This is a genomic window from Streptomyces sp. NPDC048291 (assembly GCF_043201715.1).
Lineage (GTDB): Bacteria > Actinomycetota > Actinomycetes > Streptomycetales > Streptomycetaceae > Streptomyces.
The window spans coordinates 111429-169099 of record NZ_JBICZC010000015.1; the positions used below are offsets into that span (position 1 = coordinate 111429).

At 72.2% G+C, this 57671-nt stretch carries 41 protein-coding genes and 1 pseudogene (2 of these 42 cut by a window edge); 24 read left to right on the top strand and 18 right to left on the bottom strand.

Going from position 1 to position 57671, the window contains the following annotated elements:
- A protein-coding gene (locus ACGF5O_RS36920) for an FtsK/SpoIIIE domain-containing protein (protein WP_393814462.1) crosses the window boundary here: on the top strand, positions 1-3348 show its 3' portion. Its footprint begins 1047 nt before the window's first position; only the last 3348 of its 4395 coding nucleotides appear in the window; its start codon lies beyond the left edge, outside the window; the stop codon is at positions 3346-3348.
- Positions 3349-3480: 132 nt separating this feature from the next.
- Here the strand turns inward: ACGF5O_RS36920 and ACGF5O_RS36925 are convergent, their stop codons facing one another.
- Together ACGF5O_RS36925 and ACGF5O_RS36930 are read right to left on the bottom strand one after the other, a co-directional pair.
- Positions 3481-4110, bottom strand: a complete 630-nt coding sequence (locus ACGF5O_RS36925; protein WP_393814282.1) for a hypothetical protein — start codon at positions 4108-4110, stop codon at positions 3481-3483.
- 59 nt (positions 4111-4169) lie between these two features.
- Positions 4170-4463: a hypothetical protein gene (locus ACGF5O_RS36930; RefSeq protein WP_393814283.1), complete on the bottom strand. Its 294-nt coding sequence runs from the start codon at positions 4461-4463 to the stop codon at positions 4170-4172.
- A gap of 166 nt (positions 4464-4629) precedes the next feature.
- Between ACGF5O_RS36930 and ACGF5O_RS36935 the strand changes: the two genes are divergently transcribed.
- On the top strand, positions 4630-5310 hold the full coding sequence (locus ACGF5O_RS36935) for a hypothetical protein (RefSeq protein ID WP_393814284.1): 681 nt from the start codon (positions 4630-4632) through the stop codon (positions 5308-5310).
- 123 nt (positions 5311-5433) lie between these two features.
- On the opposite strand, the gene ACGF5O_RS36940 is transcribed toward ACGF5O_RS36935, so the two are convergent.
- Complete coding sequence (locus tag ACGF5O_RS36940) at positions 5434-6039, bottom strand: GPP34 family phosphoprotein (protein WP_393814285.1); 606 nt, start codon at positions 6037-6039, stop codon at positions 5434-5436.
- A 288-nt stretch (positions 6040-6327) separates the two neighbouring features.
- Here ACGF5O_RS36940 and ACGF5O_RS36945 point away from each other — a divergent pair, with 288 nt between their 5' ends.
- Positions 6328-7182 (top strand): PaaX family transcriptional regulator C-terminal domain-containing protein, encoded by an 855-nt coding sequence (locus ACGF5O_RS36945; protein WP_393814286.1) that lies wholly within the window; start codon positions 6328-6330, stop codon positions 7180-7182.
- A gap of 78 nt (positions 7183-7260) precedes the next feature.
- Here ACGF5O_RS36945 and ACGF5O_RS36950 read toward each other — a convergent pair whose 3' ends face one another.
- Positions 7261-7674, bottom strand: coding sequence for a RidA family protein (locus ACGF5O_RS36950; RefSeq protein WP_393814287.1), 414 nt, complete (start codon positions 7672-7674; stop codon positions 7261-7263).
- Positions 7675-7814: 140 nt separating this feature from the next.
- On the opposite strand from ACGF5O_RS36950, the gene ACGF5O_RS36955 reads away from it, so the two are divergent.
- The 4 genes from ACGF5O_RS36955 (at position 7815) to ACGF5O_RS36970 (ending at position 13390) form a co-directional block, all read left to right on the top strand.
- Positions 7815-8297, top strand: a complete 483-nt coding sequence (locus ACGF5O_RS36955; protein WP_393814288.1) for a cupin domain-containing protein — start codon at positions 7815-7817, stop codon at positions 8295-8297.
- A 110-nt stretch (positions 8298-8407) separates the two neighbouring features.
- Positions 8408-9283, top strand: a complete 876-nt coding sequence (locus ACGF5O_RS36960) for an acyl-CoA thioesterase (RefSeq protein WP_393814463.1) — start codon at positions 8408-8410, stop codon at positions 9281-9283.
- A 46-nt stretch (positions 9284-9329) separates the two neighbouring features.
- Positions 9330-10994, top strand: coding sequence for an AMP-binding protein (locus ACGF5O_RS36965; RefSeq protein WP_393814289.1), 1665 nt, complete (start codon positions 9330-9332; stop codon positions 10992-10994).
- 11 nt (positions 10995-11005) lie between these two features.
- Positions 11006-13390, top strand: coding sequence for a bifunctional salicylyl-CoA 5-hydroxylase/oxidoreductase (locus ACGF5O_RS36970; RefSeq protein WP_393814290.1), 2385 nt, complete (start codon positions 11006-11008; stop codon positions 13388-13390).
- A gap of 2 nt (positions 13391-13392) precedes the next feature.
- Here the strand turns inward: ACGF5O_RS36970 and ACGF5O_RS36975 are convergent, their stop codons facing one another.
- Together ACGF5O_RS36975 and ACGF5O_RS36980 are read right to left on the bottom strand one after the other, a co-directional pair.
- Entirely contained in the window at positions 13393-14880 is a 1488-nt protein-coding gene (locus ACGF5O_RS36975) for a sensor histidine kinase (RefSeq protein ID WP_393814291.1), read from the bottom strand.
- On the bottom strand, positions 14877-15605 hold the full coding sequence (locus ACGF5O_RS36980) for a response regulator transcription factor (protein WP_393814292.1): 729 nt from the start codon (positions 15603-15605) through the stop codon (positions 14877-14879). Before ACGF5O_RS36980 ends, ACGF5O_RS36975 begins: the two co-directional genes overlap by 4 nt.
- A 396-nt stretch (positions 15606-16001) precedes the next feature.
- Here ACGF5O_RS36980 and ACGF5O_RS36985 point away from each other — a divergent pair, with 396 nt between their 5' ends.
- The gene (locus ACGF5O_RS36985) at positions 16002-16526 is read left to right on the top strand and encodes a transglycosylase SLT domain-containing protein (protein ID WP_393814293.1); all 525 of its coding nucleotides are present in this window, start codon (positions 16002-16004) and stop codon (positions 16524-16526) included.
- Between the two features lie 76 nt (positions 16527-16602).
- Here ACGF5O_RS36985 and ACGF5O_RS36990 read toward each other — a convergent pair whose 3' ends face one another.
- A complete protein-coding gene (locus ACGF5O_RS36990; RefSeq protein ID WP_393814294.1) occupies positions 16603-18054 on the bottom strand; it encodes a purine-cytosine permease family protein in 1452 nt (483 codons plus the stop codon).
- A gap of 260 nt (positions 18055-18314) precedes the next feature.
- Between ACGF5O_RS36990 and ACGF5O_RS36995 the strand changes: the two genes are divergently transcribed.
- Both ACGF5O_RS36995 and ACGF5O_RS37000 read left to right on the top strand, forming a co-directional pair.
- Positions 18315-19112 (top strand): serine hydrolase, encoded by a 798-nt coding sequence (locus ACGF5O_RS36995; RefSeq protein ID WP_393814295.1) that lies wholly within the window; start codon positions 18315-18317, stop codon positions 19110-19112.
- Positions 19113-19217: 105 nt separating this feature from the next.
- On the top strand, positions 19218-20396 hold the full coding sequence (locus ACGF5O_RS37000; RefSeq protein WP_393814296.1) for an AI-2E family transporter: 1179 nt from the start codon (positions 19218-19220) through the stop codon (positions 20394-20396).
- A gap of 16 nt (positions 20397-20412) precedes the next feature.
- Here the strand turns inward: ACGF5O_RS37000 and ACGF5O_RS37005 are convergent, their stop codons facing one another.
- The 3 genes from ACGF5O_RS37005 to ACGF5O_RS37015 form a co-directional block, all read right to left on the bottom strand.
- A complete protein-coding gene (locus tag ACGF5O_RS37005) occupies positions 20413-22680 on the bottom strand; it encodes a nitrate- and nitrite sensing domain-containing protein (RefSeq protein ID WP_393814297.1) in 2268 nt (755 codons plus the stop codon).
- Positions 22681-23003: 323 nt separating this feature from the next.
- Positions 23004-23918: a YceI family protein gene (locus ACGF5O_RS37010; RefSeq protein ID WP_393814298.1), complete on the bottom strand. Its 915-nt coding sequence runs from the start codon at positions 23916-23918 to the stop codon at positions 23004-23006.
- A gap of 53 nt (positions 23919-23971) precedes the next feature.
- On the bottom strand, positions 23972-25711 hold the full coding sequence (locus ACGF5O_RS37015) for an FAD-dependent oxidoreductase (protein WP_393814299.1): 1740 nt from the start codon (positions 25709-25711) through the stop codon (positions 23972-23974).
- Between the two features lie 161 nt (positions 25712-25872).
- Between ACGF5O_RS37015 and ACGF5O_RS37020 the strand changes: the two genes are divergently transcribed.
- The gene (locus ACGF5O_RS37020) at positions 25873-27621 is read left to right on the top strand and encodes a sigma-54-dependent Fis family transcriptional regulator (protein WP_393814300.1); all 1749 of its coding nucleotides are present in this window, start codon (positions 25873-25875) and stop codon (positions 27619-27621) included.
- 267 nt (positions 27622-27888) lie between these two features.
- Positions 27889-28237 (top strand): annotated as a pseudogene (locus ACGF5O_RS37025) (pentachlorophenol monooxygenase); the annotation flags it as partial.
- Here the strand turns inward: ACGF5O_RS37025 and ACGF5O_RS37030 are convergent.
- Entirely contained in the window at positions 28216-28701 is a 486-nt protein-coding gene (locus ACGF5O_RS37030) for a DUF5990 family protein (protein WP_393814464.1), read from the bottom strand. The pseudogene ACGF5O_RS37025 and the gene ACGF5O_RS37030 sit on opposite strands and share 22 nt — an antisense overlap.
- A gap of 89 nt (positions 28702-28790) precedes the next feature.
- Complete coding sequence (locus ACGF5O_RS37035) at positions 28791-30128, bottom strand: jacalin-like lectin (protein ID WP_393814301.1); 1338 nt, start codon at positions 30126-30128, stop codon at positions 28791-28793.
- A 494-nt stretch (positions 30129-30622) separates the two neighbouring features.
- Here ACGF5O_RS37035 and ACGF5O_RS37040 point away from each other — a divergent pair, with 494 nt between their 5' ends.
- Positions 30623-31237 carry a lamin tail domain-containing protein gene (locus ACGF5O_RS37040; RefSeq protein ID WP_393814302.1) on the top strand — a complete coding sequence of 205 codons (615 nt, stop codon included), beginning with the start codon at positions 30623-30625 and terminating at the stop codon, positions 31235-31237.
- A gap of 72 nt (positions 31238-31309) precedes the next feature.
- Here the strand turns inward: ACGF5O_RS37040 and ACGF5O_RS37045 are convergent, their stop codons facing one another.
- On the bottom strand, positions 31310-32266 hold the full coding sequence (locus tag ACGF5O_RS37045) for a ScbA/BarX family gamma-butyrolactone biosynthesis protein (RefSeq protein WP_393814303.1): 957 nt from the start codon (positions 32264-32266) through the stop codon (positions 31310-31312).
- A gap of 393 nt (positions 32267-32659) precedes the next feature.
- Between ACGF5O_RS37045 and ACGF5O_RS37050 the strand changes: the two genes are divergently transcribed.
- The 4 genes from ACGF5O_RS37050 (at position 32660) to ACGF5O_RS37065 (ending at position 35501) form a co-directional block, all read left to right on the top strand.
- A complete protein-coding gene (locus ACGF5O_RS37050) occupies positions 32660-33367 on the top strand; it encodes an HAD family phosphatase (protein ID WP_393814304.1) in 708 nt (235 codons plus the stop codon).
- Positions 33368-33649: 282 nt separating this feature from the next.
- Entirely contained in the window at positions 33650-34315 is a 666-nt protein-coding gene (locus tag ACGF5O_RS37055) for a ScbR family autoregulator-binding transcription factor (protein ID WP_393814305.1), read from the top strand.
- A 225-nt stretch (positions 34316-34540) separates the two neighbouring features.
- Positions 34541-35197, top strand: coding sequence for a ScbR family autoregulator-binding transcription factor (locus ACGF5O_RS37060; RefSeq protein WP_393814306.1), 657 nt, complete (start codon positions 34541-34543; stop codon positions 35195-35197).
- Positions 35198-35372: 175 nt separating this feature from the next.
- Positions 35373-35501: a hypothetical protein gene (locus ACGF5O_RS37065; protein ID WP_393814307.1), complete on the top strand. Its 129-nt coding sequence runs from the start codon at positions 35373-35375 to the stop codon at positions 35499-35501.
- Positions 35502-35531: 30 nt separating this feature from the next.
- Here the strand turns inward: ACGF5O_RS37065 and ACGF5O_RS37070 are convergent, their stop codons facing one another.
- Positions 35532-36803 (bottom strand): FAD-dependent oxidoreductase, encoded by a 1272-nt coding sequence (locus tag ACGF5O_RS37070; protein WP_393814308.1) that lies wholly within the window; start codon positions 36801-36803, stop codon positions 35532-35534.
- 452 nt (positions 36804-37255) lie between these two features.
- On the opposite strand from ACGF5O_RS37070, the gene ACGF5O_RS37075 reads away from it, so the two are divergent.
- The 5 genes from ACGF5O_RS37075 (at position 37256) to ACGF5O_RS37095 (ending at position 51020) form a co-directional block, all read left to right on the top strand.
- Positions 37256-38224, top strand: coding sequence for a DMT family transporter (locus ACGF5O_RS37075; protein WP_393814309.1), 969 nt, complete (start codon positions 37256-37258; stop codon positions 38222-38224).
- A 297-nt stretch (positions 38225-38521) separates the two neighbouring features.
- Complete coding sequence (locus tag ACGF5O_RS37080) at positions 38522-39376, top strand: BTAD domain-containing putative transcriptional regulator (RefSeq protein WP_393814465.1); 855 nt, start codon at positions 38522-38524, stop codon at positions 39374-39376.
- 253 nt (positions 39377-39629) lie between these two features.
- On the top strand, positions 39630-49229 hold the full coding sequence (locus tag ACGF5O_RS37085; protein WP_393814310.1) for a LamG-like jellyroll fold domain-containing protein: 9600 nt from the start codon (positions 39630-39632) through the stop codon (positions 49227-49229).
- Positions 49230-49252: 23 nt separating this feature from the next.
- Positions 49253-50320 (top strand): hypothetical protein, encoded by a 1068-nt coding sequence (locus tag ACGF5O_RS37090; protein WP_393814311.1) that lies wholly within the window; start codon positions 49253-49255, stop codon positions 50318-50320.
- A gap of 226 nt (positions 50321-50546) precedes the next feature.
- Positions 50547-51020, top strand: a complete 474-nt coding sequence (locus tag ACGF5O_RS37095) for a hypothetical protein (RefSeq protein WP_393814312.1) — start codon at positions 50547-50549, stop codon at positions 51018-51020.
- Positions 51021-51033: 13 nt separating this feature from the next.
- Here ACGF5O_RS37095 and ACGF5O_RS37100 read toward each other — a convergent pair whose 3' ends face one another.
- Both ACGF5O_RS37100 and ACGF5O_RS37105 read right to left on the bottom strand, forming a co-directional pair.
- Complete coding sequence (locus ACGF5O_RS37100) at positions 51034-52956, bottom strand: glycoside hydrolase family 5 protein (RefSeq protein WP_393814313.1); 1923 nt, start codon at positions 52954-52956, stop codon at positions 51034-51036.
- Positions 52957-53029: 73 nt separating this feature from the next.
- Positions 53030-53734, bottom strand: a complete 705-nt coding sequence (locus tag ACGF5O_RS37105; RefSeq protein ID WP_393814314.1) for an alpha/beta fold hydrolase — start codon at positions 53732-53734, stop codon at positions 53030-53032.
- A 158-nt stretch (positions 53735-53892) separates the two neighbouring features.
- Here ACGF5O_RS37105 and ACGF5O_RS37110 point away from each other — a divergent pair, with 158 nt between their 5' ends.
- Positions 53893-54582 carry a DUF6215 domain-containing protein gene (locus tag ACGF5O_RS37110; RefSeq protein WP_393814315.1) on the top strand — a complete coding sequence of 230 codons (690 nt, stop codon included), beginning with the start codon at positions 53893-53895 and terminating at the stop codon, positions 54580-54582.
- Between the two features lie 90 nt (positions 54583-54672).
- Here the strand turns inward: ACGF5O_RS37110 and ACGF5O_RS37115 are convergent, their stop codons facing one another.
- Positions 54673-55281 carry a hypothetical protein gene (locus tag ACGF5O_RS37115; protein ID WP_393814316.1) on the bottom strand — a complete coding sequence of 203 codons (609 nt, stop codon included), beginning with the start codon at positions 55279-55281 and terminating at the stop codon, positions 54673-54675.
- A 210-nt stretch (positions 55282-55491) separates the two neighbouring features.
- Here ACGF5O_RS37115 and ACGF5O_RS37120 point away from each other — a divergent pair, with 210 nt between their 5' ends.
- Positions 55492-55956, top strand: a complete 465-nt coding sequence (locus ACGF5O_RS37120; protein ID WP_393814317.1) for a PaaI family thioesterase — start codon at positions 55492-55494, stop codon at positions 55954-55956.
- A gap of 39 nt (positions 55957-55995) precedes the next feature.
- On the opposite strand, the gene ACGF5O_RS37125 is transcribed toward ACGF5O_RS37120, so the two are convergent.
- On the bottom strand, positions 55996-57671 hold the 3' portion of the coding sequence (locus ACGF5O_RS37125; RefSeq protein WP_393814466.1) for an NAD(+) synthase. It continues 355 nt past the right edge of the window; only the last 1676 of its 2031 coding nucleotides appear in the window; its start codon lies beyond the right edge, outside the window — the gene reads right to left on this strand; it ends in the stop codon at positions 55996-55998.

The window sequence follows — 57671 nt, forward strand, 5'->3', positions numbered from 1 at the left end:
CCGTCGTCGGTGAGCGTCGACGACCCAGAGCAGGACGAGCACCGGCGCTCCACCGTCCCGTGGCTCAACCAGGTGCCGGTCGCCGTGGCACTGCGCCGGGCCGGTGTCGCGGGCGTGGCGGGACCGGGCGCGACCCGGCTGGCCGGCTGGCTGGCCGCCCAGGCCGCCGCCCTGCACAGCCCCACCGACCTGCGCATCGTCGTCCTCGCCGGACCGGAGGGCGAACGCGACTGGTCCTGGACCCGCTGGCTGCCGCACACCCAGGCCCAGGGCGAGGACGCCTACGCCCTGATCGGCTCCACCGCCGACTCCCTGGCCCGGCGCATCGGCGAACTCGGCCAGCTCGTCGCCGCCCGCACGGCCGCGGGCCCCGACGTCACCCGCGGCGGCGCCAACGGCTACCCGGACGTGCTCGTCGTCCTCGAACAGGCCCGCCGGGCCCGCTCGCTGCCCGGTGTGATCGCACTCCTGCGCGACGGCCCGTCCGTGGGCGTCCACACGATCTGCATCGACCGCGAGGAACGGCTGCTGCCCGAGGAGTGCGGCGCCGTCGTCGTCACCGAACCGGGCGCGACCACGTCCCGGGTGCGCACCGGCTCCGGCGCCGCGCTGGAGCACGTCCGCAGCGACTCGCCCGAGCCCGGCTGGTACGAGCACTTCGCCCGCGCCCTGGCCCCGCTGCGCGGCGTCGGCGACAGCGACGAGAGCGCCCTGCCCGGCTCCGTACGCCTGCTCGACCTGCTGCACATCGAACCGCCCACCGCGGAGGCCGTGGTGGCCGGCTGGTCGCTGGGCGGCCGGAGCACCCGGGCCGTGCTCGGCATCGGATACGACGGCGAGTTCGCCGTCGACCTGGTCCGCGACGGCCCCCACGCCCTGATCGCCGGCACCACCGGCTCCGGCAAGTCCGAGCTGTTGCAGACCCTGGTCGCCACCCTCGCCGTGGTCAACCGGCCCGACGAGATGACGTTCGTGCTCGTCGACTACAAGGGCGGCAGCGCCTTCGCCGAATGCGCCGACCTGCCGCACACCGTCGGCCTGGTCACCGACCTCGACACCCGGCTCGTGGAGCGGGCCCTGGTCTCCCTCGGCGCCGAACTGCGCCGCCGAGAGACCCAGTTGGCGCAGGCGGGCGCCAAGGACATCGAGGACTACCTCGACAAGCGCGCCCGCGGCGGCAACGCGCTGCCCCCGCTGCCCCGACTGCTGCTGGTCATCGACGAGTTCGCGTCCATGGCACGGGAACTGCCCGAGTTCATCTCCGGTCTGGTGAACATCGCGCAGCGCGGCCGTTCGCTCGGCATCCACCTGGTGCTGGCCACCCAGCGCCCCGGTGGCGCGGTCACCCCGGACATCCGCGCCAACACCAACCTGCGGATCGCGCTGCGCACCACCGACACCAGCGAGAGCCGCGACATCATCGACGCCCCCGACTCCGGGGACATCTCGCCGGCCAACCCGGGCCGCGCCTACGCCCGGCTCGGCCCCTCGGCCCTGCTGCCGTTCCAGTCCGGCCGGGTCGGCGGCCGGCGCTCCGGCGGGCAGGCCGCCGTGGGCACCGAGGTGCCGGTCCGCGCGGAGCCGGTGACCTGGCAGAACCTCGGCGGCCCGGTGCCGGCCGCCCGCTCCCGTGGCGGCTCCGGCGCGGCGCAGACCGAGGCCGTCACCGACCTGGCCGTGCTCGCCGGAGCCGTCGCCCAGGCGGCCCGGCTCGCCGACGTACCGCGCCAGCCCAGTCCCTGGCTGCCGCCGCTGCCCGAACTGCTCCCGTGGACACCGCCGCCCGCGCCCAAGCCCACCGCCGAGCGGGAAGCGGCCCTGCCCGCCGTGGAGTACGGCGTGGTCGACCTGCCCGCCCAGCAGACCCGCGTCCCCCTGGTCCTCGACCTGGACCGGGCCGGTCACCTGCACATCGTCGGCTCGCCCCGCAGCGGACGCTCCCAGACCCTGCGCACCCTGGCCGCCGCCCTTGCCCAGGCCCACGGCGCCGACGACGTCCACCTGTACGGCATCGACTGCGGCAACGGCGCGCTCAACGCCCTGACGGCGCTGCCGCACTGCGGTGCCGTCGTCGACCGCAACCAGACCGAGCGCCTCGGCCGCCTCCTGGACCGGCTCGGCGCCGAACTCACCGCCCGCCAGAGCATCCTGGGCGCACGGGGCACCGCCGACCTGACCGAACTGCGCGGGGCGCAGACCGCCGAGGAGCGGCTCGCCCACATCGTGCTGATGGTCGACCGGTTCGAGGTCTTCGAGCGCGAGTTCACGTCGTACGACAACGGCAGCTACATGGAGCGCATGATCCGGCTGCTGCGCGACGGCGCGGGCGTCGGTATCCATGTCGTCCTCGCCGGCGACCGGGTGCTCGGCAGCAGCCGGTTCTCCGGCACCACCGAGGACAAGATCGTGCTCAGGCTCAACGACCGGCAGGACTACTCCACCGTGGGCGTCCCCTCCAAGTCCGCGCCGACCGACCCCGCACCGGGCCGCGGTATCCGCACCCAGGACCTCACCGAAGCGCAGATCGCGGTGCTCGGCGAGGACCTGTCCGGCACCGCGCAGGCCGAGATCCTGTCCGCCCTCGGCCGGGAGCTGGCCGAACGCGAGTCCGCGGTCCCGGCCGCCCGCCGCCCGATCCGCCTCGACGTGCTCCCCGACCTGATCACCTACGCCGACGCCCTCGCCCTGCACACCCGGGGCGGCCCGATGCGGCCCCTGGTGGCCGTCGGCGGCGACACGCTCACCTCGCTCTCCCCGGACCTGACGGACGTCCCCACGTTCGTCATCGCCGGGCCGCCGCGCACCGGCCGCAGCACCGCCCTGCTCACCGCGGCGGAGTCCCTGCTGTCCGCCGGCGCCGGCCTCATCGTGCTCGCACCCCGGCGCTCGCCCCTGCGGCAGCTGCGGGGACGGCCCGGCGTGGCCGCCCTCGTCACCGACGCCGAGGTGACGGCACAGGAGTTCCGGCAGGCGCTCGGCAACGTGCCGGAGGAACAGGGGGTGATCGTCGTGGACGACGCCGAACTGTTCATGGGCGCCGAGATCGACCCCGACCTGGCGCTGCTCGCCCGGGGCGGGGCCGGCACCGGCTGGGGCGTCCTCGCGGCCGGCAACGCCGAGTCGCTGGCGCTGAGCCTGGCCGGCTGGATGGGCCAGGTGAAGCGGAACCGCACCGGCATGCTGCTCTCCCCGCAGGGGCTGAGCGACGGCGAGGTCATCGGCGTCAAGCTGACCCGGGGCGTCGTCGGGCAGGCGCCGCAGCCGGGCCGGGGCCTGCTCCACCTGGGCGACGGAACGCTCCGGACGGTCCAGGTGCCGTTCCTCGAAGCGCTCGAAACGGACCGCTGAGGCCGCGAGCCGGGGAGCACGGGAGAACCCGGGAGCCAGTGAGCCCGGGATCCCGGGAAGCAGTGAAGGGCGGCCGGACCCTGGAGGTCCGGCCGCCCTTCCGCCGTGCCGTCGGCGTGCGGCCGAGGAAGCTCAGGCGGTGGTGCCAGAGGCGACCTGGACGCCGTCGTGCGTCACGAAGCGGAACGTGCCGGTGATGGCGTCGAAGAGGTCGTACACCTCGTTCTTCAACGGCAGGTTGGGGCTGGCGAGGGTCACCACGAGGAAGTCCTCGGTGCTGCCGGGCACCGGCATCATCGTGTGCATCGTCAGCAGCTTGACGTCGATGTCCCCGGTCAGCCGGGTCACCTCGGTGCCGGTGACCCGGGCCACCGTGCCCACGTGGGGCACCTTCGCCGAGGCGATGACCCGGTCCTTCGGCGCCGCGCCGGTCGCCGAGGAGACCCCGAGCCGCGCGGACAGCACGGGCAGCGTGAGCTCCTCGCCCTTCGGCGTGCTGACGGCGAAGACCATGCCGTACGCCATGAAGAGGCCCTCGGTGTACATCGTCGCCGTGCCCGCGGCCAGCAGCGCCCCGTAGCGGCGGGCCGCCCGGGTCACCTCCCGGCCCTGCCGGAACATGTCGTTGATCCGCGCCTTCTCACGCGGGTCGTCGGTCGCGGCGAGGGCCTGGGCGCGGGTCCTGGCCAGTTCCTCGCCGCTCAGGTCCACCTGCTCCCACTGGTCCGGTATGTCCAGCAGAAATCGTTGTGCGGTGCTCATCGGTCGGCCGTCGCCTTCGGGGGAAGTGTTGGACAAGTCGGGGGATGTGCCGGGGGAGTTCACCGGCCTTTGCCGTCGTCGAGGTTGGACACCGCGTTCTGGTCGGTCTTCTCGAAGGAGTCCAGGACGGTGCCGATGGCGTCCCGGATGCCCTCCACCTGCTTCTGCAGCTGGTGCTTGCCGTCCTCCCACCTGTTCTCGAAGTTCTGTGCGGAGCCGTGGGAGAGCTCGGGCCCGAACGCGGCATCGAAGTCGAACGTGTGGTGTCCGATGTCGATGAAGTCGTGCACGAAGCCCAGCATGTCCTGGGCCTCCTTGAGTTCACTCCCGGGGATGTTGACGTCCGACGCCACTGCGGGCCCCCGTTCCTGTGCGGTGAGGATTCGTCTCTGCGGGGAACACGAGGCCGGCGGCGCGGAACGTTCACCCGTCGCCGACGGTCGGTGCCACCCGCCCGGGCGGGGCCGCGGGGCGCCGGTGGGGGTGAACCCTCGCCGGTGCCCGTCTCGTGTAGCAGGCATGACCTCGCTCCTCACCCGGCCGCCCTCCCGCGGCGGTGCCGCACGCCGTGCCGTCGTCGCCTCCGCTCTCGCCCTCTGCGCGGCGGCGGGCCTCACGGCCTGCGGCAAGACGATCTCCATCGGCGACAGCCCGGCCCCGGCCACCTCGCCCGCCCCGTCGCCGTCCCCCTCCGCCGCCTCCACCGGCACGGCTCCGGCCCAGGGCGCGGGCAACTCCGCGCTCCAGGTGGTCGACTCCACCGCGCAGGACGCCGGCCTCGGCGGCACCGGCGGGACCGTGGTCGGAGCGGCCGTGCAGGAAGCGCCGCCCAAGTGGGTGCAGTTGTCCGCGGTGACCTCGGCGCCGCTGTCCGCCGCGCACCTCATCAACATCAACCAGGCGGCGCTGTACCGCTTCGACGACGACACCGCCGAGCCGTCGAAGTCGTCCTGCACCGGTGCCTGCGCGGTGAAGTGGCCGCCCGTGACCATCGAGGAGGGCGGAAACGTCTATCTGGCGGGCGTGAACCCGAAGGAGGTCGGCGCCATCCGCCGTCCGGACGGCCAGGTCCAGCTCACCGTGGGCGGCCGGCCCGTCTACCGGTTCTCGGGCGACAGCAGGCCGGGCGACCTGAACGGCCAGGGGCTCGACGGCAAGTGGTTCGCGGTCGGTCCGACCGGGGAGAAGGCGACACAGTGACGGGCACGCCGGTGTCGCCGCGGCGGTAGGCCGCGTGGCTGAGACGGCGATGGACCGCCTGGGTGGGGCGGCGGTGCGGCGCCGGTCACGAGTGATCCGGGCGGCGCCGCACGGCGCCCACCGTCACAGGCCGCGCCAGACGTTGTCGAACGCCGCGTCCTCGATCTCCCTGCGCTGGCGTACGGCGGCCAGTTCCGTCACGGCGTCGTCCACGGCGGCCACCACCGTCACGATCGCGTCGGAGACCGCACTCGCGAGGTCCTTCGCCGCCTCGTCCCGGATCCCCACCGCGGCGGCGAGGGCCGCGAGCACCGGCTCGCCCGACGCCCAGCGCTCGTGCGCCCGCGCCCGCTCGGGCGAGTCGGCGGCCTCCGTCCGCCCGGTCGGCAGCGACAGCCAGCGCCGCCGCTGCTGGGCTACGGTCCCGTCCGCCTCCAGGGCCTCCAGATAGACGCCGCCCAGGCCGCGCCCCCGCCGCCACAGCCAGTCCTCGACCGACTCGTACGGCGTCTGACGCCTGAGCGCCGCCACCGCCTCGTCGAGCAGCCGGTCGTCCGTCCCGCCCGCCGGGGCGGGCACGACGAGCTCGTCGTCGAGCGTGACCGCCCCGGCGTCGATGAGGTCGACCAGCTCGGCTCCCGCGAGCGCCAGCGAGAGGTCACCCTGCTCGACGGGCCGCGCGGCGGCGTCGTACACGGTGACGAGGAACAGGTCCCGGGGTGTGGTCATGACGGACTCCCCAACAGAGACGACGAGGGCACCAGAGGTATCTGAAGCACTACAGGTATCAGAGGTACGCAGTGGTGTCAGGGACAACGACGGCGCCGACGGATTCGATGCCCGGTCGGACGCCGCCGCCCGTGCCGTACCACCACCATGTGGCGTCGGCGGGCGACCCGCAGCACGACCGCGCGTGCCGGGTCCCCGGGCGCCGGTCCGCGCCGCCGGTGCGGCTCCCGGACGCGCGATAGGCTGCTGCGCGATCAGCAGGGTGACGTCGGCCGGAGGTGGGTGGGCATGACAGCGCGCGTCGAGCCGTCGGCCGCCGTCGGCGCGGGCGGCCGGGACAGCCGGCTGGGCCCGCTGATCCTCACCCTCTTCGCGCTGTACGCGCGCCGCGAGCACAACTGGCTCTCCGTCGCCTCCGTGATACGCCTGATGGCCGACCTGGGTGTGGAGGGGCAGGCCGTGCGCTCGGCGGTCTCCCGGCTGAAGCGGCGCGGGGTGCTGCGCGGGGAGCGCCACGAGGGCGCCGCCGGGTACGCCGTCTCCGAGGGCACGCTGGAGGTGCTCGAGGACGGTGACGTGCGCATCTTCGAACGGAACCGGGCCGCGGCCGGCGACGGCTGGCTCGTCGTGGTGTTCTCCGTCCCCGAGTCCGAGCGCGACAAGCGGCACGCCCTGCGCACCGCCCTCACCCGCCTCGGCTTCGGCACCGCCGCCCCCGGCGTGTGGGTGGCGCCCGGCATCCTGGCCGACGAGACCCGCCGCACCCTGCAGCGCCTCGGGCTGACGCCGTACGTGGACATCTTCACCGGCGACCACTTCGCCTTCGGCGACCTGTCGGCGAAGGTCCGCGAGTGGTGGGACCTGGACGAGCTCGCCGCGCTCTACGCGGACTTCCTGGAGCGGTACCGGCCGGTGCGCGGGCGCGCGGCGGCGGGCGCGATCCCGGCCCGGGAGGCGTTCGGGATCTATCTGCCGATGCTCACCGAATGGCGCCGGCTCCCGTACCGCGACCCCGGACTGCCGCTTTCCCTGCTGCCGCCGGGCTGGATCGGCGACACCGCCGGCGCGCTCTTCGAGGAGCTGGACAGGACCCTCCGGGAGCCCGCCCGCGCGCACGCCCTGGCGGTCATACACACCCGTTAGGGCCTCCGGCACCCCGCATCCGGCGCCTGCCACCTGGTATTCGGCGCCTGCCGCCTGGTATCAGGCACCCGGCCCGGCCTACGGCCTGACCAGCCGTTCCTCCGGGATCACCGCCACGCCGAGGATCTCGATCAGCGCCTCCGGCTGCCAGAGCGCGGTGCAGCCGATGCCGGCCATCGCCGGGTACACCGGCCCCGCCAGCTCCCGCCACACCTTGCCGATCTCCTTGCCGTGGGCCTGGTAGCCGGGGATGTCGGTGAGGTAGATCGTCACGCTCACCAGGTCCGCCGGCTCGCCCCCGGCCGCCCGCAGCGTGGTCAGCATGTTGCCGAACGCCTGACGGAACTGCTCCACGATCCCACCCGGAACGATCTTCATGTCGGCGTCCAGCGCGGTCTGACCGCCCAGGTACAGCGTGTTCCCGGCGAGCGTTCCGTGCGAGTAGCCGCTCGGCGCGGGCAGGGCGGGCGGGTTCACGGCGACGGGAGTCATCAGGCCTCCGGTTCGGTGGGGTCCGGCGCCGGCCGCACGGCCGGTCGTATTGACAATAAATGACGACCGTGAAAAATACGAGATAGAGCGCGCGGTCCGGTTCCGGACCCCGGCGAGCCCACGGAAACGGAGTCGATTCCATGGAGCCTGACCTCGGCAAGTACCGGCTTGAGGGCGACAACGCGATGTACCGGCTGCCCAGCGGCATCGTCGCCCCGGTCGTGACCCGGGCCGGCCAGGAGGACGTCAACACGGCCGACTCGGGCGGCGCCGTCCGTGTGTCGGGCGTCAGCACCCGGCACACCCCGGCGCGCCGCCTGTGGTACGGCAAGGTCAGCAACGAGCCCGGCTACCGCTCGGTCTCCCACCACCACGGCGAGGCCGAGACCGGCGGATACGTCCTGTCCGGCCGGGCCCGGATCTACTTCGGCGAGAAGTTCGAGGACTACCTCGACATGGAAGAGGGCGACTGGGTCTTCGTCCCGCCCTTCATGCCGCACGTCGAGTGCAACCTGTCGCGGTCCAAGCCCCTGGTGTGGATGACCACCCGGACCCCGGAGAACATCGTGGTGAACCTCCCCGACGTGGCCGACGCCGACCTGCGCGACTGGCTGAGCCGGTGACCGCCGCCCCGACCGGGCCGACCGGCTCGACCGGCCCCACCGCTCCGACCGGCTCGTCCGGCTCGACCGGCTCGACCGGCTCGTCCGAAGAGACCGGCCCGACCTCGGCGATCGTCACCGCGGCCCTCACCCTCAAGCCCGCCCCGCCCGAGCACTTCGACCTAGCCTTCACCGCCACCACCCAGCCCTGCCCCTGGCCCAAGGCCTACGGCGGCGACCTCGTCGCCCAGGCCGCCGCGGCGGCGATGCGCTCGGTGACCGACGGCAAGACGCTGCACTCCATGCACAGCTACTTCCTGCGCCCGGCCGACATCGGCGCCGAGGTCCGCTACGAGGTCGAGCTGCTGCGTGACGGCCGCGGCTACAGCACCCGCCAGGTGCGCGGCTACCAGAACGGCAAGGTCCTCTACGTCTGCCTCGCCAACTTCGCGGCGGGGGAGCCGGGTTCGTCCTTCCACGCCGAGTTCGCCGCGGAGGTTCCCGGTCCCGAGACCCTGCCCGGCTCGGCCGCGTACCTCGCCGAGCGCACCGGCGGCACCATGACCACCGGGTCCAAGGCCTACTGGAGCGGGGGCCGCGGCTTCGACATGCGGCACGTGCCCGGCCCCGTCTACCTCACCGTCGACGGCGAGCGGCTGCCCCACCAGGCCGTCTGGGTACGGCCGTTCGACGCGCTCCGCCCAGTCGAGGGGCTCACCGACGCCCAGCGCGACCTCGCCGCCCTCGCCTACGTCTGCGACTACACCATCCTCGAACCCGTCCTGCGCGTCCTCGGCCTGGCCTGGGCCGACCCCGGCCTGGTCACCGCCAGCCTCGACCACGCCATGTGGTTCCACCGTCCCGCACCGGTCGGCGACTGGCTGCTCTACGCCCAGGAAGCGGTGGCCGCCGACGCGGGCCGCGGGCTGGGCAGCGGCCGCTTCTTCACCCGCGACCACCGCCACCTGGCCACCGTGGTCCAGGAGGGCATGATCCGTCCCGTCTGAGCCGCCCGCCGCACACCACCGGCGGGCTTCCGGAAGGAACCCCGCGTTGGCTCTTCCGCTCTCACCCACCTCGCACCTGGACACCTTCGCCCGCGACCACCTCCCGCCCGCCGGACAGTGGCCCACCCTCGAGTTCACCACCCCCGAACTGGCCTACCCGGAACGCCTCAACGCGGCCGGCGAACTCATCGACGCGGCCGTCGAACGGTACGGCCCCGACCGCCCCGCCCTGCGCACCCCGGCCGGGGAACTGTGGACGTACGGCGAACTGCGCACCCGCGCCAACCAGGTGGCCCAGGTGCTGACCGCGGACCTGGACCTGGTGCCGGGACAGCGCGTGCTGCTGCGCGCGCCCAACACCCCCTGGACGGTGGCCTGCTGGCTCGGGGTCCTGAAGGCCGGCGGGGTGGTCGTCACCACGATGGCCGCGCTCCGCGCCCGCGAGATCGTGCCGATCGCCGAACGCACCCGGCCCGCGCTCGCCCTCATGGACCACCGCTTCACCGACGAGGTCCGCACCGCACTGCCCGGCCTGACGGTGGTCGCGTACGGCGGGACCGGCGACGGCGACCTGGTGGCCCGCTGCGCCGCGAAGTCCGGCGAGTTCACGAACGTCGACACCGCCGCCGACGACGTGGCACTGCTCGGCCCGACCTCGGGCAGCACCGGCGTCCCGAAGATCACCATGCACTTCCACCGGGACATCCTGTCCATCGACAACACCTTCGGCCGGCACGTCCTGCGGCTGCGCCCGGACGACCTGGTCGCCTGCACCGCGCCGTTCGCCTTCACCTTCGGCCTCGGCATGCTCGTCGTCTTCCCGCTGCGGGCGGGTGCCTGCGCCCTCCTCACGGAGACGGCGACCCCGCCCCAGCTCGCCGGCCTCGTCGAGAGGCACGGCGTCACCGTCCTCGCCACCGCGCCCACCGCCTACAAGGCCATCGTCCGCGACGGCATGGAACGCCGGCTGGTCAGTCTCAGGACCGGGGTGTCGGCCGGCGAGCACATACCGCTCACCGTCTGGGAGGAACTGCGCGACCGCATCGGACTGAAGGTGATCGACGGCATCGGCGCGACCGAGCTGCTGCACATCTTCATCTCGGCCGCCGGCGACGACATCAGGCCCGGCGCCACCGGCCGTCCGGTGCCCGGCTACCGGGCCACCGTCCTCGGTCCGGGCGGCGAGGAACTCGGCCCGGGGGAACCGGGGCGGCTCGGCGTCATCGGCCCGGTGGGCTGCCGCTATCTCGACGACAAGCGGCAGCAGGACTACGTCGTGGGCGGCTGGAACGTCACCGGCGACATCTTCCACCGGGACGAGGACGGCTACTTCCACTACCACGCCCGGAGCGACAACATGATCGTCTCCTCCGGGTACAACATCGGCGGTCCCGAGGTGGAGGCCGCCGTCGACACCCACCCGGACGTCGTCGAGTCGGCGGTCGTGGCCCGGCCCGACCCCGAGCGCGGCTCGGTCGTCTGCGCCTTCGTCGTGCTGCGCGAGGGCGTCACCGGGGACGCGGCGAAGGCCAAGGAGATCCAGGACCACGTCAAGCAGGTCCTGGCGCCCTACAAGTACCCGCGGGACGTGCGCTTCCGCGACTCCCTGCCGCGCAACACCAGCGGCAAGCTCCAGCGGTTCGCGCTGTGCAGGATCATCGAACAGGAACAGGCCGCCGAGCCCGTCGCCGAGCCGGTCGCCGAGCAGTGAGAGGAACTCCGGTGAAAATCGCGATCATCGGCGGTGGCCCGGGCGGGCTCTACCTCGCGGCCCTGATGAAGCAGCTGGACCCCGCCCACGAGATCACCGTGTGGGAACGCAACGCCCCCGACGACACGTTCGGCTTCGGCGTGGTCTTCTCCGACGAGACGCTCGGCGGCATCGAGAACGCCGACACCGTCTTCGCCGAGGCCATGGCCCGCCGCTTCGCCCGCTGGACGGACATCGACATCCACTACCGGGGCGAGAGCCACACCGTCGGCGGCCAGGGCTTCGCCGCCATGAGCCGCAAGGAACTCCTGCGCCTCCTCCAGGAGCGCTGCCGCGACCTGGGCGTCACCCTGCACTTCTCCACCCCCGCGCCCGAGGTGGCCGAACTGCGCGCCGCGTACGACCTCGTGGTCGGCGCGGACGGCGTCAACTCCGCCGTGCGCACGGCCCACGCGGACGCCTTCGGCCCCTCGCTCGACCGGCGCCACAGCAAGTACATGTGGCTGGGCACGGACCGGGTCTTCGAGGCCTTCCAGTTCTTCGTCAAGGAGACGGAGTGGGGGGTGGTGCAGGTGCACGGCTACCCCTACTCGGACGCCGGCTCGACGTTCATCGTGGAGATGCACGAGGACGTGTGGCGCCGTGCGGGCTTCGACGCCACCGAGGACACGGTGTTCGCGCCGGGCGCCTCCGACGAGCAGGCCGTGGCCCGGGTCCGCGAGCTGTTCGCCGCCGAACTCGACGGACACCGGGTGTCCGCGAACAACTCGAAGTGGCTGAACTTCACGACCGTGCGCAACGACCGGTGGCACCACGGGAACCTGGTCCTGATCGGCGACGCCGCCCACACCGCCCACTTCTCCATCGGCTCCGGCACCAAACTGGCCATGGAGGACGCCCTCGCCCTCGCCGCCTGCCTGCACGAACACCCGGACACCGAAAGCGCGTTGACCGCCTACGAGAGCGAGCGGCGGCCGGTGGTGGAGTCCACCCAGCGGGCCGCGCAGGCCTCACTGGAGTGGTTCGAGAACATCGGCATGTACGCCCGCCAGGAACCCACCCAGTTCTGCTTCAACCTCCTCACCCGCTCCCGCCGCATCACCTACGACAACCTGCGCACCCGGGACGCCGAGTTCGCCGAACGCGTCGACACCGCCTTCGCCGCGGCACAGGGGCTGAGCGGCCGGGCCCCCGCCATGTTCCAGCCGTTCCGCATCGGCGGTCTCGAGCTGAAGAACCGGGTGATCGTCTCCCCGATGGACATGTACTCCGCCGTCGACGGGGTCCCCGGGGACTTCCACCTCGTCCACCTCGGCTCGAAGGCCATGGGCGGGGCGGGCCTGGTGATGACCGAGATGGTCTGCGTCTCGCCCGAGGGCCGGATCACCCCCGGCTGCACCGGCCTGTGGAACGACGCCCAACGCGACTCCTGGACCCGCGTCGTGGACTTCGTGCACGCCAACAGCACCGCCCGCATCGGCCTCCAGCTCGGCCACTCCGGCCGCAAGGGCTCGACCCGCCTGATGTGGGAGGGCATGGACGAACCGCTCCCGGACGGCAACTGGGAGACCGTCGGCCCCTCCCCGCTGCCGTACGGCCCCGGCTCACCCGCCCCGCGCGAACTCACCCCCGCCGACCTGGACCGGATCAGGGCGGAGTTCGTCTCGGCGGCCCGGCGCGGCGCGGACGCGGGATTCGACCTCCTCGAACTCCACTGCGCCCACGGCTACCTGCTCTCCTCGTTCCTCTCGCCGATCGCCAACCACCGCACCGACGCGTACGGCGGATCGCTGGAGAACCGGCTCCGCTTCCCGCTGGAGGTCTTCGACGCCGTCCGCGCCGCCTGGCCCGCCGACCGCCCCGTGATCGTGCGGATCTCCGCCACCGACTGGATGCCGGACGGCAACACCGAGCACGACGCCGTCGGGATCGCCCGCGCCTTCGTCGCCCACGGCGCGGCCGGCGTCGACGTCTCCACCGGCCAGGTCACCAAGGACGAGAGGCCCGCCTACGGCCGCTCCTACCAGACCCCCTTCGCCGACCGCATCCGGCACGAGGTCGCCGCCGCCACCGGCGCGGCGGTCATCGCCGTCGGCGCCATCGCCTCCTACGACGACGTCAACTCCATCCTCCTGGCCGGCCGCGCCGACCTGTGCGCGCTGGGCCGTACCCACCTGTACGACCCGCACTGGACCCTGCACGCGGCAGCCGAGCAGGAGTACGCGGGCACGGCCGCCGAGTGGCCCGTCCAGTTCCGGGCCGGCCGCCGCAAGCCGCCGGCCGCGCGCACCGACGCCGTACGTCCCCGCCTGTCGCTGCTGCGGGCCGGGCAGGCGGGGGAGAGCGTCCATCTGCGCTGGAAGCCGGCGGGGGAGGGGCTGCCGGCGGTGCGGTGAGGTCAGGCGGTGCCCGTGTCCCGGCTCCGCGCCGCGGTGAGCGGCAGGGTGGCGGTGAACCGGGTGTCGCCGGGTGCGCTGTCCACCTCGATCCGGCCATGGTGTGCCTGGGTGATCGCGGCGGCGATGGCCAGTCCCAGGCCGGCCCCGCCCGCGGCGCCCGGGGTGCGGGAGCGGGAGGCGTCGCCCCGGGTGAAGCGGTCGAAGACGGTCGGCAGGAGGTCGCCGGGGATGCCCGGGCCGTCGTCGTGCACGCGGATCGCGCAGTGCCCGTCCGCCGTCTCCACCGTGACGGTGATCCGCGTCCCGGCGGGGGTGTGCCTCCGGGCGTTGGCCAGCAGGTTGGCGACCACCTGGTGCAGCCGGGACGGGTCGCCGGTCACCGTGGCGGGTGCGTCCAGGCGCAGCACCAGCTGCCAGTGATGGCCCGCCCCCGCCGCCCGGGCGTCCCACACCGCGTCCCCGACCAGGGTCGCCAGGTTCACCTCCACGGCCTCCAGCGGCCTGCCCTCCTCCAGCCGGGCGAGCAGCAGCAGGTCCTCGACCAGGCCCGTCATCCGCGCCGACTGGGCGGAGACCCGGCGCCAGGCCAGCTCCGGCTCGATCTTCCGGGAGTCCACGCCCATCAGCATCAGCTCGGCGTACCCGGCGATCGAGGCGAGCGGGGTGCGCAGCTCGTGGCCGGCGTCGGCGAGGAAGCGCCGCATGTGTTCCTCGGCCCGCTGCCGTTCGGACAGGGACCACTCCACATGGTCGATCAGCCGGTTCAGCGCGACGCCGACCTGGCCGGCCTCGGTGCCCGGATCGGTGTCCGCCGCCGGTACCCGGGTGAGCCCGCTCACCTCGCCCCGGTCGAGCGGTGCGTGCGAGACCTCGACGGCGGTGGCGGCGACCCGCCGCAGCGGCCGCAGCTGCCGCCGGACCGCCACCGCCGACACGGAACCCGCGAGGACCAGGCCGACCCCGGCGATGCAGGCCTCGATCACGACCAGGGAGTCGATCATGTGCTGGACGCCGTCCACGGGCAGCCCGGCCAGCATGGCGGTGCCGTTTTCGGTGACGGCGGTCAGCCGGTAGGTGCCGAGGCCCGGAATCGTCCGGGTGTGCAGGGTGCCGTCCGCCGGGATGCCGCCCAGGGCGGCGCACTGGGCCGCGGTCAGGGAGCGCGGGCCCTGGTCGGTCACCACCTCGGCCGTGGCGATCTTCTCGCCGGTCATGAGCGCGGCCAGGGTGCCGGTGTGCTGGCCGCGCTCGTTGAGGAAGCCGAGGCTCGCGCCCGGCGGCGCGTGCTCCCGGCCGCCCTGGCTGTGCTCGGCGGCGTCGGTGACCCGCTGGTCCAGGTCCCGGATCAGGTAGTAGCGCTGGACGAGGACGGTGGCCACGGCCATCGCCGTGCACACGGCGGCCAGGGTGAGGGAGTGGACGAGGACCATCCGCACCCGCAGCGAGCGCCCGCGCAGCCGGGTGAGGGCCCGCCCGAGAGCCGTCATCCCTCGTCGTCCGCCGCCCTGATGACGTACCCGGCGCCGCGCACGGTGTGGATCATCGGCCGGCGCTCCTTGTCGATCTTCGCGCGCAGACCGGAGACGTACACCTCCACCAGGTTCCCGCCGCCGTCGAACGAGCTGCTCCACACGTGGTCGAGGATCCGCGTCTTGCTGAGCACCTGGCGGGGGCGGTCCATCAGGAACAGCAGCAGGTCGAACTCCTTCGCGGTGAGCGTGACCGGCATGCCGCCCCGGCGCACCTCGCGGCTCCGCTCGGCCAGCACCAGGTCGCCGAGGACCCGCACCCCCTCCTCCGCCGCTCCGGACCCGCCGGCCCCGGAGCGGCGCAGCAGCGCGCGCAGCCGGAGCATCACCTCCTCCAGGGAGAAGGGCTTGGTCACGTAGTCGTCGGCGCCGGTGGCGAGCCCGTCCAGCCGGTGTTCCACGGCGTCCCGGGCGGTCAGCATCAGCACGGGCAGCCTGGCGTTCTCGTACCGCAGCCGGCGCAGCACCTGGATGCCGTCCAGGTCGGGCAGCATGCCGTCCAGCACGACGGCGTGCGGTCCGCGGGCGCGGGCGGCGCGCAGCGCGCCGTACCCGTCGCGCGCGACGAGCGGCTGCCAGCCCGCCGCGCCGACGGCGACCGAGAGCAGTTCGGTCAGCTCGGGCTCGTCGTCGACGATCAGCACCCGGATCTCGCCCGGCGACGGTGTGGGGGTGTCAGACATGGGCGGATGCTCTCGCGGCGGCCTGTACGTGACCTGTGGAGGCCGCCGACCGAGGGCCGCGGACCCCGCGAAAGGGCCCCGGACGCGTGACACCCCCCATAGGAGCCAGATCACATCCTATGCAGCCTCGTAGGAACGGAACGCCCTGAACTGCCTAGAAGGCATATATAAGCGGGCAATTCGGTCATTGGTTCCTAAGTCGGGTAGTACGTCACATCATTGCGGCCCGCCGCGGCTCCCGCTAACCATTGCTGTCGTCGCCGGGAGACGGGCGACGGGCCGAGCGGATTCCCGCCGGACCCGCCCCCTCCCGCCGGTAGTACGGGCTCCGCCCACCGCCGCCGCCCACCGCGGCCGGCGCCGACGCCGTCCCCCCCACCGGAGAGTTGCTTTCACATGACCACGATCAACCGCACCCGCATCGCCCGTCTGCGCACCATCGGCCTCACCGGCCTCGTCACGACGGGTGCCGCGGCCGCCGCCCTCACTCTTATGCCGGCGAACGCACAGGCCGCCGAGATGACGCAGGCGCACACCTCGACCGCGGTCACGGCCTCCTCCAGCGGCAGCAGCCACACCGCCTCCCAGAAGGGCGGCTACGGCAACAACCTCGACGGCTGGATCAAGCAGTCCCTGCAGGTCATGAAGTCCAAGGGCATCCCGGGCAGCTACGACGGCCTCAAGCGCAACATCATGCGTGAGTCCGGCGGCAACCCGAGCGCCCAGAACAACTGGGACGTCAACGCCCAGAAGGGCACCCCCTCCAAGGGCCTGCTCCAGGTCATCGACCCCACCTTCAACGCGTACCACGTCGCCGGCACCTCCGGCAGCGTCACCGACCCGGTCGCCAACATCACCGCCGCGGCCAACTACGCCGCCCACCGGTACGGCTCCATCGACAACGTCAACTCCGCGTACTGACGGAGGACGGCGGTCGAGCGGGCCGGACGGCCGGTCCGCCCCGGACTCGGGACCGAGTCCGGCGGGCAGCCGGCCCCTACGGCTCGCGGTGCTCGTGCGAGGCCTGCTCCAGGGCCGCGGCCTCCGCCTCGGCGATGCGGGTCTCCGCCTCGACGTCGATCGAGCGGGTCAGCCACCAGTACAGCAGCGCCGACACCGGCAGCCCGATGAACAGGGAGATGTCGGCGCCGTCGAGGGCCTCGGCGGCGGGACCGACATAGAGGGTGCCGACCGAGAAGAACGGGATCATGACGGCGAAGCCGACCAGGTACGAGACGATCCCCTGCCAGCCCCAGCGGCCGTAGATGCCGTTCGGCTTGAAGATCTCGGCGATCGCGTAGTGGCCCCGGCGCACCACGTAGTAGTCCATCAGGTTCACGGACGTCCACGGGATGAACAGATACAGCACCAGCAGCAGGAAGTTGTTGAAGTTCGTCAGGAAGTTCGTCGTCGCCGCCAGCGCGCCGATCAGCGAGAGCGCCGCGGTCACCCCGAGGGTGACCAGTCGCACGCCCAGCGTCGGTCGCACGCGTCTGAACGAGTCGATGGCGCTGATCAGGGTCAGCGAACCGCCGTACATGTTCAGCGCGGTGACGGAGATCAGCCCCAGCGCGGAGAACAGCAGCACGATCGCGCCGAAGCCGTCGAAGACCTTGTCGCCGGCGGCGTTGATCGACGGGATCGTGTCGAAGCTGTCGCCCGCCCAGGCGGCCAGCAGCGTGCCGAGCACCATCAGCCAGATGCCGCCGAGCGCCGAGCCGAAGTAGGTCCAGTAGAACGTCTTGCGCACGGTGACGTCCGGCGGCAGGTAGCGCGAGTAGTCCGAGACGTAGATGGCCCAGCTGATCTGGTAGCCGGCGACCACGCCGAACTGCGCCAGGAACGGCGTGACCTTGAAGGCGCCGAGGTCGAAGGAGCCCGCCGGGTAGTGCAGGGTCACCAGGATCCCGACGGTGAAGATCCCGAAGACCACCAGGAACGTGTAGGTCAGGAACCGCTCGGCCTTGTGGATGATGTCGTACCCCACCAGCGCCACGACCAGCCCGACCACCGTGACCACGATCACCCAGAGCTTCACGCCGCCGTGGATCGTGGTGTCCAGGGCCTGGCCGGCCAGCACGGTGTTGAACACGTTGAATCCCGCGTACTGCACGTACGCGAACAGCCACACCAGCAGCGCACCGACATAGCCGAACTGCGGGCGGGACTGGATCATCTGCGGCAGTCCCAGCTGCGGCCCCTGGGCCGAGTGGAACGCCATGAAGAACGTGCCGATCAGCGTGCCCGCGACGATCGCCAGCAGCGACCAGATCAGGTTGCCGCCCTCCGTGATGCTGATCAGCCCCACGGCCAGGGTGGCGATCTGCGCGTTGGACATGAACCACAGCGGACCCAGATGCCACAGCTTGCCGTGCCGCTCGTCCAGCGGCACGTAGTCGATGGACCGGACCTCCAGACCGCTCACCCGCGGTTCAGCCGATGTGCTCATGGCACCTCCCAGGGGCCGGTCCGTCGCTCTGGCCTCATTCTTCCCCCGGATGCAGCCCGATGAGGCATGCGGAATTCACGTTCCGTACACCGGAAGAGACGCCTCGCGTGCGGCACTGTCGCCCTGCTCACAACCAGCCCTGTTGCCCTGCTCACATTCGGCCTCGAACCGGTCCCGTCGTGGCGGCGGTCATGTCGCGGGACGGACATTTTGTCTATGTTCGCAGGTCTGTGTCCCTCCGATCTGCGAAGGTGCCCGCCATGCTCAACCGAACCCTGTCCGTCGTGGCCACGGTGGTGACCCTGCTCGCCGGAGCCGCGCCGGCGGCCATGGCGGCCGGCTCCGGCTCCGCCACCTTCCGCACCACCGTCAAGGCACAGGGCTCGGCCCGGGTGACCGCCGCCGTCCTCGACCTGGACGGCACGGGCGGGGCGCCCGTCGTCTACGGCGACGACATGCCGTACGACACGGCGAGCATCGTCAAGGTCGACATCCTCGCCGCCATGCTGCTGCACGCGCGGGACCACCGGCGCGCCCTCACCGCCCGGGAGAGCGCCGAGGCGGAGGTGATGATCCGCGACAGCGACAACACCGCGGCCACCGCCCTGTGGCGGGCCATCGGCGAGGGCCCCGGCCTGGCCTCGGCCAACAAGCGGCTCGGACTCACCTCGACCCAGGGCGGCCCCGGCGGCCTCTGGGGGCTCACCCGGACCACCGCGGCCGATCAGATACGACTGCTGCGCGCGGTCTTCGGCGCCGGGCCCACGCCCCTCGACGCTGCCTCCCGGAACCGCATCGGCACCCTGATGACGGAGATCGCCGCCGACCAGTCCTGGGGTGTCTCGGCCGCCGCCGACTCGGGGTGGGCGCTGAAGAACGGCTGGCTCATGCGCACCACCACCGGCCTGTGGGACATCAACAGCATCGGGCGCGTCACGGCCGGCGGGCACCACTACCTCGTCGCGGTCCTCTCCAACGGCAACGCGTCCATGCCGGACGGCGTGAACCTGGTGGAACGAGCCGTCCGCACCGCCGTGTCCGAGACCGCCGCGCACTGACGCCCCCTGACTCCTCTGACCCCCTTGGCCCACCGCAGCCCGCCCGCCGCCCGGAATGCCCCTAACGTGCAGGAGAGGTGACGGAGGCCGGCAACGGGAGGCGCGGTGGCGGGTGCGGGCGGGCCGGGGGCCGGGCGGGGCCGCGCGCGCCGGGTCCACGGCGCTCCACCGGACAGCCGGACCGCACGCGCCGTCCGGATCCCGGGACGGGCCCGAGCCCCGCGCGCCTCCGCCCCGGCCGGCGCGGTCGTCGTCCCCGCCCTGCGGATCGCCGCCGCCTACGCCTGGCGGCTCATCGTGGTCGGCATCGTCGTCTACGGCGTCTTCGTCGTCCTCGGCCGCTTCCAGCTGATCGCCGTCGCCGTGTTCCTGGCCCTGGTCGTCACCTCGGTGCTCCGTCCGCTCGCCGACCTGCTGGCCCGGTGGCTCCCGAGGCCGCTGTCCGTGGCGGTGAGCCTGGTCGGCAGCATCTGCCTGTTCTTCGGCCTGCTGGCCCTGGTGGGCAACGCGGTCGCACAGGAGTCGGCGACCCTGGCCGACGAGTTCCGCGGCGGCATCCACCGCATCGAGGTCTGGCTGCGGCGCCCGCCCTTCCGGCTCGGCCCGGGCGCCCTGTCCCGTCTCCAGCAGCAGGTCGTCGACTACATCCAGTCCCACCGCTCCAACCTGGCGAGCCGGGCGCTCAGCGGCTTCGGCACCCTCGTCGAACTGATCACCGGAGGCGCGCTCGCGCTCTTCACCTCGGTCTTCTTCATCCACTCCGGCGAACGGCTCTGGGCCTGGACGAGCGGCGAACTGCTGCCGGCCGGCGCCCGCGACGCCTGGGACCGGGCGGGGCGCGCGGCCTGGCGGACGTTCGCCGGATACACCCGCGGCATCATCATCGTGGCCGCCGCCAACGCCGTCCTCGTCGGCGTCGCCCTGGTCGTGCTGCGGGTGCCGCTCGCGCTGCCGCTCACCCTGCTGGAGTTCTTCGCCGCGTTCGTCCCACTGGTCGGCTCACCGGTCGCGCTGAGCGTGGCCACGGTGGTGGCGCTGGCCGGGCGGGGCCCGCTCACCGCCGCCGCCGTCCTCGTACTCATCGTCGTCATCGGCCAGCTGGAGGGACATGTGCTGCATCCGCTGGTGATGAGCTGGGCGGTGCGGCTGCACCCCCTCGTCGTCGCCGTGTCGGTCATCGCGGGCAGCATCGTCGCGGGGGTGATCGGCGCCGTCGTGGCCGTCCCCTTCGTCTCCGTCGTCTGGGCGGTGGTGCGGGCCCTGCGCCCGGCACCGCCGCCCTGACCCCGGCGCCCGGGGCTCAGCCGTCCTGGGCGGGGCGGCGCCCGCGCTTCGACGCGCGACGGGTCCGGGCGGACGGCTCGGCCGGTCCGGCGGGCTCGGGGGCGGCGGACTCGGAACCGGCGGAAGCGGGGCCGACGGCCGTGCCGGGGGTTCCTGCCGCGGAGCGAGCGGGAGCGGTGGCGCCGAAAGTGCCGGACGGCGTCGCGGAGCGGGGTGCCGGGATGCCGTCGTCCCACGCCTCGTGCGCGCCGAACGGATCGGCCCCGCCGAACGGATCGGCCGGCCCGTCCGCGAGCAGGGCCGCCAGGTCGGTCGTGGCGCGTGCCTTGACGGTCGCGAGCGCCAGCGTGTCGGCGTCGGACCCGGCGCCGCCGCTCCAGGTGACGGTGCCCGGGAGCATGACGAGCGAGGTCGTGCCGGGGTTCCCGGCGGCCGGCCGCAGCTGGACCCGGATGCCGTGCCGGTCGGCCAGCCTGCCCACCACGAACAGGCCCATGTACTGGTAGACGTCGGCGTCCGCGGTCGGCGGGTTCGCCAGCTTGTGGTTGATCAGCGCGAAGTCCTCGGGCATCAGGCCGATGCCCTGGTCATGGATCTCCACCATGATCCGGGTGTCCGGCAGCCGGGTCGCCGTGACCCGGACCGGCGAGCGCGGCGAGGAGAACGAGGTGGCGTTCTCCAGCAGCTCGGCGAGCAGATGCACCAGGTCGGTGACGGCGCGGCCGTGGATCTCGGCCTCCGGGAGGCCCGCCAGCTCGATCCGCTCGTACTGCTCCACCTCGGAGGCCGCCGCCCGGACGACGTCGACCAGGGGAAGCGGGTGGTCCCACTGCTGGGTGGGGCGCTCGCCGCCCAGCACCAGCAGGTTCTCGCCGTTGCGGCGCACCCGGGTGGCCAGGTGGTCCAGCCTGAACAGGTTCGCCAGCTGCTCGGGGTCGGCCTCGCGCTCCTCCAGGTCGGTGATCAGGGCGAGCTGGCGCTCGATCAGCGACTGGTTGCGGCGGGACAGGTTGGTGAAGATCGTGTTGACGTTGCCGCGCAGCAGTGCCTGCTCGGCGGCCAGCCGGACCGCCTCCCGGTGCACGTGGTCGAAGGCCCGGGCGACCTCGCCTATCTCGTCGGTGGTGGTGATCGGGATCGGCGTGACCCGGGTGTCCACCTGGCCGGGCACGGCCTGCGACAACTGGGTGATCACCGCAGGCAGCCGCTGCTCGGCGATCTCCATCGCCGAGGCGCTGAGCCTGCGCATGCCCCGGCTCATCGAGCGGGCCACCCACGCGGCGAGCAGCACGGCCGCCAGCACGGCGCCGAGCGCGGCGGAGCCGTTGGTGATCGCGTCCCGTCGGGCGCCGGCGGCGATGCTCCGTGCGCTGGCGAGGGCGGTGTCGGTGAGCTGGACCTCGATACCGCGGTAGGCGTCGAAGGCGAGCGCGGACGCGGCGAAGAACGACTCGGGCGTGATGCCCTGGGCGGCCAGCTGCTCGGTCGGCGTCCCGGACGCGATCTCGCTGATCATCTTCGTCAGGGCCGGCGGCGTCACGAACGGCTGCCCGGCGGCCTTGGCCTCCTCGGCGGCCTTGGCGGTCTGCTCCGCCCCCTTCTTCTGCGCGTCCGCCAGCGCCGCCCGCAGCCGGGTCATGTCCCCGGCGGTACCGGCGCCCGCGTACTCCTGCAGGCCCACCTGTTCCAGGTAGGCGTAGGAGCTGAACGAGCCGAGCTGGGTCTGCAGTTCGCCCTCGCCGAGCGTGTCGCGGTTCTCGACCAGCAGGTGGGTGCCGATGGCCCGCACCAGGGACTCGGCCGCCTGGGTCAGGGAGATGGCGTACAGGGTGCGCCCGAAGCTCGCCTGGTTGTTGCTGCCGAAGCCCAGTTCGTTCGAGAGCTCCATCAGCGGGTGCTGCACGGCGTGGTAGCTCTCCTCCGTCTGCACCCCCGACGACTTGGCCGTGAACGCGCTGGCCCGCACCGCCGCCAGCTGCTTCTCGCCCGCCCGTACCAGCTCGATCCGGCGGGTGAGGCCCGCCGTCTTCGGCGCCCGGGCCACCGCCGCGTCGAACGCCTGCGCGTCGGCGTCGGTGACCTTGCGGGCCGCCAGTACGGCGGGCGCGTTCCGTTTGCCCTCCAGGAGCGGGATGACCGACACGTCGCGCTCGTTGATCGCGTCACTGGCGTAGGCGTTCGCCGCCTGCACCAACTCGGCCACGCGGACGGCGTCGTTGGCGTCCTGCAACGTGTCGACCGAGTTCTTCACCCGGATGCCGCCGAGGGCGAGCGCGACGAGCACGGGGATGAGAAGAATGGCCTGGAGGCGTCTTGCGACGCGCCAATTGCCGGTCAAGGGTCTGGACTTGGACAAGATCGTCCCACTTCACAACAGGGATGGCGTGCAGGGCTGAGCGTAGCCCGACGTTCTGTGGCCAAGTTTTAACACCCAGCGACCGGAATCGAGCGCTGTTTGGGTGAAGCGGTTTCTCCGAAATGGTACAAAGCTCAATCAAAACCATCGATGGTCAACGCACGGACCATGGAGTGGCCGGTCTGTGCCCCGTCCGTTCGGCGGACTGAACGGGCAGCGCTTGCCCCGCGGTTCCGGCGGAGCCGCCCCGGTCACTCCGGGGGCGTCGGCGTGTCCGGCGAGCGGTACATCGCCTGTACGTCGAGTTCCAGCTGCACCGTCGGACCCACCACCGCGATGCCACGGGCCAGCATGGACCGCCAGTTGAGCGTGTAGTCCTCCCGGTGCAGCTCGGCCGTGGCGAGCGCGGCGCAGCGCAGTTCCTCGCCGTAGCCGCCGTTGACCGTGCCCAGGTAGGTGGTGTCGAGCGAGACCGAACGGCTGACGCCGTGCATCGTCAGGGAGCCGAGGAGCGTCCACTTGCTGCCGCCCCGGTAGGCGAAGCGCGTGCTGGCGAAGTCGATGTACGGATACCGCTCGACGTCCAGGAAGTCCCCGGAACGCAGATGGTTGTCCCGGGTCGTGTTCCCGGTGTTGATGCTCGACGCGTCGATGCGCACCCGGACCGTCGACCGGCTCATGTCCGGGGCGACGCTGACCGAACCGTCGAAACGCTCGAACCTGCCGTGCACATGGGCCATGCCGACGTGCTTGGCGATGAACCGGATCGCGGTGTGCGGGGGATCGAAGACCCAGCCCCCGGTCGGCGGCAGCGGCAGCTGCCGGGCCGGCTGCAGCCGGATGTGGCCGGGCGCCGGGCAGCTGTCGGCGACGACGTCGACGGTCTCCCGGTGCGGATCCAGGCCCTCGGCGACGACCAGCACGCTGTAGCGCCCGGGCGGCAGGGCGGCCATGAAGAAACCGAAGGGGTCGGTCGTGCCCCGGGCCGCCACCTGGTGGGTGTCCAGCGCGGTGACCGTGACGTCGGCGCCGCCGAGCGGCTGGTCGACGGGGTCCAGGACGGTCCGGGCGACCCCGCCCGCACCGGGCGGCAGGGGCAGGGTGAGCCCCGCCGAACGGGCCGGGGTGTCCTTGGACCAACGGCGCCTGAGCAGCCCGAGGGCCATGCTGTTCACCTTTCGTGTCGCGTACTTGGGGGGGGAAGGGGGAGGTGGAGTCGTCAGCCGCGGCCCAGGATCCGCCGCAGCGCCTCGCCCAGCAGCTCCTCGGCGTTCGCGGCGGCGGCCGGGTGCCGGAAGGCCACGTACCCGTCCGGCCGCACCAGCAGCACGCCCGAGTCCGACACCTCGCTCAGCCGCGCCCAGTCGCCGTACGGGTCCTCGTACTCCTGGCCGGGGCCGACGACGACCGTGGCGATGTCGAGCTCGTGGGCGGTCGCCGCCCTCACCCAGCCCTCGCCGCCGATACCGGTGAGCAGGGTGAACCGGCCCCCGCCGACGGTGTCCAGGGTGGACAGGGTGCGGGTGCCCGACGTGAGCCAGGCGTGCGGGAGCTTGGCGCCCGGCCGGGAGCTGGGCTGGTGGTACAGCTCGGGGTCACGGGCGAAGCCGGGGTCGGGGGTGCCGTCGGGGACGATCGCGTCCGACGCGTAGCGCTGGTTGAGGTCGACGCCGTGCGCGTTGAACTCGTACACCTTGTGGGCGATCGCGTCCCGCAGCCGGGCCCGCTGCTTCGCGCCCGCCTCGGTGGGTTCCTTGCGGGCGGCGATGTTGGCCCAGAGCTGCTCGGGGGTCTGCGGGGTGAGACCGTCGAGCGCCTCGAAGACGGGCGCGGTCTCGCCGATCGACTTGTTGGCGCGGGTGACGATCTGCCGTCCCACGGGCGCGCGTTCGGCGGTGTAGGTGTCGAGGAGGCCCGGGTCCGCGGTGCCGTCGAGGACCAGCTTCAGCTTCCAGGCCAGGTTGTACGAGTCCTGGACGGAGGTGTTCGAGCCGAGCCCGTTGGACGGCGGGTGCCGGTGCACGGCGTCACCGGCGCAGAAGACCCGGCCGTTCGAGTAGGTCTCGGCGTACATCTCGTTCACCGTCCACGCCGAGGACGACCTGACGGTCACCGGGATGTCGTCGTCGCCCACCAGGTGCCGGACGACCGACTCCGCGTACTCGGTGGTCAGGTCGGGGGCGCCCGCCGAGACGTCGTACCCCCACACGATCAGCCACTCCGTCCAGGGGCGCACGCAGCGCACCAGACCCGCGCCGATGCCGCCGACGGTCGCGCCCGGTGCCAGCACCCAGTACAGGGTGGCGGGCCGGTGGGCGGTGTACCTGCTCAGGTCCGCGTCGAAGACGATGTTGATGCTGCCGGCCACGCCCATCTGACCGCCCATCGGCAGCCCCGCGTCCTCGGCCACCTTCGAACGGCCGCCGTCCGCGCCGATGAGGTACTTGGCGCGGATCGTGTACGCGTCGCCGCGGACCCGGTCCTCGACGGTGACGGTCACTCCGTCCGCGTCCTGCGTGAACGACTTGTAGACGGTGCTGTAGCGGAGGACGGTACCGCGGGCTACGGCGGCGTCGACCAGGACCGGCTCCATGAGGTGCTGTGGTATGTCACACATCACCGTGGGGCTCGCCAGCTCGTGCGCCGCCTGCACCAGCGGCTCGTTCCCCCAGGACCGCACCCGCCCCAGCTCCTCGCCGGCCAGGCTGGTGCAGAAGGTGGTGTTCCCCATCAGGTGCTGCGGGGTGGCCCGCGCGAGGGCCTCCTGCTCGACCCCGAGGTCGCGCAGGGCCTCCATGGTGCGCTGGTTGGTGATGTGGGCGCGCGGTGTGTCGGCGAGCGACGCGTAGCGGGTGACGACCATGTTCGGTACGCCGTAGGTGCTCAGGGCCAGGGCGGCCGAGGCACCGGCGGGGCCGCTGCCGACGATCAGGACGTCGGTCACGACATCGGTGTGCACGGGGAACTCCGGGGGGAAGGACGGAAACCGACCGTTCAAGATCATGAAACGGGGCGGACGTCCATGGGTGTCTCAATCCGAGACACCCGGTGTACGGCGGAACCCGGCGGGGCCCGCCGGTCGTTGCTCCTTCAACTGTTCCCGGTACGGTGAGGGGCGCCATGACCACCGCAGAGCATCCCCCCGCGGCCGGCCTGCCGTCCACGGCCCGCCCCGCGCTCGGCCAACTGCGCCGGGCCCGCGCCCGCTTCCTCGCCGGGCACCCGCCGCCGGCGGACGTACCTGACGAGGTGGCGGCTGCCTGGCGGCGCGCCCGTTTCTACGGCGTACGACCCGACGCCGCTGCCGACTCCGCGACCGACGCTGCGACCGACTCCGCGGGCCTCGCCCCGCAGTCGCCCGACCCCGCACTCCTCGAGGCGGCCCGGCCGGTGCTGGAGCGGCTCGCTCCGGTGCTCGTCCACGAGCGCGCCACCCTCCTGCTCACCGATGCCCGGCTCCGCGTGCTGTGGTCCGCAGGGCACGCCCCGCGCGACACGCTCCGCCCCGACCTCTCCGAGCAGAGCGTCGGCCCCAACAGCGCGGCCCTGGCCCTGCGCACCGGCCACCGCGCCGAGGTGCACGGACCCGAGCACATCCTCGACATGTGGCAGGAGGTCTCCGCGGTGAGCGTGCCGCTGCGGGCCCCCGGCGACAGCAGGCCGGTCGGCACCGTCACCGTCGCCTCGGCCCTGTGCGGCGGCTGCGCACCGCATCCGCAGGCGGCCCTGGCCGAGGCGACGGCCGCGGTGGTGGAGGCGGAGCTGCGGGCGTACACCCGTGCGCCGGAACGGGCCCTGCTGGACGCCTACCTCTCGGCGTGCGCGGGCCAGGACCGGCCGGTGGCGGCCTTCGCCGGGCACAGCCGGCTGGTGAGCGGGGCGGCGGCCCAGCTGCTGTCGGCGCGGGACGTCGAGGACCTGGAACGCGCCGTGCACGAGGCGCTGCGCGAGGACACGCCCGGCACCCGCCTTCCGTGCGCCGCCACGGTCGAGATCGTCCGCCACCAGGGCCGGGTCGTCGGCGCCGTCGCCGTACTGGAACCGGCGCCCGGCCGCGCCCCGTCCACCCCCGCGGGGCGCCCGCCCACCGCACTGGCCGGACACTCGGTGCCGTGGCGGCACGCCACCGAACGCGCCGCCGAACTGGCCACCGCCCACGCCCCGTTGCTGCTCGTCGGTGAACGCGGCACCGGAAAGACCACCCTGGCCCGCGAGTTGCTCGGCGGAACCGAGCCGCTCGTCGTCGACGCCGCCGAAGGCGACCTGCACGAGACGCTCCCCGCCGACCCCCACGGCAGCCTCGTACTGCGCCACGCCGAACGCCTGGCACAGCACGACGTGGCCGCGATCGTCGCGCTGCTCGAATCCCGGCCCACCGCACCCCTGTTGGTCACCTACACCCCGGGAGCGCCCCCCGGCCCCTGCCTCCAGCGGCTCCTCGACACCCTGGCCGCCCGCTCGGTCACCCTGCCCGCCCTGCGCGAGCGGCCCGAGGACATAAAGGAGTTGCTCGCCGCGGTGGCCCCGGCGCCGGAGCCCGGGCAGCCCCCGCTCACCTGGACACTCGACGCCCGGCGCGCCCTCGAGCGGTACCCATGGCCCGGGAACGTCACCGAACTCACCCACGTCGTACGGTCGTTGGCACGGCGTCGGCGGGCGGTGGGGCCGGTCCGGCGCACCGAGCTGCCCGACCCCGTGCGCGAGGGACCCGCCGAACGCCCACTGACCCCCATGGAGGACGCGGAACGCACCGCGATCCTGGTGGCCCTGCGCCGCCACGGCGGCAACAAGGCCCGGACGGCCGCCGCCCTGGGCATCGGCCGCGCGACGCTCTACCGGAAGCTGCGCAGCTACGGCAGCCACGCCTGAGCGCTCCGCCGGAAGCGCCGCGCACTCCGGAAGTGCCGCGATCTGCCGTCTGCCGTCTGCCGTCTGCCGTCTGCCGTCCGCCGTCCGCGGCGCCGCCACCGGGCCGCGCCGGGTACCGGCGGCGGTGTCGCGGCTCGCCGCCCGTCCGCGCCGGGGCGACCACGGAGGTACCGAACAGGTCCGAGGCCACCTGCTGGGAGACACCCGTGACGCACACAACCGACGTCCTGATCATGGGCGCCGGCCCGGTAGGGCTGAGCGCCGCCGCCGGACTGCACCGGCCTCACCACGCCGGTCGCCGGGTACCCGCTGCGTCTGCTCGACGTCCTGCGGGACCGCCCGGACCACGTCGTGCTGCTCTACGCGGCGGACCCCACCGACGTGATCAAAGCCGTCCTCGCCCCCCGGCTGGGACGTCCTGGCCATCCGCGCGGAGGACGGCACCCACGTGCCCCTCGTCCCCGAATACCGGGACACGGCCGGCGAGTTCGCCCGCCTCTACCGTCCCGACGGCCCCACCGGCTTCGTCGTCCGCCCCGACGGCCACCTCGGCGCCCGCTTCCCCCTGACGGACACCGAGACCGCGCTCGCCGCCTACCGCGAGGCACTCGGCTGAGGACCGCTCCCGGCACTCCAGACGACGGCCGGCGGTACGACCCGTGCGCACAGCGGCATGCCCCGGGCGTCGGTCAGCCCGAGCCGGCCGACCAGCAGCCCGTCCCGTGCCGCCGCCTCGGCCACCGCGCCGGGGACGGCGTCGAGCATCAGCTTGGCCCGGCGGAACATCGTGAAGGCACCCCCGGGGTCCATGGTCCCCCAGGACAGGTAGACGAACCGGCCGCCGGGGCCGCCCTGGACCCAGGGTCCCGTGATGTCGACGCCGGTGGCGGTGACCGCCGTCGTGCACGGCAGGGTCCAGGTCGCGGAGGCGGCGTCGCCGGGCTGCGGGTCGAGCAGCTCGGCGGGGCGGTTGCGGCGCTGTACGGCGACGTGGATGCCGCCGTACCGGGCGGAACCGCTGTCCGCGGGTGCCGGGCAGGAGCGGCCCGGCAGCTCGGTGGCGTCGATGCGCAGGTCCATGGCGGTCACGCGGCCATCATCGCCGACATGCCGCTCGCGCCGGCCGGCCGGCGGACGTGGGGAACGGTCCGCCGGCCGGCCGGGCGCGGTCAGCGCTTCGTGTAGATGAAGCCGACCTTGTCCAGCTCGTCACCGGAGCGGCCGTGGAAGCCGGCGATCTGCCAGCCCGACGGCGCGGTGCGGGTCACGCAGTCCGAGGTCGTCGTACCACCGGCGAGGGTGCGGCCCAGGTTGGTGGTGAACTTCGCGTAGAAGATGCGGGTGGTGTTGTTGTACTTGCTCTCGCACAGGTACGCCGTCGTGACGTACTCACTGCTGCCCAGCGTCAGCGAGGACGCCGTGCCGCCGGTGCCGCCGTGGGTCAGCGTGGTGCCGTCGGCGAGCGTGATACCGACCTGGTCGACCCGGGAGCCGGAGCGCAGCGAGACGGTGGTGGCGCGGGCGCCGGCGGCCACCTTGTCGATGTCCTGGTAGTAGTCGCCGTGCGGACCGCCGAACTGGTCGCTCAGCTGGAAGTCCGCGTTCTGGGACCAGGAGAAGCCGACCGTGATCGGGTCGTGGTCGGAGAGCATCAGGCCGTCGCTCGTCAGGAACTTGGCGTGCTCGTTGTTGTACGAGGTCGCGTTCAGGTTCACCAGCTTGCTGCTGCGGTAGAGGACCTTGTCCACGACCTCGCAGGTGTTGGGCACGGTCGCCCCCGACTGGTCGCAGACCAGCGCGTCGCTGCCCTTGGCCGGCGCGCTGCCGCCGCGGATCAGCTGCACCCAGGCGTCGGTGAGCCCGTTGTTCGAGGCGAACTCCGCGATCGTGTCGGCGGAGCGGGTGTAGCGGGTGTTGGTGTCACCCATCACCACGACGGCGTTGCCGGCCGAGTGGGTGCTGATGAAGGACGTCAGCTGGCTGAGGTTGTCCGCCCGGGAGGCCTCGTCGCCGTCGTTCGTGCCCGCGTTGGTGTGCAGGTTGTAGAAGTCGACGTAGACGCCCTCGGCGAGCCGCTCGCGCATGAAGGTGAAGCCCTTCGGCGTGAGGCAGTCGCCGGAGTCGATCTGGCAGGAGTTCCAGCCGTCCCGCTCGAAGTCGTCCGTGTCCCAGGCGTAGTTGGAGACGGTGTTGAGGCCGCTGCCGATGCCCGCGCCGCCGCTGGTCGCGGTGCGGTAGGGGTGGGTGTCGGTGGAGTACAGGTACGCGTGGTAGTTGAAGTCCTCCTGGACGTTGACGATGTCGTACGGCGCGATGCGCGTACCGATCGCCGTGGTGCTGGTGTCGCGCGGGGTGGGCGCGCTGGACAGGCCTTCCGGAAGTCCGGCGACGTTGTACGTGAGCACGCTGAACGTGCCCGAGCCGGCCGCCGCGGCCGGGGTGGCCGTCGCCGTGAGCCCGCCGAGAGCGGCGACCGCGGCCGCCAGACAGGCAACGAGTCTGCGCATGGGGGTGTCTCCTACGGGGAGGGGGTGCGCTGAGAGGTGTGGGCATGCCAATGAGGCACGCCAAAAGGTAGCGGTAACCGCTTTCCCCCGAACCCCCCTTGTTACTAACCAGTTTGGAAATTCCTCGTGACGCCCGGAAGATCGGCTCCTCCCCGTGGGCCGATCGGCCGCTGACTGTTACTCACTTTCGGGTGAGCCGGGCGTTGTCCGCCCGTCGGTTCGGGGCGGCCGAGGCCGTTACCTGCGGGGCGGAAGAGGCTGAAGAGGCGTCAAATCCGCCCATTCAACTAATAAATGGACGTTACATCCGAGAGTCATAGGAAAGCGAAGGATCCGTAATGGGCGCCGTGTGCCGCCGGGTCCGCGCCCGGCCGGGGCGCAGGGTGTGGCTGCGCGGCCGTCCGGTCGCCATCTCGCCCCACGCACCCCGCGCGGCCTGCGGCTTCGTGCCGCACGCGGCAGGGGTGTGCACGAACCCCGCGAAGGGGGACCACGTGTCCGTTTCCGTTTCCGCGACCGCTCGCCGTCTCGGCTCCGCCGCCGCCGTGGCGGCCGCCCTGGTGGGCGTCACGGCCCTGCCGGCCGCGGCGACCGCCGCCAGCCCCGCGATGCCGTACCGCGACGCGGTCGTCATCAGTGCCGTACAGCACGACCTGCAGGGCCGCGCGGTCTTCTCCGGCCGCGCCCTGAACCGGGAGTGGGTGGACGTCACCAACACCTCGCGCCGGGACGTGAACCTCAGCGGCTGGTCGCTGTCGGACGCCGCGGGCAACACCTACACCTTCCGCCACTACCGGCTGGCCGGCGGTGCCACCGTCCGCGTCCACACCGGCGAGGGCCGGGACACCCGCACGGACCTGTACCAGGACCGCCGCTCCTCGGTGTGGAACCGCTATGCCGACACCGCCACCCTGCGCAACGACCGCGGGCGCTACGTCGACTCCGCCTCCTGGAGCCTGCACCACCGCCGCGACGCGGACGAGCGGCACGCGTTCGCCCACCACCCCGCGGAGGGCCGCCACGCCTTCGCCCACCACCCGGCGGAGGACCGCCCCGGCTTCGCCCACCCGGCCGTGAACGACCGGCACGCCTTCAGCCACCGTCGCTGATCCGCGGAACGTCCGCCGCCCGGCTCCCGCGAAGGGGCCCGGCGGCGGACGTGTGTCACCGCGGTGCCCGCGTCAGGCCCGGACGACCGGCCCGCTCACCGTGGAGGCGAAGACGACCTCGCCGTCCTGCACGCCGACGACGTCGACGGTCGCGGTGCCGTCGCCCCTGGCCGTCATCCCCGTGACGCCGATCCAGCAGGGGCTGTCGAGTTCGACGTAGCGGTTGAACGACGTGGACGTGCTCGCCGGGATCAGGGCACGGGGCGCCAGCATCGCGCAGGCGGCCTGCCGGGCGCCCTCCATCAGGACCATGCCCGGCAGGTGGTCGCCACCGTGGTCGAACAGGATCGGGTGGTCCAGGTCCGGGGTGAGCAGCCAGCGGTCCGGCGCGTCCGTGGCCGTCAGCACCACGTCGGCGGGGGAGGTGCGGCCCACGGCCGCCGGTCGCATCGGATCCGCCGCGACGGCCGGGCCGACCGGAACCGCCTTCTTCTCCCCGCGTGTGGCGCGCAGCCGGGCGTAGACGGGCGGCGTGACGACGGAGTACCGGCCCTCCCCGCGGGCCACGGGCACGCCGTCCCGGCGCAGGGTGAACCCGATGCCCATCCGGCGTGCGGACGTCCGGCCGCCCGGCGCGGAGTCCGGGCAGGCCACGTCGAGTTGGAAGTCGGTGGGGCGGGAGGCGATCCGCAGCCGCTCCAGGTCGGTGTGGCAGCTGAGCGACCACAGCACGAAGTGGTGTCCGAGCGGCACGCCGTGCTCCGCGTGCGTCACGAACATGCCGGCCTGCCGAAAGGTCTCGGCGGCCTGAAGCGGGTCATGGCTCGCACCGTCGGCGCTGTTGAAGAACGTGTGGGCGCGGGGCCACTGCCCGGTGAGGGAGAACCGCTGCCCGTCGTCCTGGGCGGTACACCCGGTGAGGAACACCTCGGCGAGGGACGCGCGGTGGACGTACTCCTTGGGGACCGTGGTGGTCAGCCGGGGCAATACGGGCAGACCCACTCCGATCCCGCTCGCGGACAGACTCATCCATGACCCCCCGTCGGAAAGCTCTTCGTTGGATTGGAGCTCTGTTCGACGCCTATAAGATACGGACCTACCGGTTTTCTCGGGTCGGCCACCAGGTAAAGGATTCACCAAGCGTGGTTCGACTCGATCCATGCATGACTCCGCTCAGTGGTGGTCTGGCCAAGTATTTTTGCGCTCAACCACGCCGAAGGCACGGCGATAAACGGACTAACTGGCGGATGTCGACGGCCTGTTGTCGATGGATCCGGGGCCCGTGCGGCCTTCACGGAAACATGACCGACGGTTTCTTTTGGCCACGGTCCGGGGAGTTGACCCGCCCGCCGCGGCACCCGGAACCCCCCCGCCCCGGGAGCCCCTGCATGATGGTCGAACGGCCTGCGAGAGGGAGACCCGATGGAACCACTGCGCACCCTGCGCCTCGCCGCCGTCAACATCGACGGCGTCCTGCTCGACGACAGCTTCAGCCCCGTCCTGTACCGGCTCGTCCTCAAGTACGGCGGCGCGTACACCCGGGAGCTGGAGCAGCGGCTCTTCTCGCAGTCCCGGCTCGCGGCCGCGAAGGTGCTGCTGGAGGAGACCGGCGCAGGGGTGAGCGAGCAGGAGGCCATCGCCGACTACTTCGCCGAGCGCGAGCACTACCTGCGCGACCACCCCGTCCGCACCCTCGACGGCGCCGAGGAACTCCTGCACCGGTTGCGCGGCCTGGGGCTGGACGTCATCTGCTACGGCGGCCTCGACGTGACCCACTTCCGCCGTCATCTCGGCGCCTGGGAGCACCTGTTCACCGCCCCGCACTACATCTGCACCGACGACATCCGCCCCGGCATCCGGGAGATCGTCAGGGACCGCTTCGGCCTCGACTACCACCAGGCCCTCTTCATCGACGACGTCGCCCGCTTCGCCGGCCACGCCAGGCGGCTGGGGGTGCCCTTCGTCGGCCGTCCCAGCACCTTCGAACACGGCTTCCAGCCCGGGCTGATGCGCGAACTCGGCGTCCGGCACCTGGTCGGCGGCCTCGCCGAGATCGACGAGGAACGCCTGCGCACCCTCGACCGCGAGGCCGGGCTCGGCACCGTGTGGCAGGACGCCGGCCCGGCGTAGGCCACGGAGGGCGCCGCCCTGCGGGGCGGTGACGGGGCGAGCTTGGTCACGGGTGCCACACTTGGCGTGGACGGCGGACGCATCGCCTGGTGAACTGCCTGCCCTGCAGGTCCCGCGCCGACGCCCGGGCTCCGGCGCGCGACCAGCGCGCAACCGGGGCGCAACGGGGGCGGAGTCGAAGCGGGACCGGCCGGGAATCGGTCCCGTGCGGCCGAAATACCGACCCCCGTTTGGGGTAAGGTACGTCACGTCCGGTTTTGTTTTGACCGAGGAGGGGTCCCCATGGCGCGTCAGGAGCGTGCGATTCGGACCCGGCGCGCTGTTGTCGAGGCCGCCGCCGCGGTCTTCGCGGAGCGCGGATACACGGCCGCCACGATCTCCGAGATCCTCGAGCGGGCCGGAGTGACCAAGGGTGCCCTGTACTTCCACTTCGACTCCAAGGAAGCCCTCGCGCGGGGCGTCATCAACGCCCAGATCAGCGACGACTACTGGGTGCCGCGCGAGCTGAAGCTCCAGGAGTGGGTGGACATCGGCATGACCCTCGCCCACCGGATCCCCAAGGAGGTCATCCTCCTCGCCGGCATACGGCTCTCCGCCGACCTCCAGGGGCGCTCCCTGTTCGGCAGTGCCTGGCCCGCCTGGACCGAGCTGGTGACGGACAAGCTCGTGGAGGCCAAGGAGCGCGGTGAGGTGCTGCCGCACGTCGATCCGCGCGAGACCGCCGAGTGCTTCCTCGGAGCCTGGATCGGGACCCAGTTCATGTCCGAGGTGGTCTCCGACTGGACCGATCTCAACGACCGGATCTCCGTCCTCTACAACCACGTACTGCCGGCCATAGCCACTCCAGCGGCCCTGATCCGGCTGGACACCGCTCCCGACCGGGGCGCCCGGGTCGTCGAGGAAGTCGAGCGCCACCGGCAGGAATCACCCGTACCCGCCGAGGCCTGACCAGTCTCGGACCAAACCATCCGCCTGGTTTGTTGTGCCCTCGACCGACGCATACGCGGCGGGCGGAGTACCGTCACAGCCGTCCGGCCGAGTCCCGTGCGTCACGCGGGCGCCGACAAACCTACCGATCGTGCTGTTTTCAACGTTTTCGAATCGCAATGCTGCAGGCCCAGGGGGAATCGGACCTTCCAATTCCGGATTCGCCCGGAACGACAGGGGGACGCGATGGTCAAGCAGCTACGGGCGGCCCGAACCCGGCAGGCCCTCGTGCTCGCCGCCGCCGAGATCTTCGCCGCCGACGGGTACGCGCTCTCCTCGCTGCCCACGATCAGCCGGCGGGCCGGTGTGAGTGCCGGAGCGCTGCACTTCCACTTTCCCAGCAAGGAAGCCCTCGCGACCGAGGTGGAGAGCGCGGCCCGGCGGGCCGTCGAGCAACTGGTCGCCGACCGGCGTCCGTCGGCCGCCTCCGCGCTGCACCTGCTGGTCACGGTCACCCGCGAGGTTCTGGCCGCGGTCGCCGCCGACGTCGTCGTCCGCGCCGGATTCAGGCTGAGCGTCGATCCCTCCCGCAAGAACGGCACGGGCTTCGGCTGCTGGTGGCGTGCCTGGGTGTGCGAGGAGCTCCTGCGGGCGCAGCATGCGGGGGAGCTGGCCGACGGGGTGTCACCGGACCGGGTGGCCGCGGTGATAGTCGCCGCGACGCTCGGCTTCGAGGTGCTCGGCGCGGCGGAGCGGGACCGGATCCCACCCCGCCACGTCGAGCAGTTCTGGTCCCTGGTGCTGCCCCAACTCGCGGCACACGGCGACCAGTTCGCGAGCGTCACGCACCCCGGCTCCCGGCCCAGGGCCGACAGTACGCCGACCGGCCGGAGTCCGGTCTGACAAACCGACCGTGCCGTTTTATTTGGAGCCAGGGAACCGTCCGACATCACCCGCGGATGGTGGACGAGCAGCGGGACGGCCTGCACATCGGGGTCCTCGGTGCCGGTGACCGTCGGCACGCTCACCGGGGAACTCCGGGGACGACAGCCACCGCCCGGCGCGCCCCCCCACCCTGGTGCGCGACCGGGGCCTGGAACCCGCTGCCGCGCCGGGCCGGATACGGCAGCCGGTGCTGTCGGCCGTCACCGACGACATCCAGCCACCCGGTCCCGGTACGGCGGACCCGCTCGCCAGGATCGGCTGACGGGCCCGCCCCGATCCGCCGACGCGTTGCTCAGGCGGCAGCGACGTGCCGGGCGATGCGGACGGCGGCGAACTCCGTGCCCGCCACGAACCGCATCATCGGCCCGAACATCGGGGCCGCGAGCGAACCGGTGAAGTACAGGCCGGGCACCGACGACTCGAACGTGCCGCGCAGCGCGGGCGCCTTCGAGCCCGGCACGCACGCCACGGCGCGCCGTACCGACGGCGAAAGGAACGGCAGCGCGTCCAGATCCAGCCGGTAACCGGTGGCCGCCAGCACATGGTCGACCGTGACGGACTCGCGCTCACCCCCGGGGCCCGCGACGTCCAGGCGCACCTCCGGCCCGTGGAGCACGGCGCCCGTGACCCGGCGCGAGGTGCGCACCGGTACGACACCCTCCACCCGGTCCCGCAGCCACCAGCCGCCCGACGGGCCGAGCGCCCGGCGGAACAGCAGCAGCCGGGCCGCCGCGGGCAGCCACCGCACACCACCGGGTGACGCGCAGACACCGGCCAGGATCCAGCCCGTGCCGAGCGGCGAGGCCGGTTTGGCCACCCGCTGCGTCCAGGGCCGGGCCAGGTCGGGCGTCATGCCCCACAGCACCGTCCGCTCACGCACCAGGACCTGCGCCTCGGCGCCCGCCTCGTGCAGCAGAGCGGCGCTCTCCAGCGCGGACTGGCCGCCGCCGATGACGGCCACCCGCCGTCCCGCGTACACGGACAGATCCGTGTGGTGGCTGGTGTGCGACACGCGGGCCCGCGGACCCGGCCCCTCGGGTGCGAGCTGCCGCAACTCGTCCGGGACATGGGCGAGACCGTTCAGCCCGGTCGCCACCACGACGGCCGAGGCCGCCATCTCCTTCCCGTCGTCCAGCCCGACGACGAAGCCGGGGCCGTCCGCCGACCGCTCGACCCCCGTCACCCGGGCCGGCTCGACCTCACCGACGTACCGCTTCTGGAACCACTGCCCGTACCGCACGAAGACGTCGCACGGGATCGGTGTCAGCTCGGTGAGTTCCGGCTCGCTCTGCGCGCGCCGGAAGTCCGCCAGCCGGCCGCCGGGCTCCGGCGCCGACAGGTCGGTCGCGTCCGGCGTCGATTTCAGGTACATCCCGGTGGCCATGGCGTGCCGCCAACTGCCCATCACGTCACCGAAGACGCGCACCGGCGCCCCCGTCGCCCGCAAGTGGGCCGCCACCGACAGCCCGTACGGGCCGGCGCCGATCACGACGACGGGTGGCCGCCCGTGCCCGGTGGCCGCCTGCTCCTGGGCAGGGCGCTGCCCCGGAAGCGACTGCGTCATGCATTCCCTCCGCTGGTCTGCTCGCCGCCCTCCCCTGGGCGACGCGACACTGCGGGATGGCACGTCCGGCGTGAATCGGACGTGCACGTCCCCCCTCCGCGGGTGAGTCTCTCCCACGGGCGGGCGCCGGGAAACGATATCGGCGCACGTTGGCCAAAACTTGGTCGAACCATACGACAAGTGGCACTAGTCGGATCATCGGTGTGCGACGGGCGGATACCGGTGATCACCAGAGCGACAGGAATGATCGGCGCGCTTGCCGCGCCTGTACGATCGACCCGTGAACACCTACTGGCACGTCGTTCTGCCGCCGCTCTGCGCCTGACGGGCGCACACACCGACGGATCGAACCCGAGTTCCCGGCCCTGCCTTCGAGGCGGCCCGGAGCCGGTGTCGTGCGCCCGTATCGAAACCAGTCCGCAGACGGTATTCGACGACGGAAGTTCACGACTGTGCCCAACGACACCTCATCCCGCTGTTCCCGCGCGCAGGGCGACGCCGCCGCGCGCCCGCGTCCCCGCCGTACCGGCCCGCTCGCCGGGCCGCTCCCGATCCTCACGGCCGCCGTGCTGTGGGGCACCACCGGGACCGCCGGTTCCCTCGCCCCCGCCGGAGTCCCGGCCGCGGCCGTCGGTGCCGCCGGCCTGGCCCTCGGCGGCCTGCTCCTGTTCCTGACCGCCCCCGGCAGCCGCTCCCTGCCCAGGGCCTGCGACGGCGGCGAACGCCGGCTGCTCGCCCTGGGCACCCTCGCGGTCGCCGGTTACCCGCTCACCTTCTATCCCGCCGTGGCGCGCACCGGGGTGGCCGCGGCCACCGTGATCGCGCTCGGCGGCGCCCCCGTCCTGGCCGGCCTCCTCGCCTGGCTCACCCGCCGGTCCCGGCCCTCGGCCCGCTGGGCCGCCGCGACCGCGGCGGCCGTCCTCGGCTGTACGGTGCTCGTCCTCGGCCCGGAACTCGCCGGTGACGGCGCCCCCGTGGACGCCCTCGGCGTCCTGCTGGCGGGCCTCGCCGGCCTGTCGTACGCCGTGTACGCCCTGGTCGGCGGGCAGCTCATCGCCCGTGGACATGCCTCAGGCGCCGTGATGGGGGTGATGTTCGGGGGAGCGGCGCTCCTCGTGCTGCCGGTGGTGCTCCGGAGCGGGGGCGGCGGGCTCCTGACGGAACGGGGAGCGGGCGTCGTCCTGTACCTGGGGGCGATCACCACCTTCCTCTGCTACCGCCTGTTCGGACACGGCCTCGGCCACACCACCCCTCAGGTCGCGACGACCATGACGCTGGCCGAGCCGGCCGTCGCCGCGGTCCTGGGAGTCACGGTCCTGGGCGAGCGCCTGCCGGGCGTCTCCTGGTGCGGACTGGCCGTCCTGGCACTCGGCATCGTGCTGCTCGCCCTCCCCGCGGACACCGGCGGGCAGGACGCCTGACCTGACCCGCAGGGGTCAAGTAACCGACCGGATGGTCTCTTTCTTGCTTCCGCCGGGGGCGAGATTCCGCCTGATTCCGTGACCGATTCGAGGGATCGGTCTACCGGTGTGCAGCCCCGCCGGTCGTCGAAATAGTGCCGTTGCGCTGCAAGTTCGACGACCGGTGAGGGTGCGGCGAAGTCCTGCGACGGTTCGCGGACGGTTCGCCGGAAGCGCTCCGGCCGGGAGTCTGTTGACAGACCGTCCATGCTGTTTTCTACTGGCGAAGTGTCAGACGAGAAGGCCAGGGAGACGCGTGTGGACATCGGGCTGCTGGGAGCACTGGACGTGCGGGAGAGCGGGGTCTCCGTCGTCCCGACCGCGCCGAAGCCCCGCCAGCTGCTGGCTCTGCTGGCACTGTGCGCCGACCAGGTGGTGCCCGTCCCGACCCTGATCGAAGAACTCTGGGCGGGCACTCCGCCGCGCAGCGCCCGCACCACCCTGCAGACCTACGTGCTCCAGCTCCGGGAGCTCATCGCGGCGGCGCTGCGCCGGGGTGCGGATCCCGAGGGCACGGCCGCCCGGTCCGCGAAGGACGTGCTGACGACCCTGCCGGGCGGCTACCTGCTCGTCACCGGAGGCGGAGGCAGCGACATCCGCGAGTTCGAGCTGCTGTGCGCGCAGGGCTGTCGCGCCATGGACGACGGGAACCTCGCGGGCGCCTCGGGCACCCTGCGCCGGGCCCTGGACCTGTGGACCGGGCCGCCCTTCGCCGACGTGTCCACCGGGACCCACCTGGCCGTGGAGGCGCGGCGCCTGGAGGAGAGCCGGCTGTGCGCCCTGGACCAGCGCATCGAGGCCGACCTCCGGCTGGGCCGGCACCGTGCACTGCTCGCCGAACTCACCGTCCTGACCAGCCGCTACCCCTCCCACGAGAACCTGCACGCCCAGTTCATGCTCGCCCTCCACCGCTCCGGCCGGCGCGGCGAGGCCCTCCTTGTCTACCAGCAGCTGCGCACCCTCCTCGTCAGGGACCTCGGACTGGAGCCGTCGGCACGCCTGCGTCGCCTCCAGCAGTCCATCCTCACCGCCGCCGACACCCCCGGCACCCCGCCGCACCACGACGACCTGACCGCGCCGGCACCGGGCGGGGGGCTGGCCCGCGCGCTGTGAACCTCCATGAGCCTTCACATGCCTCCACATGCCCCCGCATCCAGTGACTGCCAGGTTGTCCGCTGGTGAACGAGTGGTTGCGAGACTGTGGGTTGTTCCCCGTCCGGGCAAAGGGTTGCTTCCGGAGTTCACAAGAGATCTTGTTCATCCATTCACAGTGCACTTACAACTTGCTGCCACAGCCAGCATGAACACGGCGACGCCCTGACGCATCGGCTGCTTCTGTCCGGTAGCTGTGCGTGGGGGAAAGTCGGTGGGTGGCGTGCGTCCGCTGGTGCGGTGGCGTGTGTGGGGTGTCGTTCTGGCGCTGGTGGTTTCCTTCTGGGCCCAGGAGGGTGGCGCCGCCTACGCGGCCACCCGGCCCTCCGGCTCCCTGGGCGCCGATCTCGGGCACCTGTGGAAGTGGCTGGCCGGCAAGGACGGTTCGGGGCCGCGATCCAGAACCGGCTCGGCCGCCGACGTCAACGCGGCCAAGAACGTCAAGGGTCACCCGGCCGGACACGCGCCCGGCAAGGGCAGGGGACAGCTCGCGGCCTGGAAGGCGCCGCACACCACCACGGAGAAGGCCCGCTCCGCCGCCGCGGCCACCGGGTTCGACCCGAGGACCAGCAAGCGCGTGGCGGCCAGGTCGGGCGCCCAGTTCGACTACTACCAGAACACCGACGGCTCCTTCACCCGCAAGGTCTCCCAGTCCCGGGTCAACTTCAAGGACTCCGACGGAACCTGGAAGCCGATCGACACCGAGGTCGCACGGGGCGACGACGGCCGCTGGCACGAGCGGGCCAACTCCCTCGGCGTGTCCTTCGCACCCGCCACCGGAACTGATGAATCGATTCGTCAGTCCGCGCTGCGGGGAAGCGGCGGCTCCGTCGTCCCCGCCGCGCTCACCTGGAGGACGGCAGCCTCCGACGACGCGACGGCCTCCGGCGATGCGACTCCGTCCGCCGACCCGACGGCCTCCGACGACCCGACCGCCTCGCCCAGCCCCAGCGTCAGCTCCGGCACCTCGGCCCAGGGCGACCTGGCCACCCTGACCCTCTCCGACAGCGAGTCCGTGTCCTGGTCCCTCGCCGGCGCCGCCGCGGTCACCGGCACCGCCTCCGGCTCCTCCGTCGAGTACGACGGCGTCCTCACCGACACGAACCTCGTGCTCGCGCCGACCGCCGACGGAGTCAAGGAGTCCCTCGTGCTGGCCTCGGCGAACGCGCCGACCAGCTGGGTCTTCCCGATGTCCCTGAAAGGCCTGACGCTGACCACCGCCGCCGACGGCACCGTGGAGCTCGTGGACGGCAGCGGCACGGTCGCCGCGAGCCTGCCCCAGCCGTTCGCCCGGGACTCCCACGTCGACCCCGCCACCGGCGAGTCCCACGACAACTGGGACATGACCTACAGCGTCACCGACGTCGACGGCACCCCGGCCGTGAGGATGTCCCTCGACCCGTCCTGGCTGTCCGGCTCCGACATCGCCTTCCCGGTGACCGTCGACCCGACCATGACGGTGTCGACGGCAGGCCAGACGCTCACGACCTACGTCTACTACCCGAACACCGCCGACTACTCGTCGGACACGACCCTGCGCGTCGGCACCCCCGACGGCGGCGCCTACATCGGCCAGGCGTTCATGAAGTTCCTCGGCCTGCCGGACACCGACGGCTACCACATCAGCGCCGCCGCCCTGCACCTGTTCGACGTGTGGGCCTACACGTGCGGTTCGTCCACCTCGTACAACGTCATGCCGATCACCGAGCAGTGGTGGGTGACCGGACAGAAGTCCTGGTCGGACCGGCCGGCGACGGCCGCCTCCATCGGCACCTGGTCGGGCACGGTGTCCGACACGGTCTGCGGGAACACCTCCGTCTCCACCGGCACCGGCCAGTGGCAGACCACCGACCTGGACACCGACTACTTCCAGGAGGTCGCCCTCGGCGAGACCAGCAACTACGGCCTGTCCGTGTTCTCCTCCGGAACCAGCTCCTACCAGTGGAAGAAGTTCGACTCCTCCCAGGTCGACTCGCACGCCCCCTACATCACGCTGACCTACAGCAAGAACTCGGCGCCGGACATCGAACGCACCAACCCGGCGGCCAACTTCGTCTCCCCGTCGCTGCGCCCGCAGCTCCAGGCCAAGGCCGTCGACCCGGACACCTTCCCCAACTCCTCCCTCAAGTACGACTTCGCCGTCTACACCTCGGCGGGCAAGCAGATCGACACCTCCGGCTGGCAGGCCTCCACCAAGTGGACGGTCCCCTCCGGCGATCTGGACTGGTCGTCGTCGTACTACTGGACGGTCTCCGCCAACGACGGCTGGTCCACGACCACGAGCGGCAGCAGAGCCCTGTCCACCCTGGTGGCCCAACCCCTGGTCGCGGCACGGCTCGCACAGAACGGCGGGCACGGCTACGACGAGGAGGCCGGAAACTACACCACCGCAGCCACCGACGCCTCCGTCACCACCGTCGGCCCGGCCCTGGAGGTGACCCGCTCCTACAACTCCCTGGACACCAGCACCGCCGGGGCGTTCGGCGCGGGCTGGTCGGCGCTCGCCGACATGCGGGCCGTCATGGACGACGACGGCTCCAAGAGCGTGGTGGTCACCGACGACGGCGGCAAACAGCAGCGCTGGGGCTACTCGGCCTCCGGCTACACCCCGCCCACCGGCACCTACGGCACGTTCAAGGCGCTGTCCGCCGGCTACTCGCTGACCGAGACCTCCGGGACGACCTACACCTTCGGCACCGGCGGCGGCACGAACATCTGGCTGCTCTCGCAGATCAAGACGCACGCCGGGCTCACCGAGTCGTTCACCTACGACACCTCGCACCGGCTCAGCACCATCAAGAACGACGTCTCCGGACGCACCCTCTACTTCACCTGGTCCAAGCCGTCCGGCGCCGCCCACTACCATGTACAGACGGTCACCACCGACGCGGCGACCAGCGGGGACACCAGCACCGCCGCCCTGTGGAGCTACGGCTACACCGGCGACCAGCTCACCTCCGTCTGCCCGCCGTCCAGCAGCAGCGCCGCCACCGCCTCGACCGCCTGCTACGCGTACAGCTACGAGTCCGGCTCCAACTACCCGGCCGCCGCCCTGGACGCGAACCCGAGCGGCTACTGGCGCCTGGACGACGCGTCCGGTGCCACCACGGCCGCCTCCTCGGTCCTGGCCAACGAGCAGACGGACGCGGGCACCTACCAGAGCGCCACCCTGGGCAGCACCGCGGGCCCGCTCACCGGCGCCTCCGCCACCGCAGCGACCTTCGCGGGCACCGGTTACGTCAAGGTCCCGGCCGGACTGCTGCACGCCAGCACCACCCGCGCCGTGTCGCTGTGGTTCAAGACGTCCAAGAAGGGCGTCCTGATCGGCGACCAGTCCAGGTCGGTCACCGGCGCCACCGCCGCCTCCGGCACCTGGACCCCGGTGCTCTACGTGGGCTCCGACGGCAAGCTGCGCGGCCACTGGTGGAGCGTGAGCGGCTCAGGCAGCACCGACTTCGGCTCCACCAGTACGGTCACGGACAACGCCTGGCACCACGCCGTGCTCAGCTCCGACGGCTCCACCCAGACCCTCTACCTGGACGGAGCCAAGCAGGACACCTTCTCCGGCACCCCGGACGACCAGTCGAACGTCGACACCTACATCGGTGCCGGGTTCGCCGACTCCTGGATCGACTCCCCGGGCGCCGTCAGCTACTTCACCGGTTCCCTCGCCGACGTCTCCTTCTACAGCCACCCCGTCACCGCCTCCCAGGCCGGCGACCTGTACGCCGCGGGCACGGCGAGCGCGGCCCTGCTGACCACGGCGGTGAGCCCGGCCGGGCGCACCACCGCCGCCGTCGCCTACGACACCGCCGCCGAGCGGCTGCTGTCCGTCACCGACGAGCACGGCGGCACCTGGAAGCTGGGCCCGCCCACGGTCGCCGGCTCCAGCGCGGTCTTCCGCGGCTCGGTCCTGGGCGCCGGCCCGGCCGGGTACTGGCAGCTCGGCGACGACAGCGACGACGGCTCGGCGGCCTACGCGGACGACGAGGTCGACGGCGGCGACGGCACGTTCAACAACGTGACCCTCGGGGTGAGCGGCCCGTTCAGCGCCAAGGACAGCACCGCGAACACCGCCGCCTCCTTCGACGGCACCGACTCCTACGTCTCCGTCCCGGCAGACCTGCTGCACACCGACACCAAGCGCAGCGTCGGCATCTGGTTCAAGACCTCCACCGCCGGCGTGCTCATCGGCGACCAGTCGACCGCCGTCGACGGGGCCACCGCGGCCTCCGGCACCTGGACCCCCGTGCTCTACGTCGGCTCCGACGGCAAGCTGCACGGCCACTGGTGGAGCGTCAGCGGCTCGGGCAGCGCCGACTTCGGCTCCACCGGCTCAGTCACCGACAACGCCTGGCACTACGCGGTGCTCAGCTGCGACGTCGACAGCCAGGCGCTGTTCCTGGACGGCACCAAACAGGACACCTTCTCCGGCACCCCCGCCGACCAGTCCAACACCCTCACCTACATCGGCGCCGGCTTCGCCAAGAGCTGGCTCGACTCGCCCGGCGACGTCAGCTACTTCAAGGGCTCCATCGCCGAAGTCGCCTTCTACGGCCACAACCTGACCTCCGCCCAGGTCGCCACCCAGTGGAACGCCTACAAGCAGGCGGGCGGCACCATCGCCACCGCCTCCGTGGACGTCACCGACCCCGGGAACAACACCCTCACCAGCACCTACGACCTGTCCGACGGCGGTCGGATCCTCACCGACACCGACGGCACCGGAGCCACCACGTCCTACGGCTACGACACCTCTGGCTTCGTCCACACCACGACCGACGGCAACGGGGACGTGACCACCACCGGCCACAACTCCCGCGGTGACGTGGTCTCGAAGACCACCTGCCAGGACCAGGCGGCGGCCAAGTGCTCGACGGCGTACTACACGTACTACCTCAACGCCGACTCGGACACCGACCCGCGCAACGACCAGCTGCTGACCTCCGCCGACGGCCGCTCTTCCAGCTCGACGGACACCACCTACCAGACCGTCGACTCCTATGACACCAACGGCAACCTCCTCACCACGACAACCCCGGCGGTCACCGGCCACAGCGCGGGCCTGACGACGAAGAAGACGTACACGACGTCCACCACGGCCGGTTACGTCTCCGGCACGGTCGCCCCGGCGGGCCTGCTCGCCTCGGCCACCACCCCGGGCGGCGCCACCACCGCGTACGTCTACTACGCGAACGGCGACCTCGCCCAGCAGACCTCACCCCTCGGCCTGGTCACCCGGTACACGTACGACTCCGTCGGCCGCGTCCTCACCAAGACCGAGATCTCCGACACCTATCCGGCGGGCCTGGTCACCCACTACACCTACGACCCGCTGGGCCGGGTCCTCACCGAACTCGACCCGGCCACCCCCGACGCCGTGAACCAGGCGGTCGTCCACACCGCCCAGACCACCCGCACCTACGACGCCGACGGCAACGTCCTCGGCAGCACGGTCTCCGACACCACCGGCGGTGACACCGCCCGCGCCACCAGCACCGTCTACAACGACTTCGGCGAACCGAAGACGGTCACCGACCCCGAACAGCACAGCACCGCCTACACGTACGACGCCTACGGCAACAGGCAGACCGAGACCGACCCCGACGGCCAGTCCTACGCCTTCACCTACGACGCCGACGGCAACCAGCTCACCAGGACCCTCACCGACTACACCGGCTCCTCGGCGACCCCCGGCACGGCCACCGCCGAGCTGCTGGAACAGCGGACGTACGACCCGGCCGGCCGGCTGCACACACTCACCGACGGCATCGGCGTCACCACCACCTACGCGTACTACGACAACGGCCTGACCAAGCAGTCGACGCGCACCGGCTCCGCCGGCACCACCTTCGTCGACGAGCAGGACTCCTACGACGACGCGGGCAACCTCACCGGCAGGACCACCGCCAACGGCACGCTGACCACGACGTACACCGTCGACGCCGCCGACCGCACCACCGTGACCACCGTCGACCCGAGCGCCCTGGACCAGGCCACCGCCTACACCTTCGACGCCGACTCGCACGTCCTGACGTCCACGGAGACCGACGCGGCCGGCGACCCCGTGCAGAAGTGGACGTACACCTACGACCCCGCCGGCGACGTGCTCTCCTCCGCGCAGTACGTCTCCAGCTCGCTCACCCTCACCACCGGCGCCACCTACGACGAGCGCGGCCTGAAGGTCACCTCCACCGACGCCGAACAGCAGGTCACCCACTACACCAACGACCAGGCCGGCCGCCCGACCTCGACCACGGGCCCGGCGGTCACCGTCACCACGCCCGGCACCGGCGCCACCTCCACCGTGTACCCGATCACCCTCGACGGCTACGACACCTTCGGCGACCGCACCGAGTCCGAGGACGCCGACCAGCACATCACCGCCACCGCCTACGACCGCGACGGCCGAAAGACCGGCACCACCCTCCCGTCGTACAACGGCACCTCCGCCACCACCGCCTGGACCTACGACGCGGCCGGAGACACCCTCAGCGAGACCGACGCCAAGGGCGAGACGGACTACGCCTACGACCAGCTCGGCGACCTGGTCCAGCAGACCGACCCGGCCATCTCCGTCGACGGCACCGACACCCGCGGCACCTTCTCCTACTCCTACGACCTGGCCGGCGACCGGCTGACCGAGACCTCGCCCTACGGCTCGGTCACCCACCACGGCTACGACGACCTCGGGCGGGCCGGCAGCGACTGGGCGTACGTCTACACCTCGACCACCGCCCAGACGAAGCAGGAGACCGACACCGCCTACAACACGGCCGGCCAGGTCTCGCAGACCGCCTCCGTCAGCGGGGTCACCGCGAAGTACAGCTACGACGCGCTGGGCCGCACCCGCACCGCCGCCGACACGACCGGCGACACCACGACATACAGCTACGACCTGCGCGACGACGTCATCAAGACCGTCCTGCCGGACCAGACCGCCACCACGGCGACCTACGACGCGGCCGGCCGTGAGACGGCCACCGCGAACCTGGACACCGACGGCACGGTGCTGTCGTCCACGTCGGCGGCCTACACCGACGACGGCCGGCTGAAGACGGCCACGGACGCCCGCCACCACACCACCGGCTACCAGTACGACGCGGCCGGCGACGTGACCCGGCAGACCGAGCCGGTCAGCGACACCGTGAACCTCACCACCGAGTTCGGCTACGACGCGACCGGACGCCAGACCGCCTACACCGACGGCAACGGCGACACCACGTACTACACGTACAACGCCCTGGGCCTGCCGGCGACCAAGGAAGTCCCGGCGGTCACCGGTTACACCGGCGAGGCCGACCGGACCACCGACTACACCTACGACGAACGCGGTCGCCTCGTCACCCAGACCGACCCGGGCGGCGTCACCCTCACCGACACCTACGACGCCCTGGACGACCTCACCGGGCAGAGCGCCACCGGAGCCGACGCGACCACCGCGAGCCGCAGCTTCCGCTACTCCCTCAACGGCCACCTGGTGGCCAGCGCGGTCGGCGGCACCTGGGAGGCCTACGACACCAACGCACTCGGCGACGTCCTCACCGCGACCGGCCCGGCAGGCGACTCGTCCCTCACCTACAACGCCGACGAAGCCCCGCTCACCCGCACCGACGCCGCCGGCACCAGCACCTACACCTACGACACCGACGGCCGCCTCGGCACCGACACGGACGCGGCGACCGGCACCACCCTCACCTACCAGTACAACGCCCTCTCCCAGCCGAAGACGGTCACCTACGGCAGCTCGGGCGACGTCCGCAGCCTCGGCTACGACGCGCGGCACCGAGAGAAGACCGACACCCTGGCCACCCCCGCCGGCACCACCGTCACCTCGATCGCCTACGCCTGGGACGACAACGGCAACCTCACCGGCAAGACGACGACCGGGGTCCGCGGCGCCGCCACCAACACCTACGCCTACGACTACGCCAACCGCCTCACCTCCTGGACCTCCGGCTCCACCACCACCGGCTACACCTACGACGGCGACGGCAACCGCCTCACCGCGGGCGCCACGACCTACACCTACAACGCCCGCGACCAGCTGACCTCCGACGGCACCCACACCTACGGCTACACCGCGCGCGGCACCCTGGCGGCCAAGGACTCCACGGCTTACACGTTCGACGCCTACGGCCAGCAGATCACCGCCGGTGCCACGTCCTACACGTACGACGCCCTCGGCCGCGCCCTCACCGCGGGCTCCGCGACCCTCACCTACTCCGGCACCGACAACCTGGTGGCCTCCGACGGCACCACCACCTACAGCCGCGACGCCTCCGGCGCCCTCACCGGCGAGTCGTCCCCTGCGGCCGGCGCCACCCTCGCCCTGAACGACCTGCACGGCGACCTGATCGGCCAGTTCAGCGCGACCGGCACCACGCTCACCGGCTCCGCCAGCTACGACCCCTGGGGCACCGTCACCTCCGGCAACCTCACCGGCGACCTCGGCTACCAGGGCGAGTTCACCGACCCCACGACCGGCGCCGTGAACATGCACGCCCGCTGGTACACCCCGGACAGCGGCTCCTTCGACTCCGCCGACACGGTCGACAACCCGGCGGTGGGCGAGAGCACGAACGCCAACCCGTACGCGTACGGCGGCGACGCCCCGCTCACCCACACCGACCCGAGCGGCCACTGCCTCGAAGACCTGTGCATCGGCGAGGGCATCGCCCTCTACGAAGGCGCCGAACTTCTCGGCGAGGGCATCGAGGAGGGCTACGAGGCGTACGAGGGCTGGGAGGCGAGCGAGGCCGCCGACGAGGCCGCGGAGGCCTCCGAGGGCGACTACTCCTACGAGGACGACGACGAGGACATCGCCAACGCCAAGCGCGAGGAGGCCCGTGCCGAGGAGGAGCGCTACGAGGACGAGGAGGAGGGCGGCTCGCGCTCCTCGCGCGGCGGCCGGTCCTCGTACCGCTCGTCGTACCGTTCCGCCACCCGCTACGCCTACCGGGGCCCGACGGCCGCGGAACGCGCCGCCGAGGCCGCCCGCGCGGCCCGTATCGCCGCCGCCCGCCGGGCCGCGATCCGCGCGGCGATCCGCGCCCACGCGGTGAAGCTGACCCACTCGATCGGCACGGCGACGCTGAGCGTCACGCACAGCGCGCACCTCAAGCACGTGGACCCGCTGACGAAGCTGAAGATCTCCGCCTCCTTGGCGCTCATCAGGCTCGGTTCGTCGGACAGCTTCTACTTTTCCGGGGGCACGTCGGATGAGGAGTCGGACGGGTGTGGTGGCGACGGCTGGGTCAGGTACGGCGACCGGGACAAGGCCAACGGGAAGCGGGCCACAGGCGTGGACGCCTGCCTCACTGAGGACGGCCTGGAGGGAGGCACCGAGGCCAAATCCAGAGGGCTTCCCGGATACCAGTGGGCGAAGCAGTACGCCACGGAACTCGGTGTCGACGACACCAGGTACTCGGTGAACGCATGCCACCTTCTGGCTGCCCAACTCGGCGGCAAGGGGCGACTCGACAACGAGGCGACCTGCGGCCGGTCCACGAATGCCAACTCCATGGACGCCACAGACCCCGGCCGCACCGGGAGCATGTTCAAATTCGAGACCGAAACAGAGAAGAGGGTGCGGAGCGGTGATGACGTCCATTACCACGTGCAACCGGTCTACGAAGGGAACCGCACGGTGCCCTACGCCTTCGTCATGGTCGCCGCGGGTGCCGCGGGGGATCTCCGCACCGATGTCGTCCCCAACGTCATCTTCAGTCAGGAGCGGAATGACTGGGTGAACATCGGTCTCACGTCCTGCTCCACTTGCACGCATCCCTTGCCGACACCCGGAGTCCGGTGATGGCGCCGAGAAAGGAAGACGACATGCATCCGTCCGTTCGGCGGCTCGCACAGGTCCTGACGCCCCCCACGACGGGCTTCGGGTCCCTGGCCTGGGACACCGTCGAGGCCTCATGGGGAACGGCGTTTCCGAGCGACTACCGCGATTTCATCGAGGTCTACGGACCCGGCGGCATCGACGACGTCATCTCCGTCGCCACCCCCGAGAGCCGGACCGGGGAACCGGGCGTGCTCACCGTCCGCAAGATGACTCCCGCACGCGCACGCACCTGCCGGACCTTTAACGGGGAACGGCAGTTCTCCGCCTGGCCGGCCCCTGGGGCACTGCTGGGGTGGGGTGTCACCCCGATCGGCTTCGATCTGTTCTGGCGGGTCACGGGTGCCGATCCGGACGACTGGCCGGTGGTCGTCTCTGCCCAGCGGGACAGCAAAGCGTTTGAATTCCCTTTCGGAATGGCTGAGTTCTTGGTCCGCATGCTGGGCGACACACGGGACCGGCCGCTCGGACTGAGGGGAATCCTCGGCCACCCGCATTCACGTTTCGTACGAGCCCAGGAGGAGCACGCCCTGCTGAGCAGCGGGCAGAACCCGTGGGAGTACCTGGACGAATACTGGGAGGAGCGCGAGCGCGCACGCGACGAGCAGGGCCCGGTCACCTGGATTGCCGGGCCCGGGCGGGCTCCCGGTGACTTCCCTCCGGTTCCCCGGATGGTGCTTGAAGGGTTCGGGGTGGACGGCGACCTGCTGCGGATCTCGGCGACTCTGGACGTGGAGCCTGGCGGCTCCCTCCTGGCACGGGTGTCCATCGGGTCCCCTGACGGCGTGGTCGTGGAGCAAAGGGCCGTGGCTGTCGCCGTCGAACGGGTGAACGGCCTGCTGGTGCTCGACATCCGGCTGCCGGAGGCGATGAACGAGAGCGGTACGACCTGGCGGGAGATGGTGGACGCCATGAGCCGGGAGGAGGACTGGAACCTGGACGTATGGCTTCAGGATCCGGCGTTCGGCGCAGCTCGCGCCCGGCACGGCATCGTCGTCGGGCCCGGTATGCGGGAGAGCTCGGTCAACGAGGTCGTGGCGATGTGGCCCGAGTAGGAGGACCCCCGCACCCCACGGTGAGCGGTCTGACCGAGTTGCTCCCGCCGCCCGCGCGTGGACGACCCCGGTGGCCGACCCGTGGCGGTCGTCGGTCGTCGTGCGGGGACCAGGCGATCGGGACCGTATGTGCGCGCCGCGGCGTCGTCGTCCGCGTCGCCATGAATGAGAGCGGAGTAAGCAGAGCGTGGGGAGAATGGCTGTGACAGGGAGCAGGAGACGTGCCGTGACGGGCGTTGCGGTGGCGGGAGTTGCCGGCCTCGTGGCCGCCGGGTGGCTGCTGTTCGCCCGAGGGGGCACCACCCCCGCCGCCCCGGCCCCCGTGTCGCACGTGGACACCGCCGCCCGGGCCTGCCTGCTCACCTCCACGGACGCGGACCGGACGGGCACGTGGGCGGCGCTCGGGCAGGTGGCCCGTGCCGGCGGCGGGCACCTGATCGTGCAGAGCTATCGCATGCCGGCCGGGGTGAAGCCCGCCGCCTACGTCGACTCACTGGTCGAGCTGGGCTGTTCCACCGTCGTCAGCACGGACGACGCGGCCCGCTCGGCGGTGGCCGCGCGCCTCGCCGAACGGCCCCTGCCCAAGGTGCGGTTCGTGGTGGTCGGCGACCGCCCGCTGACCGGCGCCACCCACCTGCGCCCGGACGCGGTGAGCGTCCGGGCCCTGTCCGAGGTGGTGACCGGAGCGACGGCCCGGTGACCGACGGATCCGCTCAGGAGGGCAGCGGGGCACACAGCACGGCGGCGGGCCCCTGAGCGCTGCCCACGCGGGTGGTGAAGGCGACGCCCGCGACGAACTCGTTCGCGGCGCACTGGCCCTTGTAGGCGCCGTACGCGAAGTCGTCGCCCGCCCCGTCGGCGGGCCGGTTGTCGGACCGGTCGAACCACACCGTCCGGCCGCTCACGCCCAACGCGGCTTTCGCGGGTGCGCACAGCACCGCCGACACCCGCTCGCCGCGACGGCTGTAGCCGATGACGAACTGGCCTGCCGGGCACTGGAACTTGGTGTACCCGGACGCCCAGTCGCCGCCCGCCGGGACGTACCGTTCGTCCGTGACCACCGTCTGGGCGCCGCCCGTGGCACGCAGGTCACCGGCGGTCGCGTCGGTGCACAGACCGCGCCCGCCGGAGTGCGCGAGGCCGATCAGCCGCAGCCCGTCCGGGCAGACCGCCTTGTAGGCGCCCGGGTCCCAGTCGCCGTTCGTCCGCACGCGCAGGGACTCGACCTGGTCGCCGTGGTCCGTGGACAGCATGCGCCAGGTCGTCCCCGGCGCCACGTACCCGGTGCGGCCGGCGGTGTTCATCAGGTGGTTCCACGCCGTGGCCCGCCAGTCGCCTCCGTCGAGGATGCCGGAGCGGTGCCCGGAGGTGTCGTAGCTCAGCAGCGCCCAGTCGTCGTGGCCCGCCCAGCCGACCAGCGGCCAGTAGGCGAAGTCGGCGTCGTGGTCGGCGAAGTAGTCGGTGATGTTGCCGAACCAGGTGCGGGCGGCCGTGCCCGTCTCGTTCGCGCCGATGCCGAACTCGCTGATCCACACCGGTGCGGTGTAGTGCCTGCCCTCGGTGGTGACGAAGAACGCCTCGTCGGCGAGGGCCTGGTAGAGGTCGTCGCGCGACAGGTCCTGGTAGCGGGGGTCGCTGGTCTCGCCGATGCCGGTGGCGCCGCTGTGGTGGGGGCCGGTGTAGCCGTAGAAGTGGGCCGAGTAGACCAGCTTGTGGGCGTCGACGAGGGTGTTGGAGAGGGTGCGGACGGGAGTGAGCATCGGGCGGCCGTGCGGGAACCCGTCGACCGGCAGGCCGGTCCAGTTGATGCCCTCGATGACGATGAGGAGGTTCGGGTTCGCCTCGGTGAGGATGCGGTCGCCGGCGAGTTGGGCCGCCGCGTACCAGTCGTGGTCGTCGCCCAGGCCCCAGTTGGGGTCGTCGAGCACGTTCCGGCGCACCTCGTTGTAGAGATCGGCGCCCACGACGCGGGGGTTCGCGGCGTAGCGGCGGGCCATGAAGACCCAGTCGTCGGCCCACTGCTGGGTCGACTGGCCGGTGTTCCAGCGCTCGTTGCCGTCGACGCCGCAGCACCAACGGGAGGTGTTGGTGTGGTTGTTGAGGATGACGGCGAGGCCCGCGCCGGTGAGGGCGGTGACGACGGCGTCGTAGACCGCCAGCGGGGTGCTGCCGCGCAGCTGCGGGTTGGCGGCGACCGCGGCGTCCGGCACCGGGGTCGTCGTGTGGATCATCTCGTTGGAGAACGGCAGCCGGATGCTGTTGATGCCGAGTGTCTGGAAGTCCGAGACGAGCTGGGACAGTGGTGCGCGGTCCAGGCCGAGGGGGATGCCGTAGGAGTCCTGGCCGGCGTGGTGGTTGGCGGGATCGTCGATGCTGCCGCTGCCGGTCCAGGAGCCCTGCGCGCCGTCCCAGTTGGCGGACTTGAGACGGAAGCGGTTGCCGTCGGCGTCGACGATGTAGCGGCCCCGGGTGGACAGCGGGGGCTGCCAGGTGCCGGTGGCCGACGCGGCCGGTGCCTGCGCGGCGGGCGGGGCGGACTGCGGACCGGCGCTGGCCGGGGCGGTGCCGAACAGGGTGAGAACCAGGAATGTAACTGTCAGGTACGTGACAATCCGGAACGATCGTGCGATCGGCATCGGCAGTCCTCCGGGTGGATGTCCCGTGCGGGTGGATGGCCCATGGGGGCGAGGCACCCTACCAGGGCGCGGATCAGCGCAGAAGCGGCTCGTCCGACGCACAGGCCTCGGCCGTCCATCCTTCGAGGTCGCGTTCGGGGCGCAGCAACCGCCTGATGGCGGCCGCGGAGGCGCGGTGCCAGTCACGGCTGCGGCGGAGCATCGCGTGCTCCCCGCCCCTGAGCAGCACCATCCCCGCCTGTGCACCGGCGCCGCGGGCCCGCCGCACGTACGCGGCCGAGTCGGCGGGAGCGGTGGTCCGGTCATGGTCCCCGTGCAGGACGAGGACCCGCGTCCCGGTGAGATCGTCCACGGGGTCGCCGGGCGGGCACCAGGGAGCCAGGGCGAGCACCCCGCGCACCGAGGGGTCGGCCGCCGCGCGCAGCGCCGCCCGGCCGCCCATCGAGTGGCCGACCAGCACCACGGAGACGTCACCGGCCAGGCCGCGCAGCTCGTCGAGGGCGCGCAGGGTGTCCTGGAGCGGGTCGGCGTCGTCGTTCCAGCCCTGGTAGCGGTAGCGAACCTGGCCGATCAGCACGTCGCGGGGCGAGGAGACCGAGGCGGCGGCGCTGAGGAACGGGCGCATGCGCAGTGCGGCCGGCTGCCAGGTGTGCGCCGGACGGTGTCCGTGCTCCTGCCCGCCGTGCAGCACGAGCACCGCGGCGCGGGTCCGCTCCCGTGGCCTGCGACGCACCACCAGCGCGCTCCCGCCCGCCTCGACGACCCGTCCGTCGGTCACCCCGTCCCCCTGCTTCCTCCGGCCCGCGGCATGCTCCCGCCATCAAACACTCCCGGAGGAATCCCCTGCCACCGAGGGGCATGTGCGGCGCGTGCCTTCCCCGTGAACATCAGTTAGGCTCCAGCGCGCACAGGGGACGCACAGCGGGGGTGGGGGACATGACCGAGGGCTTCGCCGAGCCCGAAAAGGACGGCAGACCGGGGCTTCAGGCGATCGCGGCGGTGGCCTTGTTCGCGGTCGTGGTGGGCGCTCTGTGGGCGCAGAAGGAGTTCGTCCACCCGAAAACCGCGGTGAGCGAACCGGCGGCCTGCTCGAAGCCGGACGACCATCTGCCGGCCCGCTATGTCTCCGGCGACCGGTTGTGCAAGGCGCTCAACCGCCCGGACCTGCCTGTCCTGTTGGGGACCTCGCAGGAGCAGGCCGAGACCGCCCACGGCAGCGGGGAGTGGCTGACGCTCGCCGGCGGCACCAAGATCGCCGAACCCGAGGCGACGGTGACCCTGGAGACGTACTCGGTGAAGCTGACGGCGTCGTACGACCACATGACCGTCTCCACGGCGGGCGACCTGATGGGCGGCGCCCGCAGGACGACCGTCCTCGGGCACCCCGCCGTCCTCTACTCCAGCCCGACCATCTCCATCGGCTTCAACCTCGGTGGCGGCAAGGCGAGTACGGGCCCCGGCGGCACCGCGCGCTGCCTCCTGGTCGCCAAGCACGGCAAGGACGACGGCGAGGGCACGTTCGAGGTGGCGCTCTGGCGCCAGGACGACGTACTGCCTGACGACACGGCCCTGGTACGGGTCGCGGAGCAGGTCCTGCCGACCGTCCCCGGCTGGAACGGGCACTGACGGCCCCGGGTGGGGGCAGGCGCGCCGCGGGGCCGCCCGGAGCTCCGGGCGGCCCCGCGGCGGAGTGCGTGTCGACGCGGCGTCAGTTCCTCACGGGGCGAAGGCCGTCGTGGAGGCGAGGCTGTCCGCCGACGGCAGCGCGGGCAGCGATGGCAGTGCGGGCAGGGCGCCGAGGAGACCGGCGACCGCCGCGAGGATCGGGGCCAGCAGCCCGGTGACTGCGCCCAGCAGTCCGCCGAGGTCGAGCGAGGTCAGTGCGCTGAGCAGCCCGTCGACGGCCGCCTGGATCGCGTTCAGCAGGTCCGAGACGGGGTCGGCCGCCCGGTGCGCACGGTCGGCGGCGTCGGCGTCCAGGTTCCGCAGCCGCTCCTGGACCGTGTTGCTCCACTCCCGCAGCGCTTTCGCGTAGGCGGCGGCCTGCGCCGGGTCGATGCGGGTGCCCTGCGCAGCGGCGAGGCCGGGAAGTTCGTCCAGCAGGGGTGTCAGGGCCCGGTCGTACTGTGCCGGGTCCAGTGCGTCGATCCGGTCGAGGAGCGTGGCGAGGTCGGTGCCGGGCGGCGGGGCCGTCTGCGCGACACCGGGTCCCGTCGCTTCTCGGCCGGCGTCGGCGGCGGCAGCGGAGGCCGCCGCCGGGCCGAGCACCAGGGCGGCACAGACCAGCGGGGAGACGAGGAGGCCGCGGGAGGCAAGGGCACGCATGGGTTTCCTTTCGAGAACTTGCGTCTTTTGCCCACCCTGGAAAGCGGGGTGCGGGCCCGCAACCGGTCACCCATCCTGCCGAGCGTCGGCCGTGTCACGGCGATGGCTCTGACCAGTGGCTTTTCCCCGGTATCGGGCTCCGTCCGGGTGTCGGTCGGATGTTCACCCGTCAGAGTGCGCCCGGTCGGCCGTGGACGAGAGGAGCCCCCCGTGTCCACCACCGACCTCGCCGCCCTGTCCGGCCTCGAGCTGATGCGCTGGATACAGTCCGCGCGGCCGGCCGACACCGTGCCGCCGACGATCGGCAGGCTGCTCGGCATGCGCTTCGACGAGGTGGACCACGGCCGTATGGTCATGTCGCTCGACACCCGTCCCGACTTCGCCAACCCCCTCGGCACCGTCCACGGCGGCATCGCGGCCCCCCTGCTCGACTCCGTGATGGGCTGCGCCGTGCACACCACTCTGCCCGCCGGTGTCGGCTACGCCACCCTCGAACTCAAGGTCAACTACATCCGCGCCGCCCACACCGGTGGCCAGACCCTCACGGCCGAGGGGAACGTCATCCACGCGGGCCGCTCCACCGCCACGGCCGAGGGCAAGGTGCTCGACGAGCGCGGGAAACTGATCGCCCACGCGACCACGACCTGCCTCATCATGCGACCGGCCGGGAGCTGACGGCGGACCGGCCCCGGGACCCGCGCGCCGAGCGGGCGGCTACTCCGGGACCCGGGCCAGGTCGTGCAGCCAGGCCTTCGCCGAGCTGTCCGACGGGGCACGCCAGTCGCCGCGAGGGGAGAGCGAACCGCCCGCCGAGACCTTCGGTCCGTTCGGCATCGCCGAGCGCTTGAACTGGGCGAAGGCGAAGAAGCGGCGGCAGAAGTAGTCGAGCCAGTGCCGGATCTCCGCCAGGTCGTACGCCTTGCGGTCGCCCTCGGGGAAGCCGGGCGGCCAGGCTCCCGCCTCCCGGTCGTGCCAGGCGTGCCAGGCCAGGAAGGCGATCTTCGACGGCCGGAACCCGTGCCGCAGCACCTGGTACAGGGTGAAGTCGTGCAGGGCGTACGGGCCGATCTTCGACTCGGTGGACTGCAGCTCCTCACCCGGCACCAGCTCCGGGCTGATCTCGGTGTCGAGGATCGCCGCGAGGGTCTCGCCGGTCTCCGCGTCGAACTGCTCGCTGCTGATGACCCAGCGGATCAGGTGCTGGATCAGGGTCTTCGGCACCCCGGAGTTGACGTTGTAGTGGCTCATCTGGTCGCCGACGCCGTAAGTCGACCAGCCCAGCGCCAGCTCCGACAGGTCCCCGGTGCCGAGGACGATGCCGCCGCGCTGGTTGGCCAGCCGGAACAGGTAGTCGGTGCGCAGACCGGCCTGCACGTTCTCGAAGGTCACGTCGTAGACCGGCTCGCCGGCGGCGAACGGGTGGCCCATCTCCTGCAGCATCAGCCGCGCGGTCGGCGTGATGTCCAGCTCGGCCGCGGTCACGCCGAGCGAGTTCATCAGGCGGTGGGCGTTGCCCTTGGTGTGCTCACCGGTCGCGAAGCCCGGCAGGGTGAAGGCCAGGATGTCGCTGCGCGGGCGGCCCGCGCGGTCCATGGCACGGGCGGCGACGATCAGCGCGTGCGTGGAGTCGAGACCGCCGGACACGCCGATGACGATCTTCGGTCCGCCGATCGCCGCCAGCCGCTGCTGGAGCGCGGCGACCTGGATGTTGTACGCCTCGTAGCAGTCCTGGGCGAGCCGCTGCGGGTCGGCCGGGACGAACGGGAAGCGCTCCACCCGGCGCCGCAGCCCGAGGTCGGCCGCCGGCGGGTCGAGGTGGAAGGCGACGGTCCGGAAGTCGCCGGTGCGGGCCGCGTGGGTACGGCGGTTGTCGTCGAACGAGCCCATCCGGGCCCGCTCCTGGCGCAGCAGGTCCAGGTCCACGTCTGCCACCGCGTACTGGTCGTCGAGCGGGAACCGGTCCGTCTCGGCCAGCAGTGCGCCGTTCTCGTAGATCATGGTCTGGCCGTCCCAGGACAGGTCCGTCGACGACTCGCCCAGTCCGGCCGCCGCGTACACGTACGCGGCGAGGCAGCGCTGCGACGCGGAGCGGCACAGCAGCTTGCGGTCCTCCGCCCGGCCGACCGTGATCGGGCTGCCGGAGAGGTTCAGCAGTACGGTCGCGCCGGCCAGCGCCGCCTCCGCGCTCGGCGGCACCGGCACCCACATGTCCTCGCAGACCTCGGCGTGCAGCACGAGCCCGGGGACGTCCTCCGCCTCGAACAGCAGGTCCACCCCGAACGGCACGCTCTCGCCGCCGATCCGGATGGTGCCGCCGCGCTCGTCGTCGCCCGCGGCGATCTGGCGCCGCTCGTAGAACTCCCGGTAGTTCGGCGGGTACGACTTGGGCG

Bases quoted from the DNA above. Each gene is read 5' to 3' on its own strand.
- ACGF5O_RS36925 (WP_393814282.1), bottom strand. From the start codon at position 4,110: ATGAGCACCGCACAACGATTTCTGCTGGACATACCGGACCAGTGGGAG.
- ACGF5O_RS36935 (WP_393814284.1), top strand. From the start codon at position 4,630: ATGACCTCGCTCCTCACCCGGCCGCCCTCCCGCGGCGGTGCCGCACGC.
- ACGF5O_RS36940 (WP_393814285.1), bottom strand. From the start codon at position 6,039: ATGACCACACCCCGGGACCTGTTCCTCGTCACCGTGTACGACGCCGCC.
- ACGF5O_RS36945 (WP_393814286.1), top strand. From the start codon at position 6,328: ATGACAGCGCGCGTCGAGCCGTCGGCCGCCGTCGGCGCGGGCGGCCGG.
- ACGF5O_RS36950 (WP_393814287.1), bottom strand. From the start codon at position 7,674: ATGACTCCCGTCGCCGTGAACCCGCCCGCCCTGCCCGCGCCGAGCGGC.
- ACGF5O_RS36955 (WP_393814288.1), top strand. From the start codon at position 7,815: ATGGAGCCTGACCTCGGCAAGTACCGGCTTGAGGGCGACAACGCGATG.
- ACGF5O_RS36975 (WP_393814291.1), bottom strand. From the start codon at position 14,880: ATGACGGCTCTCGGGCGGGCCCTCACCCGGCTGCGCGGGCGCTCGCTG.
- ACGF5O_RS36980 (WP_393814292.1), bottom strand. From the start codon at position 15,605: ATGTCTGACACCCCCACACCGTCGCCGGGCGAGATCCGGGTGCTGATC.
- ACGF5O_RS36985 (WP_393814293.1), top strand. From the start codon at position 16,002: ATGACCACGATCAACCGCACCCGCATCGCCCGTCTGCGCACCATCGGC.
- ACGF5O_RS36990 (WP_393814294.1), bottom strand. From the start codon at position 18,054: ATGAGCACATCGGCTGAACCGCGGGTGAGCGGTCTGGAGGTCCGGTCC.
- ACGF5O_RS36995 (WP_393814295.1), top strand. From the start codon at position 18,315: ATGCTCAACCGAACCCTGTCCGTCGTGGCCACGGTGGTGACCCTGCTC.
- ACGF5O_RS37010 (WP_393814298.1), bottom strand. From the start codon at position 23,918: ATGGCCCTCGGGCTGCTCAGGCGCCGTTGGTCCAAGGACACCCCGGCC.
- ACGF5O_RS37020 (WP_393814300.1), top strand. From the start codon at position 25,873: ATGACCACCGCAGAGCATCCCCCCGCGGCCGGCCTGCCGTCCACGGCC.
- ACGF5O_RS37030 (WP_393814464.1), bottom strand. From the start codon at position 28,701: ATGGACCTGCGCATCGACGCCACCGAGCTGCCGGGCCGCTCCTGCCCG.
- ACGF5O_RS37035 (WP_393814301.1), bottom strand. From the start codon at position 30,128: ATGCGCAGACTCGTTGCCTGTCTGGCGGCCGCGGTCGCCGCTCTCGGC.
- ACGF5O_RS37045 (WP_393814303.1), bottom strand. From the start codon at position 32,266: ATGAGTCTGTCCGCGAGCGGGATCGGAGTGGGTCTGCCCGTATTGCCC.
- ACGF5O_RS37050 (WP_393814304.1), top strand. From the start codon at position 32,660: ATGGAACCACTGCGCACCCTGCGCCTCGCCGCCGTCAACATCGACGGC.
- ACGF5O_RS37055 (WP_393814305.1), top strand. From the start codon at position 33,650: ATGGCGCGTCAGGAGCGTGCGATTCGGACCCGGCGCGCTGTTGTCGAG.
- ACGF5O_RS37060 (WP_393814306.1), top strand. From the start codon at position 34,541: ATGGTCAAGCAGCTACGGGCGGCCCGAACCCGGCAGGCCCTCGTGCTC.
- ACGF5O_RS37070 (WP_393814308.1), bottom strand. From the start codon at position 36,803: ATGACGCAGTCGCTTCCGGGGCAGCGCCCTGCCCAGGAGCAGGCGGCC.
- ACGF5O_RS37090 (WP_393814311.1), top strand. From the start codon at position 49,253: ATGCATCCGTCCGTTCGGCGGCTCGCACAGGTCCTGACGCCCCCCACG.
- ACGF5O_RS37100 (WP_393814313.1), bottom strand. From the start codon at position 52,956: ATGCCGATCGCACGATCGTTCCGGATTGTCACGTACCTGACAGTTACA.
- ACGF5O_RS37110 (WP_393814315.1), top strand. From the start codon at position 53,893: ATGACCGAGGGCTTCGCCGAGCCCGAAAAGGACGGCAGACCGGGGCTT.
- ACGF5O_RS37115 (WP_393814316.1), bottom strand. From the start codon at position 55,281: ATGCGTGCCCTTGCCTCCCGCGGCCTCCTCGTCTCCCCGCTGGTCTGT.